This is a genomic window from Saccharothrix sp. DSM 118769, assembly GCF_052936295.1.
On record NZ_CP193627.1, the window covers coordinates 9,602,510 to 9,659,574 of the forward strand.

A 57,065-nucleotide genomic window follows, 5' to 3' on the forward strand; every position below is an offset into this window, starting at 1 on the left:
TCTCCGAGACCGGGCGGCAGGCGCTGACCGAGCTGCGGCGGCTGCTGGGGGTGCTGCGGTCGGAGGACCAGTCGAGCACGCAGTGGGTGCCCCAGCCGGGCGCGGGCGAGCTGAACGAGCTGGTCGAGAACCTGCGGGCGGCCGGGCTGCCGGTGCGGCTGGAGACCGCGGGCGACCTGGGCGCGCTGCCGGTCGGCCTGGGGCTCGGCGTCTACCGGATCGTGCAGGAGGCGCTGACCAACACGCTGAAGCACGCGGGCTCGGGCGCCTCGGCGACCGTCCGCGTCACCCAGGCAGGTGATCACGTGGACGTGGAGGTGGCCGACGACGGGTTCGGCACGCCCCACGACCTCGTCGCGGTGTCCGGCGGCAACGGGCTGATCGGCATGCGCGAACGCGCCGGCGTGCTCGGCGGCACGCTGGAGGCGGGCCCCAACCCCGGCGGCGGGTGGCGGGTCCGCGCGGTCCTCCCCCTCGTGCCGTCATAGGGTGGGAACGTGATCCGGGTGCTGCTCGTCGACGACCAGGAACTCATGCGCATGGGGTTCCGGATGGTGCTCGGCGCACAGGAGGACGTCGACGTGGTCGGCGAGGCGGGGGACGGGCTGGACGCCGTGCACCTCGCCGCGTCGCTGCGGCCGGACGTGGTGCTGATGGACGTCCGGATGCCCGTGCTCGACGGGGTGGAGGCGACCAAGCGGATCGCCGAGGCGGGCACGTCGAAGGTGCTCGTGATGACCACGTTCGACATGGACGAGTACGCGCTGTCGGCGCTGCGCAACGGGGCGTCCGGGTTCCTGCTGAAGGACACGCCGCCCAACGACCTCGTGTCGGCGCTGCGCGCGGTGGCCAGCGGCGACGCGGTGGTGTCGCCGTCCGTGACGAAGCGGCTGCTGGCGAGGTTCCTCGGGGACGGCGGCGGTGAGCTGCGGGACGCCTCGGTGCTGGAGGCGTTGACCGAGCGGGAGCGCGAGGTGCTGGTGCTCATCGCCAAGGGGCTGTCGAACACGGAGATCGCGCGGAAGCTGTTCCTGTCCGAGGCGACGGTGAAGACGCACGTGGGGCGCATCCTGGCCAAGCTGGAGCTGCGGGACCGGGTGCAGGCCGTGGTGCTGGCGTACGAGACGGGCCTGGTCCGGCCGGGCGACGTCTGACCGGTCCGGTCTCCCTGGCTTTTTCGGCCTTTCAGCCTCCCTGGCTTTTTCGGCTCGCCCCGCTGTCCCGTCACCCCTCGAACAGGGCGGGCGAGGTCCGTCGGCGGTCGACCACGAGGCGGAAGACGTCCGGCCGGCCGAAGCGGGTCGCGTGGTCCTCGGCCTGGCGCCGGCCCCGGGTGACCAGGGGGTCGATGTCGGCCACCACCAGCCGTTCGTCGCCGGCCACCGGTTCGACGACCCACCGGCCGTCCGGGCCGGCGATGGCGGAACCGCCGTCGTAGGGCGAGGTGCCGCCGGCGGCGAGGACGTCGTCCCGGAGCGGGAAGCCGGCGGGCACGTCGGTCCAGTCGAGCACCGCGCCGGCCGCGAGCGAGTGGACGCCGCCCTCGCGCGCGATGAACCGGGTGATGTCACCGGTCAGCCGGGTGGAGCCCGGCCACACCGAGACGTGCAGGTCGGGTGCTTGGGCGTAGAGGGAGTGCCGGGCCAGGGGCGACCAGTTCTCCCAGCAGCACAGCCCACCGACACGCAGACCTCCGGCGCGCAGACCTCCGGCGCGCAGACCGCCGGTGTCGTGGACGCGCAAGCCGTGACCGTCGCCGTCGGCCCACACGAGCCGTTCCTCGGGCGTAGGCACGAGCTTGCGGTGCACGCCGACCACGCCGTGCGCCGGGTCGATGGCGAGCAGGGTGCAGTGGACGGCGCGGTGGACGGGGTCGCGTTCGGCGATGCCCAGGTAGGTGAAGATGCCGTGGTCGCGGACCGCCTCGGTGATCAGGCGCACCTCGGGCCCGCCCACCTCGACGGCGGCCTCCTGGTAGGCGGCGTAGGCGAGCCGCTGGCGGGGATCGTCGAGGGGAACGCCCCCGGGCTGGGTGAGCCAGAACGGGTAACCGGGGAGGAAGGTCTCCGGGAACACGACAACCCCCACCCCGCCCGCCGCGGCCAGGTCGAGGAAGTCGACGACCTTGCGAACGCCCGCGGCCACGTCGAGCCACGGACACCGGACCTGGGCGGCAGCGACGCGGATCATGCCGCCACGCTAGCCGGCGAATTCCACGCGGCTTCGGCGAGTTCCACAGTCGCGGCAAGTTCCACGCGGTCGCGGCGAGTTCCACAGTCGCGGCGAGTTCCGCAGTCGCGGCGGGCGAGCTTTTGCCCCGCCCCTGCGATCGTTCCATCGAAGAATTGTTCAACAATCCATAGTCGACCAAGACGCCGACCACTAAGCCTGTAGGACAGGGCCGCCCCGAGCAGGTTAGGATTGTTGAACAATCCTACGCGGTTGCTTGAGGAGTCGTGCGGGCCGACCGCCCAGGCCGGGTCGACCAAGCCCGGGGGTCGGCCACGCCGGAAGAACGGGCGGGGTCAGCGGTACTTCGCGGCGTCCGCCGTTGTCGGGTCCACGCCGGCCTTGAAGACCTCCTCGTACCAGCGGCCCCAGTCCGGCTTCGAGCCGTCGAGGTCCGTGAAGCCGTACTCCCGCATCAGCGTCCACGACGCGAGCGCCCGACCGCTGAACCGGTGCCGGTCCGGGTCCGCCGCCAGCGCCGCCACGCCGCGCCCGACGTAGTGCGGCGTCTCGGACATCACGTAGTGCGGCTCCTTCGCGATGGCGTCGCGCCAGTTCTCCTCGGTCACGCCGAAGTGCTCCAGCATCTGCTCCGACCGCAGGAACCCCGGCGTCACGGCGACCGACGTGCCGCCGAACGCCTCCAGCTCCTTCGCCATCACGGTGCCGAACCGCCGGATCGCGACCTTGACCGAGTCGTACGCCAGCGACCCGGAGTAGAACTCGTCGTCCTCGCCGTCCGTGACCTCCACGAGCAGACCGCCCGGCCGCCTGATCAGCAGCGGCAGCAGGCGGTGCAGGGTGACCAGGTGCGCCTGCACGCTGTTCTGCCACAGGCGCAGCTGCTTCTCCAGGTCCTGCTCCCAGAAGACCATGAACTCGGTGTCCTGCTCACCGCCCCACACGTCGTCCACCAGGACGTCCAGCCGGCCGTCCCCCTCGGCCTCGACGCGCTCGCGGAACGCGTCCACGTCGGCGGGCACGGTGAAGTCGCACCGCACCGCGATGCCCCGGCCCCCCGCTGCGGTGACCAGCTCCGCCGTCTCGTCGATCGTCTCGTCGCGCCCGATCGGCGACTTCCGCTCCCGCGTCGTCCGCCCGCCGACGAACACCGTGGCGCCCGCCGCGCCCAGCTCCACGGCGATCGCCCGGCCCGCACCCCGGGTCGCCCCCGTGACCGCCGCGACCTTCCCCGTCAGATCAGCCATCTCTCCCCTTCCACGCGTCCAGCACCGCGTCCACGTCCTCCGCCAGCCGATCGACCAGCGCGCCGCGCGGCCGGATCGACCAGTCCATCGACACCCCGTAGACCAACGCCGTGAGCACCCGCGCCGCGCGTTCCGGGCCCGGCCCGCGCGGCAGGTCGACCCGGCGCACCAGTTCGAGCACGGTCCGCCCGGTCACCTCGTAGAGGTCGGCGAGCAGCGCCCGCAGCTCCGGGTCGACCAGGTCGACGCCGAGCTGCGCCAGGTGGTTCTGCGCCTCGGCCGGGTCACCCATGCCGGCCGGCCAGGTGAGCAGCGCCGCGCGCAGGCCGTCGAGCGGGGCCAGGCCCTCCGCCGCCGCGCGCATCCGGTCGGCGTTGCGCTCGCTCGTCTGCCTGGTCAGGGCCTGGAGCAACCCGGACTTCGAGCCGAACCGCTGCGCCACGGTGCCCACCGACACGCCCGCGCGCGCCGCCACGTCGGCGAGGGTGAACCCCGGCCCCTTGAGGCCGATGACCTCGCCCACAGCGGTGACGAGGCGCTCGTCGGTGATCGTCTTCGGTCGTGCCACGCGGTTATTGAACCATGGTTCATTAATTGGCGGCCAGTAGGGTGACCGCAGTGACCTGGAGACCGCGCCTCATCGCCCTCGACATCGACGGAACGATCACCCCCGTGGGCCGCGAGGAGGTCGCGCCGGCCGTGCGCGCGGCGATCCACCGGGCCGTCGACCGCGGCGCGCGGGTCGTGCTCTCCACCGGGCGCAGCCTGATCGGGACCAGGCCGATCGTCGACGACCTCGGCCTGCGCGGCACGACCGCGATCTGCTCCAACGGGGCGGTGTGGTGGGACACGACGTCCCGCGAGGTGGTGCGCAAGGTGGCGTTCGACCCCGGCCCGTCCGTGCTGCGGCTGCGGGAACTGCTGCCGGGCGCGGTGTTCGCGGTGGAGCTGACCGGTGTCGGCAACCTGTCGCTCGGCCGGTTCCCGGACGGCGACCTGTGGGGCGACGTGCGCGAGGTGCCCTTCGAGGAGCTGGTCGCCGAACCCACGTCGCGCCTGGTCGTGCGGTGGGTCGGTCGCACGCCCGAGGAGCTGGCGCTGCGGATGGTGGACGTCGAGCTGCCGGGCGTCACCGCCTCGCGCGACCACACCGAGCCGTGGCTCACCCTCACGCCGCCCGGCGTGACGAAGGGCGCGGCCCTGGAGGACCTGCGGCGCGAGCTGGGGGTGGCGGCCGGGGACACGCTGGCCATCGGCGACGGCGACAACGACGTGGAGATGCTCCGGTGGGCCGCGCACGGCGTGGCGATGGGCCAGGCCCCGGTCGCCGTGCGGGAGGTGGCGGACGCCGTCACGTCGACTGTCCTGGAGGACGGCGCCGCCGCCGTGCTGGACCGGTACTTCGCGGCCTGAGGTCACCGGCCGGGTCGCCGACCCGAACCACCGACGAGGTCGGCCCGGCCGCCCCGGTCAGGACGGCCGGGGCGGTCGGACAGGTCAGTCGGGTCAGTCGGGTCGGTTCAGTCCGGTCGGGCGGGTCGGTTCAGTCCGGTCGGGTCGGCTCAGTCGGCCACGTCGAGCTTCGCGACCACCCGGGGGTCGCGCACCAGCACCACGACCTCCTCGGCCACGCCGTCGCGGGCGGCGAAGGCGGCGGCCCGCTCGGGGCTCAGGTAGCGGGCGGCGATCCGGGCGGACCAGTAGCGGACCCGCTCGGGGTCGTCCACCACCTCGGCCCGGCCGGAGACGGTGGCGAAGGAGTGCGGCGGGCGTTCGTCGTCGAAGCAGACCGACACCCGGCCGTCGCGCGCGATCGACCGCCCCTTGATCGTCGCCGGGTGCGTGGTGAACACGAGCGCGTCACCGTCGAGGTCCACCCAGACGGGGGTCACGTGCGGTGAGCCGTCCTTGCGGACGACGGCGAGCTTGCCGGTGCGTGGCGGTGTCTCGGCGACGAACTCGCGCCACCAGCCCTCGGGCGCGTCGGTGTACCCCATGGGCGCACACGGTAGTGCCTCCCCTGAGAGGGAAGGGAGATCGACCTAGGGGACGACTCAGGGTGATCACGGATTAGTACAACCGAGGTAGCGGCAACGATAAGACTGAAGTCGCACCCACAAGTCAACTACAGACCGATGCGTCGAACCCCTCGGACCGGGCAAGGTCTTACCCGAACACGGGGGATGTGTCCGTCCAGGGGAGAAATCATGATCGAGGCTGTCGGCCTCACCAAGCGCTACGGGAAGACCGTGGCGGTGGACGACCTGTCGTTCACCGTCGCACCGGGGAAGGTCACCGGCTTCCTCGGCCCGAACGGCGCGGGCAAGTCCACCACCATGCGCATGATCCTCGGCCTCGACCGGCCGAGCGCGGGCAAGGTGCTGATCGGGGGCAAGCCGTACCAGCAGCTCGACCGCCCGCTGCGGGTGGTCGGCGCGCTGCTCGACGCGAAGTGGGTGCACCCGAACCGGTCGGCCAGGGCTCACCTCCAGTGGCTCGCCAAGTCCAACGGCCTGCCGGACCGCCGGGTGGACGAGGTGCTCGACCTGGTCGGCCTGACCAAGGTCGCCAAGCGCCGCGCCGGGTCGTTCTCGCTCGGCATGTCGCAGCGCCTCGGCATCGCGGGCGCCCTGCTGGGCGACCCGCAGGTGCTGCTGTTCGACGAGCCGGTGAACGGCCTCGACCCCGAGGGCATCCTCTGGATCAGGCAGTTCATGCAGGGCCTGGCCGCCGAGGGCCGCACCGTGCTGGTGTCGAGCCACCTGCTGTCGGAGATGGCGGTCACCGCGCAGGACCTGGTGGTCATCGGGCGCGGCAAGCTGATCTCGCAGTCGACCACGACGGAGTTCGTCGAGCAGGCGACCGAGAACACCGTCCGGGTGCGCAGCCCGCACGCCGACAAGCTCGGCGCGATGCTCGTCGACAAGGGCTTCACGGTCCGCGAGGACGTCGACGCGTCGCTCACCGTGTCGGGCGCGACCAGCGACCAGATCGGGGACGTCGCCGCGGCCGCCGGGGTGGTCCTGCACGAGCTGAGCCCCCAGCGCGGCTCGCTCGAACAGGCGTTCATGCAGCTCACCGGCGACTCCGTCGAGTACCACGCCGAGATCGCCCAGGGGAAGTGACACCACGATGACTCTGCTCGCCGTCGAACGGATCAAGCTGTTCTCCACCCGCTCGCCGTGGTGGTGCATGTTGCTCGCCCTGGGGCTGACCGTCGGCCTCACCGCGTTGATCTCCGCGAACTGGACCGGCCCGCTGCCGGTGATCGGCGCGGTGTTCACGCACACGTTCGGCCTGTACGTGATCATGGTGATGGCCGCGCTGGCGGTCACCACCGAGTACCGCTTCGGCACCATCAAGTCGACGTTCCAGGCCGTGCCGGACCGCATCTCACCGATGATCGCCAAGGCGGTCGTCGTGATGCTGCTCGCCGCCCTGGTCGGCGAGGCCGCCGCGTTCGGCTCGTGGGGCCTGGGCTGGCTGCTCGCCGACGACACCTCGCAGCTCGCGCTGTCGTCGTCCAACGACTGGCGGCACGTCGCCGGCGTCGGCCTCGTCTACGCGGCGGGCGCGCTGCTCGCCCTCGGCGTCGGCGCGCTGGTGCGGCAGACCGCGGGCGCCGTGTCGATCATCCTGGTGTTCGCGCTGGTCATCGAGAGCGTGGTCGGGTTCATCCCGAACATCGGCGACGACATCCAGAAGTGGATGCCGTTCACCGTGGCCAGCAAGTTCATCTTCGGCGACCCGGACGCGAGCGCCATCCCGGAGGGGGCCGGGCCGCCCGCCATCGGCGAGCTGAGCCCGTGGGGGTCGTTCGCCTACTTCGCCGGCATCGCGCTCGTCGTCTACGTCATCTCGCTGGTGGTCGTGAAGCGGCGGGACGCGTAAGGGGGAAACCGGGCGGCACGGTCTTCGGGGGTCGTGCCGCCCGGTAGCACGGGGGAGGGTGGGGCCCGGGTCGCCTTTCGGGGAGGCGACCCGGGCCCGACCCGCAGCGGCCCGGGCCCGACCCGCAGCGGGTCGACGACGCCCGGGTTCGGCACGAGCCCGGATCGGACGAGGAGAAGTCATGATCGAAGCGACCGGCCTCACCAAGCACTACGGGAAGACCGTGGCCGTGGACGACCTGTCGTTCACCGTCGCGCCGGGGAGGGTCACCGGCTTCCTCGGCCCGAACGGCGCGGGCAAGTCCACCACCATGCGCATGGTCCTCGGCCTGGACAGCCCCACCCGCGGGCGCGTCACGGTGAACGGCCGGGACTACCGGTCGCTGAAGCAGCCGCTGCGGGTCGTCGGCGCGCTGCTCGACGCGAAGTGGGTGCACCCGAACCGGTCGGCCAGGGCGCACCTCCAGTGGCTCGCCCGGTCCAACGGCATCCCGCTCGCGCGGGTGGACGAGGTGCTGGACCTGGTCGGCCTCACCGGGGTCGCCAAGCGCCGCGCCGGGTCCTACTCGCTGGGCATGTCCCAGCGCCTCGGCATCGCGGGCACCCTGCTCGGCGACCCCGACGTGCTGCTGTTCGACGAGCCGGTGAACGGCCTCGACCCCGAGGGCATCCTCTGGATCAGGCAGTTCATGCACCGGCTGGCCGACGAGGGCAAGACCGTGTTCGTGTCGAGCCACCTGCTCTCCGAGATGGCGCAGACCGCGCAGGACCTGATCGTCATCGGTCGCGGCCGGCTGATCTCGCAGACCAGCACCGCGCAGTTCATCAAGGAGGCCGCCGAGGACGCCGTCCGCGTCCGCTCGCCGCACCTCGACCGCCTGCGCGAGCTGCTCGGCGACCGGGCCCGCGTCAGCGACTCCGCGACCGGTGACGGTGCGCTCGTCGTGCACGGCGTCGAGGCGTCGGCCATCGGCGAGCTGGCCGCGGCGAACGGGATCACGCTGCACGAGTTGAGCCCGCAACTCGGTTCGCTGGAAGAAGCCTTCATGCAGTTGACGAAGGAATCCGTCGAGTACCACGCCGCCGAATAGCGCCGGCGGCCCGCGACGCGTTCGGAATTCGCGCTCACGACCGGTCGGCGGGCCGGGGATCGTCGTCCGGCGGCGGGATTTCGGTGACGGCCGGGACGGCGGCGCGGCGGATTCGGTCCCGGCGCGCCGCGAGGAGCGCGATCGACGTGAGGACGGCCGCCGCGAGGGTGGCGGAGACGACGAGGACGGCCAGGCCGGTGCGGCGACCGTCGTCGGGCGCGGGCGGTGGCCGGGTCGCGGCGGCCTCCGGCGCCGACTCCTCGGCCGAGGGCTCGTCGGGGGCGTTCCCGCTGGTGGGCGGCGGGAGCAGGGGGTTGTGCGCGACCCGGGCGACGTCGGCGGTCAGCGCGGCGACCGGGTCGACCTGGCCGAAGCCGGTCGCGTCGTCCCGGCCCGGCTTCAGGAGGTCGGTCGCGGTGATCACGAGGCGGTTCACCACGTTGCCCGCGTCGAGGTCGGGGTAGCGGGCCCTGACCAGCGCCGCGACGCCGGAGACCAGGGCCGTCGCGGCGCTCGTGCCGTCGACGGAGGCGTACCCGGAGGCGGACTTCGCCCGGGGCAGGGCGGTCACGACGTCCTCGGCGGGCGCGGCCAGCACGGTGTCCGGGCCGGTGTTCGAGCCGGGCCACGGCGCGCCCCCCTTGGTGGTGCCGGAGACCGCGACGACGCCCCGGACGCCGGCCGGCGCGCCCACCCGGGCCACGCCCTCGTTGCCCGTGCCGGCGACCACGACGACGTCGTGCGCCAGGGCGTGCTCCACCGCGGCCAGCAGCTCGGGCGCGGCCGGCGAGACGGACGTCAGGGACAGGTTGACCACGTCCGCGCCGCGGTCGACGGCCCAGGTCACGCCCTCGGCGACGGCCGCCGCGGTGAACCGGTCGCCCTCCGCGCCGACCGACACCGGCAGCACCGCCGCGCCCGGCGCGACGCCCAGCGCGCCGCCGCCGACGCCCCGGCCGGCGACCAGCGCGGCCATCGCGGTGCCGTGGCCGGCGTTGTCGCGCGTGCCGTCCGTGCCGGCCGCCGAGCCGAACCCGGCGCCCGGCAGCAGCGCGCCCGCGAGGTCGGGCGCGGTGGCGTCGACGCCCGAGTCGACGACCGCGACCACGACCCCCTCGCCGCGCGTGGTGGCGTGCGCGGCGGGCACGCCGAGGGCGGCCAGGTGCCACTGCCGTTCCCGGACCGTTTGCGCGCCCGCCGGGACGGGTACGCACAACGCGATCAGGACCGCGGTGAGAACCGCTCTCCACCGCACCGAATTCCCCCTGTGGTCGGAATCACAAATATTCCATGTCGGTCATGTTTCACAGATCTCGATTCGGGCAACCGGAGTAATCTGTTCGTTAAGAGGTCGTGAACTCCGGCACAGGGCCATGACAAGCGCTTCTGAACCGGGTCAGATGGAAAGCAACGAATCGTGAGGTGGGTGCCACCCGCACGCGAATTCGGATACCCCCCGTCAAGGAACCCCCCGGAGGTGAACCCGTGACGGTGCTTGATCCGAACCTGAACGCCGACCACTCGGCAACCGGGTCGAAGGAGTTGCCCAGGGAGAAGCTGCCCAGGCAACGCGACCACGCCCTCCGCGTCGAGCCGATGCTGGCGCTGGAATGGTCGCACGCGATCGAGACCGCGGGAGGGGTCGGGATCGCCGACTCGCCCGCGGAGAACCGCCGGGCCTGGATCCACCGGGCCGACGAGCAGCAGGTGCTCGCGCTCTTCCGCGCAGTCGGGTCCGACGCCCCCGCACCCTGGTGGCTGAGGGCACTCGACCGGGGCAGGATCGCCTCGCGCGCGGCGGCCTACGCGATCGAGGACGAGGTGACCCGACTCCTGGCCGCGCGGCCGGGGTGGGTGTTCGTCCCGTGGGCCGACGAGGGCGAGGTGGGCTACTGGGAGTTCGTGCCGTCGGAGAGCGGCGTGTACGGCCCCGCCGAGCCCACCACCGTGGAGTTCACCGACCGGCACCCCGGTTTCGTGGACCTGCTCCCGGCGCACCGGGGCCCCGGCAAGCGCCAAGCCATCGAGTTCACCCCGGGCGAGCTGCGCGAGCAGATCGAGGACCTGGAGAACATCGCCTAGCGCACCACCTAGGCTGTACGCCCGTGACGTCCAGCCAGCAGCGACCGCCCCACCACCGATCCGTCGTCAGCTACGTGCAACGCGGTGAACGGATGACGGTGGGGCAGCAGCGCGCATGGGACCGCCACTGGGAGCGCTTGGGCCAGGAGGTCAAGGCGCTCCCGGCCGGTCCCGTGCGCTTCGCCGACTGGTTCGGCCGCGAGGCGCCGGTGGTGCTGGAGATCGGGTCCGGCATGGGCGAGACGACCTCGCAGCTGGTCGCCGCCGCCCCGGAGCTGAACTACGTGGCCGTCGAGGTCTACAAGCCCGGCCTGGCCCAGCTGCTGCTGCGCGCCGAGGCGCTCGGCGTCGAGAACCTGCGGGTCCTGCGCGGTGACGCGGTCGACCTGCTCACCGACCACGTGGAGCCCGGCTCGCTCGCCGGCGTGCGGATCTACTTCCCCGACCCGTGGCCGAAGAAGAAGCACCACAAGCGGCGGCTCGTGCAGCCCGGGTTCGTGCACCTGGTCGCGTCCCGCCTGCGGCCGGGCGGCACCCTGCACCTGGCCACCGACTGGGAGCCGTACGCCGAGCAGATGCTGGAGGTCTGCTCCGCCGAACCGCTGCTGCGCAACCTGCACGACGGCTGGGCGCCGCGCCCGGACTGGCGGCCGGTCACGAAGTTCGAGCAGCGCGCCGTCGAGGAGGACCGGATCAGCCACGATCTGATGTTCGAGCGGAACGAACTCACCTGACCGTGTACTAAAGCCACGATATCGAGTGGTCGAGGCACCGACTGGGCGTAGTTTCGTCACCCCTTGGTGTGGCATTTGTTGATCACCCGGTGTGCCCCGTCCGGCAGTGACGGGTGACGTCGCCCCGCAACTACGGTTGCCGCCCGTGACCGCTGTCGACACCGAACCGACCACGTTCGACGTGGACGCCGCGGAGTCCTTCCTCCGCATGTTCCACACGGCGCACCCCGGGGCCGGACCGGTCGGCCCCAGGCTGGCCGCCGTCCGCGACGAGGTGGCGGGGACCGGCACCTACCGCCACACCCCCGACGAGCTGGCCTACGGCGCGCGCATCGCCCTGCGCGACAGCGGCTGGTGCACCAGCGGCGTGCCGTGGCGCCGGCTCAAGGTCCGCGACCTGCGCGGCCTGCGCAACGCCGCCGCCGTCGCGGGCGAGTGCGTCGAGCACCTGCGCCTGGCCACCAACGGCGGCGAGATCCGCCCCCTGGTCACGGTGTTCGCGCCGGACGCGCCGGGGTCGCCCGGGCCGTGCGTCTGGAACGAGCAGCTCGTCCGGTACGCGGGCCACGCCGACGGCACCGGCGACCGCCGCTACGCCGGGTTCACCCGGGCCGTGCGGGAGATGGGCTGGCGGCCCCCCGGTCCGCCCGGCCGGTTCGACGTGCTGCCGCTGGTCGTGGAGACCGCGCACGAGGGCGCGAAGCTGTTCACCGTGCCGCCGGACGTCGTGCACGAGGTGTGCCTGGAGCACCCCGACCTGCCGTGGTTCGGGCAGCTGGGGCTGCGCTGGCACGCCGTGCCGGTGATCGCCCACACGCGGCTGTCCATCGGCGGCGTCACCTACCCCGCCGCGCCGTTCAACTCGTGGTTCGTCGGCTCCGAGATCGGCGCGCGCAGCCTCGCCGACGAGAACGCCTGCGGCGCGGCCCGGCCGGTGGCCGAGGCGCTGGGCCTGGACACGTCCTCCGAGCGCTCGCTGTGGCGCGACCGCGCCGTCGTCGAGCTGAACCGGGCCGTGCTGCACTCGTTCGACCTGGCCCGGGTCACCGTCACCGACCACCACGCGGAGGCGCTGCACCGCCTGTCGTGGCTGCGCTCGCGGCAGCGCGGCGCGGGCGGGCGGCCCGCGTTCCGGCTCGACCCGGGTGCCGCCCGCCGGGCCCGCGCCGGCGGCCCCGGCCGCTTCGCCCCCGCCGGCACCCCGGCGACCCAGCCGCCCGGCCGCCTCGCCGAGCTGCTCCGGCGGCGCGCCGGGGCCTGAGGCGCCCGCCTGCCGTCGGGTCCACTTTCGTCAGGTCCGCCTTTCGTCAGCGCTGCGAGTCGACCAGCACACCGGCGAGCGCCATCAGCACGAGCACCAGCAGGCCGAGCACAGCCCCAGCCCACGTCATCACCACTCCGAACACGGCGGTCCTCCGTTCCCCGACTTGTGGCTCCAGGGTCACCCCGCGTTTCGTCATCCGGCATCGGCCACTGGTGTGTTTCGGCGGGCATTCGGGTCAGCCTCGCGGCGGATGCCCCACCCGACCGGGGGCGGACGCGCGATCCACCCGCAGGACCTACGGTGGTGTGCCGTGGAGAGCACTCACCTCGGGTGGCGCGCCCTGGCCCGCCGCCAGTGGCCCCTGGCGTGCGCGCTGCTCTTCTTCCTCGCCACGGAGCAGATCGGCGACGCGGGCCGGTGGCAGCTGCCCGGCACGGCCGTGGTCTGCGCGCTGGCCGTGCTGGCGCCCCGGCGGCCGTTCGACGCCGCGCTCGCCGCCGCCACCGCCGTGGTCGCCGGGTCGGTGGTGCTGCTGGTCGTCGGGCAGTCGCCCGCGCTACCCGTGGTCGCGGGTCTGACGATCTCCGAGACGGCGGCCGTGATGGCGACCGTCGCGGTGGTCGTGCGGCAGTCCCCGTGGCCGCGCGCGGTGGTCGCGGTGGTGGCGCTCGTCGCGGCGTCGGCGGTCAGCGAGCCGCTGCGGCCCAACTACTACCTCCAGCACTGGGCCGAGCTGGGGTACTCGGGGCCGGAGGTGTGGCAGCAGGCCCTGGGCGGGTCGGTGCTGCTCGCGCTGTCGATCGGCACCGGGCTGTACTTCCGGGCGCGGGACCGGGAGCGCGCGACGGCGGTGCGCGCCGAGGTGGCGGCGGCGCAGCACGCGGAGCGCATGGCGCTGGCGCGCGAGCTGCACGACGTGGTGGCGCACTACGTGACGGCGATCGTGGTGCACGCGCAGGCGGCGCAGGCCGTGCCCGGCGCGGCGCAGGAGGTGCTGCCGGTCATCGCGCACAGCGGGAACGAGGCGCTGACCGCGATGCGCCGGCTCGTGGGCACGCTGCGCGGCGCGGAGGCCGAGGCGCCGTCGCCGGCCGCGACCAGCGACCTGGCCGACGACGTGCGCGGGGTCGTGGAGGAGTCCGGGCAGCCGGTGCGCCTGCACGTCGACCTGCCCGACGCGGTGCCGCCGTCGCTGGGGCGGTCGGTGCTGCGCCTGGTGCAGGAGTCGCTGACCAACACCCGCAAGCACGCCGAGGGCGTGTCGGCGGTGGACGTGTCGGTGTCCGTGGCGGACGGCCGGGTGCACGTGGTGGTGGCCGACGACGGCCGCGCCGCCCGGACCGCGCCGGTGGGCGGGTCCGGCGGGTACGGGCTGGTGGGCATGAGGGAGCGGGTCGAGCTGCTGGGCGGCCGGTTCAGCGCGGGCTCCCGGCCGGGTGGCGGCTGGGAGGTCCGGGCCGAGCTGCCGGTGGCCGGGTGAGGCGCCCTACGTGGTGGCGGTCCTGGGCTCGGGCAGCTCGGCGGGCAGCGGGTAGGTGAACGCCTGGGCCGGGTCGTCGAGCGCGAGGTGCCGGCCGGCGGTGAGGCGCCGGCGGGGGCGCTGGGCGGGGATGCCGCCGGGGAGGCCGGCGGCGGCGATGGCCGCGCGCAGGTCGCCGACGAGTTCCTCCAGCTCGGCGATGCGGGCCTCGTAGCGGGCCTGCGCGTCGCGGTGGGCGCGGACGACGGTCCAGAGCAGCTGGTAGCTGCTGCGCTCGGGGTCGGTCCCGGTCCTGGCGGGTGCCTCGGACAGGGCGGTGCCGACCTGCGGAGCCTCGGACGGGGTCGCCCCGGCCTGCGGCGTGTCGGCCTGCTGCGCATCGGCGGGGGCGGACGGGGCCGGGACGGACGGGGCGGTCGCGACGCCCCCCGCGGCGGCCGGCGCGGTCAGGACGACCGCCGCGGGCGGGAGGTCGGTGGGCGGGGCGTCGGCGGGCGGGGCGTCGGCGGGCGGGGCGTCGGCGGGCGGGGCGTCGGTGGGCAGGGCGTCGGCGGAGGTGTCCGCCGGGGCGTCGGTCGGGGCGTCGGTCGGCAGGTCCGTGGGGGCGTCGGCGGGGAGAACAGGGGTCAGGCGGTGCTTCCGCGCCCACTCCGGGCCGCCGATCAGGGCCGTGCTCACCTCGCCCACCTCGTCCACCTCGGTGCCCAGCCACGCCGGCCGGGCCTTCGGGTCCGGGGTGCCGCCCGACGCCAGCGCGTGCAGGTAGCGGGCGGTGGTGAGGACGTCCTGGGCCTTCGCCGGGTCCACCGCCGCCTTGACCAGGCCGGCCACCCGGTTCCACGACGGCCTGCCGGACGCCCGCGCGGCGGGTCCGATCCAGCGGCCGACCTCGGCGCGCACCGCGCCCAGCGAGCGGTTGTGCGCCCAGTGCCTGCGGTCCCGGGCGGCGAGCTTGAGGACCCTCCGGCAGGCCGTGCTCAGCCTTCCGTGGCCGTCGGCCAGGTGCACCACCAGGTACAGCGCGAGCCAGCGGTGCTCGCGGGACAGGCTCGGGTCGGTGAAGTCCGCCTCCGACCGCAGTACCGCCACCACGCGCTGCTCACGGGCACCGGGCCCGGCGCCGTCACCGTCACGAGCCGCCACCGTCATCCCTTTCGCCGCATCCGTCGAACCGCTTCCGGACGCTACGGCCGATCCCCGCCGCGCACTCGCCCAGACGGCCAAACCCCCTCTTCGTGTCACCCGGAGGGGCACGCGGCGGTGGCGTGTGTCAGCCGAACGGGTGGGGCAGGATCAGCACCATGTCGCTGCGCCTGCACGCTCCCGTCGTCCTGCCCTGTGATCCCGGCTGCTCGGTCCTGCGCGACGCCGTCGTCGACGTCGTGGACGGCCGGGTGTCGTTCGTCGGCCCGAGGGCCGACGCGCCCGAGTTCGCCGGCGAGGTCCGCGAGCTGACCGGCATCCTGCTGCCCGGCCTGGTCAACACCCACGCGCACAGCCCGATGGTGGTGCTGCGCGGCCTCGGCGGCGACCTGCCGCTGCTGCGCTGGCTGCGCGAGGCGATGTGGCCGGCCGAGGCGAAGATGAAGCCCGAGGACATCGGGGCGGGCATGCTGCTCGGCGCGGTGGAGATGCTGCGCAACGGCGTGACGACCAGCGCGGAGATGTACTTCCACGGCGAGCAGCTGGTGGACGCGGTGCTCCGGGCCGGGTCCCGGGTGCTGTTCGGCGCGGCGATCATGGACCTGCCCGGGATGCCGTGGCGGCCGATGGCGGACGAGATCACCCGGTGGATCGACGCGGACGGGCTGCGGTTCGGCCCGGACGAGCGGGTCGAGCTGGGCTACGGCCCGCACTCGGCTTACACGCTGTCGCCGGAGGCGCTGGGCGAGGTGGCGGGCGAGGCGCGCGAGCGGGGCGCGTTGTTCCAGGTCCACGTCGCCGAGTCGCTCGAGGAGGACGTGGCGCAGCGCGAGTCGCACGGCTCCGTGCCGCGGCTGCTGGAGCAGGCGGGCGTGCTCGGCGGGCGGGTGCTGTCCGCGCACTCGGTGCACCTGTCGCCGGAGGACGTGGCGATCTACGCGAAGCACGGCGTGGGCGTGGCGCACTGCCCCGGCTCGAACACCAAGCTCGCCTCCGGCATCGCGCCGATCCGGTCCTACGTGGACGCGGGCGTGAAGGTGGGCCTCGGCACGGACGGGCCGGCGTCCAACGACGACCTCGACCTGTTCGAGGAGGCCAGGCTGGCGGCGCTGCTGGCCCGGGTGACCGCGCTGGACGCGACCGCGATGCGGGCGGCCGACGCGCTGCTGCTGGCCACCCGCGGCGGCGCGGCGGCGCTGGGCCGCGACGACCTGGGCGCGCTGGAGCCCGGCCGGTGGGGCGACGTGGTGCACGTCGACGTGGACGACCCGGCGTTCGCGACCGGCCTGGACGCGCCGGACGAGCAGGTGCTGGCGAACCTGGTGTGGGCCTCGGGCACGCGGCGCGTCAAGGACGTGTGGGTGGCCGGAAAGCAGGTCGTGGCCGACGGCGAGACGACCGGCGTGGACCGGCACGAGGCGCAGGCCGGTGTGCGCGCCGTGTCCGAACGGCTCCGCTAGGCAACAGATCGGCCCGCTGCGGCGTCTTGGAGGAGACGGCTGACGCCCCTCGGGAGGACGCACGATGATCCGCACGACGCTGACCACCGCACTCGCGCTCGCCTCCCTCGTCGCGGGCGCGGGCCCGGTGGTGGCAGACCCGGTGGTGGCCGACCCGGTGGTGGGGAACCCGGCGGTCGCGGGGACGGGGCGGTCGCCGGGTGACGCGGCGCGGTTCGCCGAGCGCGAGGCGCTGCTGGTCCGGCGGCTGGTGCCGGGGTCGGCGGACGTGGTGGTCGCCGGCTGGACCCGGGGCGCGGGGTACGCGACCGGCGAGGTGCGGTTCACCACCCCGGGCGGCCCGGACGCGCTGTCCGTGCGGGTCGAGGGGCCGGGGTGGTCGACCCCGGCGCGGGTGTGCGCCCTGGCCCGGTGCACGGGCGCGGTCCGCCAGCACGACGGCGGCCTGGTGGTGTTCACCGAGGGCGCGGGCCGGCGCACCACCCACGGCTTCCGCGGCAACGGCGAGGTCGTGTCCGCGTCGGTGGCGGCGACCTCGTCGGTGGCGGACCGCGACCTCGCGTGGTTCGCCACCGACCGGGTGCTGACCTTCGCCGGCTAGGTCCGGGGCCGGGGCCGCACGACGACCTCGGTGACGTGGGCGTCCTCGCCCGCGAGCACCGCGCCGGCGACGGCGCGCGCCACGGACTCCGCCCGCAGGTACAGGTTCGGCTCGTACTCGCCGCTCTCCTGCTCGCGGACCCCGCGCTGCATCGGGGTGTCGACCCGGCCGGGGTGCACGGACGTCACGCGCACGTCCTCCTCCTCGGCCCGCAGCACGTCGGCGTAGGCGCGCAGCGCGAACTTGCTCGCCGCGTAGACGCCCCAGTTCGGGTTGGCGCGCAGGCCCGCGCCGGAGTTGACCAGCACGACGTGGCCGCGCGCGGCGCGCAGCAGGGGCAGCGCCAGCCTGGTCAGCTCGGCGACGGCGACGACGTTGAGGTCCAGCGTGCGGCGCCACACGTCGACGCCCGCGTCGGCCAGCGGGCCGAGTTCGGCGACGCCCGCGCTGTGCACGAGGACGTCCAGCCGGTCGAGGCCGGCCACGGCCCCGGCGAGCGCGGCCGGGTCGGTCAGCTCGACGGGCCACGGCGACGCGCTGCCGGACGCGCCGCCCGGCGCACCGCCCAGCTCGGTGGCCAGCGCGTCGAGCGCGTCGGTGTCCCGGCCGCCCAGCAGCAGGTCGTGGGTCGGCGCGAGGGCGCGGGCGGTGGCCGCGCCGATGCCGCGCGACGCACCCGTGATCAGGGCAACGGGTCGGGTCATGGGAGGACATTAACGGGCAGGGGCCCGCACCACCCGGCACGGACCCCTCCCCCTCGGGTCAGCCGCAGATGCGGCCCTTGTCCTTCTTCCACGCCGCCACGACCGAGGGCCGCGGCTGGGTGGCGCCGCCGTCCGGCCAGTGCGACAGCGGGGTGTCGGCGGACGCGCCGTCGATCTCGCCCGGGTGCTGCACGGACACCAGGACGAAGTCGTCCTCGATGACCGGGCCGCACGTCTCGGCGCCGCGCGGCACGGTGAGGAACTGCTTCACCCGGCCGCGGTACTTCCCCTCGACCGGCAGGGCGAACAGGCCGTCGTTGGAGCCGAGCGCGTTGCCGTCGGTGGAGACCCACAGGTTGCCCCGGCTGTCGAACGCCAGGTTGTCCGGGCACGAGATCGGCGAGACCTGCGACTTGTCGTAGCCGCCGAAGTAGGTGTCGGCGGAGTTCGGGTCGCCGCAGACCAGCAGCAGCTTCCAGGAGAACGTCGTCGCGGTGTTGTCGCCGCGGCGCTCCTCCAGCTCCAGCACGTGGCCGTGGCGGTTGGTCGGGCGCGGGTTGGGCTCGGTCGGCCCCTCCTTGCCCGCCTTGCCGCGGTCGGTGTTGTTGGTGAGCGCGGCGTACACGCGGCGGTTGCGCGGGTTCGGCTCGACGTCCTCGGGGCGGTCCATCTTGGTCGGGCCGACCGCGTCGGCGGCCTGCCGGGTGAAGACGTAGACCTCCTCGGCGGTGAAGCCGGGCACGAACGAGCGGTTGCCCGACGCCAGGGGAATCCACTCGCCGGTGCCGTCGAACTCGCCGTCGGCGGGCAGCGCGCCGGTGCCGGTGATCTCGGCGGCCGGGCTGTCGCCGCTGAACTTCGCGACGTAGAGCGTGCCCTTGTCGAGCAGCTTCTTGTTGTGGTCGCGGGCGTGGCGGCTGTTGCCCGGCTTGTACTTCTCGTCGGAGACGAACTTGTACATGTAGTCGAAGCGCTCGTCGTCGCCCATGTACGCGACCACGCGGCCGTCGCGGGCGATGATCACGTTGGCGCCCTCGTGCTTGAAGCGGCCGAGCGCGGTGTGCTTGACCGGCGTCGAGGTCGGGTCGAGCGGGTCGATCTCGACGATCCACCCGAACCGGTTGACCTCGTTGGGCTCCTGCGCCACGTCGAAGCGCTTGTCGAACTCCTCCCACCGGCGGGTCGACGCGCCGCCGGACAGGCCGTAGCGGCTCAGCCGGGCCTTGGCGACCGGGTCGGTGACGGTGCCCGCGTTGGCGAAGTACTGGTTGAAGTTCTCCTCGCCGGACAGGACCGTGCCCCACGGGGTCACGCCGCCGGCGCAGTTGTTCATGGTGCCCAGGACCTTCGTGCCGGACGGGTCGGCGGAGGTCTTGAGCAGGGCCGAGCCGGCGGCCGGGCCGGTGAGCCTGAACTCCGACGTCATCGTGACGCGCCGGTTGTGGCGGCGGTCGACCTTGGCCGTGAGCTTGCCGCTGCGGCGGTCGCGCTCGACCAGGACGACGGACATGCCGTGCGCGGCCCAGGCGATCTCGACCTGCTCGCGGGTGGTGGTGTCCGCGGTCCAGCCCTTGAACATCGCCGATTCGGTCGTGTACTCGTGGTTGCTCACCATGAGCCAGCGCTCGCCGGGGCCGTCGAGGGGCACCAGGCCGCAGAAGTCGTTGTTGAAGCCGAACTGCTTCGCCTGCGCGGCGGCGGTCTGGCGGTCGAAGTCGAACGCGGGCGCGCCGGGCAGCACCGGGTCGCCCCAGCGGATCACGACGGACTGGTCGTAGCCGTCGGGCACGACCACGCGGTCCTCGGTGTTCGGGGTGACGGCGGTGAAGTTCAGGCCGTCCTGCCGCCGGCCGCCACCGAGGTCGCGGTCGGCGTCGGCGTCCGGGCGGCGGGGGTCCGCGGCGGCGGTGCCGGCGCCGAGCAGCCCGGCGCCCGCGCCCGCGACGGCCAGCACCGCACCGGCCTTCAGCAGACCGCGGCGGCGCACGACCTCGCCCACGACGTCACCGAAGTAGGTGTTGCCGGAGCTGTTGGGCGCCTCGTGGGCGCACGCGTCGCCGCAGCGGAACTTGCAGGTGACCGCCGACCGCCCGAGGGGGTGGTTGGGCAGCAGGGGCAGCAGGCGCCGCCCCCGACCGGTGGATGAGGACACGCGGACCTCCGACATCGCTCAGTGGGAACTGGGCGAACGTAGGAGTGCAATCCCACGCGGAGCGGACTTCGAGGTGAACGCGGGACGAACACCTCGAAGTCCGCACCCAGGGGAACCGCCTGGTCACAGGGGGTCATTCACCGATCCGGCGGCCCTCCCGCCACACCGCGACCACGGACGGGCGGGGTTGCGAGTCGCCGCCGTCGGGCCAGTGCGACACCGGGGCGTCCGCGCTCGCGCCGTCCACCTCGCCCGGGTGCTGCACGCAGACCGTGACGACGCGCTCGCCGATGACCGGCCCGCACGTCTCCGCGCCGCGCGGCACGGTGAGGAACGCCTTGAGGTGGCCGCGTTCCCGCCCGGCGACCGGCACCGCGTACAGGCCGTCGTTGAGGCCGCCGAGCGCGCCGCCGGAGTCGCTGGAGATCCACAGGTTGCCGTGCCGGTCGAACGCCACGTTGTCCGGGCTGGAGATGGGCGACACGCGCGACTTGTCGTAGCCCGCGAAGTAGGTGTCCGGGGACGCCGGGTCGCCGCACACGAGCACCAGGTTCCACGTGAAGGCGAGTGCGAGCGCGTCGCCGCCGCGTTCGGTCAGCTCCAGGACCTGGCCGTGCTTGTTGTCCACCCGCGGGTTGGGCTCGGTGGCGCCCTCCTTGCCCTCCTTGCCGCGGTCGACGTTGTTGCTGAGCGCGCAGTAGACGACGCCGGTGTGCGGGTGGGTCTGGATGTCCTCGGGGCGGTCCATCTTCGTGGCGCCGACCCGGTCCCCGGCGAGGCGGGTGAAGACGTAGACCTCCTCGGCGGTCATGCCGGGCACGAACGAGCGGTCGCCGCTCACCAGGGGCACCCACTCGCCGCGGCCGTCGAACCGGCCGTCGGAGGGGAGCGTCCCGGAACCGTCGACCTCGGCCGGCGGGCTGTCGCCGGTGAAGCGGGCGACGTAGAGCGTGCCGTCGTCGAGGAGGGTCGTGTTGTGCCGGCGGGCCGAGCGGCTGCCGCCCCGGCGCACCTTGTTCCTGGACACGAACTTGTAGATGTACTCGAAGCGCTCGTCGTCGCCGGAGTAGGCGACCACGCGGCCGTCGCGGGCGACGCGGACGTTGGCGCACTCGTGCTTGAAGCGGCCGAGGGCGGTGTGCTTGACCGGCGTCGAGGTCGGGTCGTGCGGGTCGATCTCGACGACGTAGCCGAAGCGGTTGGCCTCGTTCGGCTCCCGCGCGAGGTCGAACCGCTCGTCGAAGCGCTCCCACTTGCGGGTGGTCGGGTTGTCCTTGATGCCGTAGCGGACCTCGCGCGGGTCGCCGGTGGCGGCGAAGTACTGGTTGAAGTTCTCCTCGCCGGACAGGACGGTGCCCCACGGCGTGACGCCGCCCGCGCAGTTGTTGAGCGTGCCGAGCACCCGCGTGCCGGTCGGGTCGGCGCTGGTCTTGAGCAGGTCGGACCCGGCGGCCGGGCCGCGCAGCTCGAACGGCGTGGTGGCGGTGATCCGCCGGTTGTGCGGGGAGAAGCGCGGGGTGAGGCGGCCGTCGCGGTCCTGGTCGACGCGGAGCACGGACAGGCCGTGCGCGGCCCACGCGATCTCGACCTGCTCGCGGGTCGGGTTCGCCTCGTCGTAGCCGCGGAACATGAACGGCTCGCCGGTGTACTCGTGGTTGGTGACCAGCAGGTTCACCCGGCCGGGCGGGTCGAGCGGCAGCAGGGCGGCGAAGTCGCAGTTGTAGCCGAACTGGCGGGCCTGCGCGGCGGCGGTCTGCCGGTCGAAGTCGAACGCCGGGGCGTCCGGGAACAGCGGGTCGCCCCAGCGGACGACGACCGCCTGCCGGTAGCCGTCCGGGACGACGACCGCGTCCAGGGTGTTGGGCGCGACCGGCTCGAAGTCGAGGCCGGGGGCGGGGCGGTCGTGGGCTCCGGCTTCGGCTTCGGCTCCGGCGGCGGGGTCGGGGTCGATGGCGGTTCCGGTGACGGGCGCGGCGCCGGCGGCGGCCGTCGCGTTCGTCGTGGTGAGCGCGGCGCCGAGGACGACGCCCGCCTTGATCGCGGTGCGGCGGCCGACCAGGTCGCCGAAGTACGGGTTGCCCGAGGTGTTGGGCACGTCGTGGAAGCACGCGTCGCCGCAGCGGTACCGGCAGGTCACGGCCGCGCGGCCGGGTGAGTGGCCGGGCAGCAGGGGTAGTGGTCGCACTCGAACGCCTCCTACGGTCAGTCCGGGACCAACTGACCGTAGGCCGGCGTTCACCCGTTGTTAACCCGCCGGCTCCTCGCCGACCAGCACGGCTTCGGCCGGGACGGCGTGCCGCCGCGCGTGGCCGAAGGCGAGCAGGACGGCGGCGAGCACGCAGGCCGCGGCGGCCCAGGCGAACGGCTGCGGCAGGTGGCCGACGAACGTGGCGGCCAGCGCGCCGCCGAGCCAGCGCAGGAAGTTGTAGCCCGCGCTCGCCACCGGGCGCGGCGCCGGGCTGACGCTCATCGCGGTGCTGGTGAACAGGGTGTTGAGCAGCCCGGACACGATGCCGCTGACGACCACCGCGACCACCAGGAGCGGCTTGCTCGGCACGGCCATGAGCAGCATCAGCACGGCGAAGGCGAGGACGGCGGCGACGGTCGTGCGGCGGTCGCCGAAGCGGTCGGCCAGGCGCGGCGCGAGCCAGACGCCGGAGACCGCGACGCACAGGCCCCAGCCGAAGAAGACCAGGCCGATCTCGACCGCGCCCCAGCCGAGGACGAACGGCGACCAGGCCAGCACGGCGAAGAACGCGGCCGTGTAGAGGGCGGAGCCGAGGGCGGTGCGCAGCAGGTCGGGGTGCCGGAGGGCGCGCAGCGGGTCGAGTAGGCGGATCGCGTGGCGGGGCTCGTCGGCGGTCAGGAAGACCGAGCACAGCACGAGCGCGACGGTCATCAGCACGGCGGTGCCGAGGAACGGGCCGCGCCAGGAGAAGCTGCCGAGCAGCGCGCCGAGCAGCGGTCCGACGCTCAGGCCGAGGCCGAGGGCGGCCTCGTAGAGCAGGATCGCGCCCTTCTGGCCGCCGGTGGCCGCGCCGACGATGACGCTGAGCGCGGTGGCGATGAAGAAGGCGTTGCCGAGGCCCCAGACGGCGCGCAGGCCGACGAGCTGGCCGATGCTGCCGGCGAGCGAGCACAGGACGGTCGCCACGACGATCAGGGCGAGGCCGCCGACCAGGGTGCGCTTGGCGCCGAAGCGGGCGGCGGCGACGCCGGTGAACAGCATCGCGACGACCTGGACGCCCAGGTAGGAGGAGAAGAGCAGGGTGACTTGCGGCGGTGTGGCGCGCAGGCCCTCCGCGATCGACAACAGGATGGGGTCGACGAGGCCGATCCCCGTGAACGCGATGACCGCGGCGAACGCCGTGACCCACACCTGACGGGGTTGGTCGAGGAAATTCACTTAGCCAGCCTAACCGATTTTGGTTAGCATGACGAAGTAAGTGCGCTCACACTACGGTCGGTGGCGTGGATGCGGTGGTGTTCGACCTCGACGGCGTGCTCGTGGACTCCGAGACGGTGTGGGACGAGGTGAGGCAGGCGTTCGCCGTGGCGCACGGCGGCACGTGGACGCCGGCGGCGACCCGCGCGATGCAGGGCATGAGCACCCCCGAGTGGGGCGCCTACCTGGTCGAGGAGGTCGGCGTCGAGCTGTCCCCGGCGGACGCGGCGGCCGGCGTGGTCGCCGAGATGGACCGCCGCTACGAGGCCGGCCCGCCGGTCCTGCCGCACGCCGCGGACGTGGTCCGCGCCATGGCCGCGAGGTGGCCGGTGGCCATCGCCAGCTCGTCCCCGCCGAGCCTGATCACGGCGTTCCTGCACGCCACGGGCCTGGCGGAGGTCGTGCCGGTCGCCGTGTCGAGCGAGGAGGCGGGAGCCGGCAAACCCGCGCCCGACGTCTACCTGCTGGCCTGCGCGAAGCTCGGCGCGGACCCCGCCCGCAGCGCCGCCGTGGAGGACTCGACCAACGGCCTGCGCGCCGCCCTGGCCGCCGGGATGACCGTGTACGCCGTGCCGAACCCCCACTTCCCGCCGGACCCGGCGGTGCTGGCGGAGGTCACCGCGCTGGGCGGGATCGAGGACCTGCCCGGCGCGCTCGGGGTGCCGCGGCCCTAGCGTGCACCCCATGGAGCAGCGGGTGGCGGTGGTGACCGGGGCGGCGCAGGGGATCGGGGCGCGGGTCGCGGCGGTGTTGGCGGGGGACGGGTACGAGGTCGTCGGGTTCGACCTGCGGGAGACGCCCGGCGGGGTGGTGGGGGACGTGGCGTCGCCCGCGGACGTGGAGGAGGTGGTCGAGCGGGTCGCCGGGCGGGTGGACGTGCTGGTCAACAACGCCGGCATCTCCGGGATCGCGCCGTTCGAGGACGTGCCGCTGGAGGACTGGCAGCGGATGCTGGCGGTGAACCTGACCGGGCCGTTCCTGCTCACGCAGGCGCTGGGGCGGCTGATGCTGGCGCGCGGCGGCGGGTCGGTGGTCAACGTCGCGTCCGTCGCCGGGCTGCGGGGCGTGGCGGACCGGGCCGCGTACAACACGACCAAGCACGGGCTGATCGGGATGACGCGCACGCTCGCCGTCGAGTGGGGCGGGCGGGGTGTGCGGGTCAACGCCGTGTGCCCCGGCTGGGTGAAGACGGAGATGGACGTCGCCGACCAGGCCGGCGGGCACTACTCGGACGCCGACATCACCGACCACGTGCCGATGGGGCGGTTCGCCTCGCCGGACGACGTCGCGCAGGCGGTGGCGTTCCTCGCGGACCCGCGCCGGAGCGGGTTCGTCAACGGGGTCGCGCTGCCCGTGGACGGCGGGTGGACCGCGGACGGGTCGTGGCAGGCGCTGCGCCTGACCAAGAGGTGACATGATCCGCGTCACACACGTGTTCTCCGGCGAGGGGTGACGCGTCCTACCCGGCAATGCGGGCGGACGGAACGGGGGACGCGTGAACGGGACGTGGACGCGCGGGGTGACGGCGACCCTGGTCGCACTGGTCGCGGCGACGGCGCTGGTGGGCTGCTCGTCGACGTCGAAGTCGAAGTCGTCGAAGGGCGGGTCGACCACCGCCAAGAGCACGAAGAGCGCCAAGACGACGAACCGGAGCAAGCCCGTCGAGCGGTGCGACGACCTGGGCGTGACCGCGGTCCCGGGCTCCCCGGCGGACGGCGGCCGGCAGGCGCTGGTGATCGTGTTCACCAACCGCGACGACGGGGACTGCACGGTGTCGGGCTTCCCCGGCGTGCGGCTCGACGGCGCCGACGGGCTGCGCTGGGACATCGCGCGCGAGGAGGGGGCGGAGACCGCCCCGCTGACGCTGACCCCCGGGGGCAGGGCGGCGGCCACGCTGACCTACGCGCCGCAGCCCGACGGCTGGGAGGTGCGCGGGCTGGTGGTCACGCCGCCGGGCACCACCGCCGCGCAGGAGCTGGCGTGGCCCGCGGGGCGCGTGCTGCTCCAGGACGGTGCCACCCGCCCGGCCACGCACGTCGGCCAGGTCGCGCCGTACAGCGGCCCCTGACGGCGGCCCTCGACGGCGGCCCTCGACGGCGGACCCTGACTGGAGGCCCTGACGGCAGGCCCCGACAGCGGGCCCCGACCGGCGGTTCCCGGCGCGGGAACCGCCGGACCGGTGGCCCCGCGCGGGTGGGCCACCGGTCCGGCGGAAGGCGTCAGCGCTCCACGTCGCCGCGGATGAACGCCTCGACGGCCTCGTGCGCCGCGGAGTCGGAGTACTGCTCCGGCGGGGACTTCATGAAGTAGGACGACGCCGACAGGATCGGGCCGCCGATGCCCCGGTCGAGGGCGATCTTCGCCGCGCGCACCGCGTCGATGATGATGCCCGCGGAGTTCGGGGAGTCCCAGACCTCCAGCTTGTACTCCAGGTTCAGCGGCACGTCGCCGAACGCGCGACCCTCCAGCCGCACGTACGCCCACTTGCGGTCGTCCAGCCAGGACACGTAGTCCGACGGGCCGATGTGGACGTTGCGCTTGCCCATGTCGCGGTCCACCTGCGACGTGACGGCCTGGGTCTTGGAGACCTTCTTGGACTCCAGGCGCTCCAGTTCCTTCATGTTCAGGAAGTCCATGTTGCCGCCCACGTTCAGCTGCATGGTGCGGTCGAGCTGGACGCCCCGGTCCTCGAACAGCCTGGCCAGCACGCGGTGCGTGATCGTGGCGCCGACCTGCGACTTGATGTCGTCGCCGACGATCGGCACGCCCGCGGCGCGGAACTTCTCCGCCCACACCGGGTCGGAGGCGATGAACACCGGCAGGGCGTTGACGAACGCCACGCCCGCGTCGATGGCGGCCTGCGCGTAGAAGCGGTCCGCCTCCTCCGAGCCGACCGGCAGGTACGAGACCAGCACGTCGGCCTCGGCCTCGCGGAGCGCCGCGACGACGTCCACCGGCTGCTCGTCGGACTCCTCGATGGTCTCCCGGTAGAACCGGCCGAGCCCGTCGAGGGTGTGCCCGCGCTGCACGGTGACGCCCAGCGGCGGCACGTCGGCGATCTTGATCGTGTTGTTCTCGCTGGCCCCGATGGCCTCGGACAGGTCCGTGCCGACCTTCTTGGCGTCCACGTCGAACGCGGCGACGAACTCGACGTCGCGGACGTGGTACTCGCCGAACTGGACGTGCATGAGACCCGGCACCTTGGTGTTCGGGTCGGCGTCGCGGTAGTAGTGGACACCCTGCACCAGCGACGCCGCGCAGTTGCCGACCCCGACGATGGCCACTCGAACGGTGCGGCGGTTGTCGCCCATGCCGAGTCCTCCTTCTTGTTCTGCTTGGTTCATTCGTCCCGCTCGCGCTGTTCGGCCTGTTCGGTCGCGATCAGCTCGTTCAACCACCGCACCTCGCGCTCGGAACTCTCCAGCCCGAGCCGGTGCAGTTCCCGCGTGTACCGGTCGATCCGCTCACTCGTGGCCGATAACGAGGTGCGCAGCCCCTCGCGGCGTTCCTCGACCCGCCTGCGGCGGCCTTCGAGGATGCGCATCCTGATCTCGGCGGGGGTGCGGGAGAAGAACGCCAGGTGGACGCCGAACGAGTCGTCGTCCCACGTCTGGGGGCCGGCGTTGGCCAGCAGGTCGGCGAACTTCTCCTTGCCCTCCGCGGTGAGCTTGTAGACCTTGCGCGCCCGGCGCCCCCAGCGGACGGGGTCCGCCTCGGGCACTTCCTCGACGATGAGGCCGCCACGTTGCAGCTTGCGCAGCGTGGGGTACAGCGTCCCGTAGGAGAACGCGCGGAACGCCCCCAGCAGCTCGGTCAGGCGCTTGCGCAGCTCGTAGCCGTGCATGGGTGCTTCGTGCAGCAGCCCGAGGATCGCGAACTCCAGCACTGGCACCTCCCGCCCGATGAGCGCCGATGGGTGTGGTGAGTATATCGGTGCGATACATCCGCGTGCGCCTTCACGGTGTCGTGTGGCACACAGCGCCCCCTGCCTTCGGCGCACTGCCCTGAACGGCCCATCGAAGCGGTCGGGGCGCCACGTACTCTGGTCCCGTGTCGACCCAACGCCAGGTCGTGGACTACGCCCTGCAGCGCCGTGCGCTGCTGGCGGAGGTCTACGCGGGCCGAGTGGGCACGATGGAGGTCTGCGACGCGAGCCCGTACCTGCTGCGAGCTGCGAAGTTCCACGGCCGACCGAGCGACGTGACCTGCCCGGTGTGCCGCAAGGAACCGCTCACCCACGTGTCCTGGGTCTACGGCGACGAGCTCAAGCACGCGGCCGGGTCCGCGCGCACCGCCGAGGAGCTCACGCGCATGGCGAGCCTCTTCGAGGAGTTCACCGTGTACGTCGTCGAGGTTTGCCGCACATGTAGTTGGAACCACCTGGTGCAGTCGTACGTCCTGGGAACGCGTGGCCTGGACTCTCGCAAGCCGCGCAGGAGGACCGCGGCGGAGTGAACCTGCTCCGGCCACGGGCGCAGCTCCACCGAGGGGCTGTGGCGTACGACCACCGAACCGCGTGCGCTCGCACGCCGGTCTGGGAGGCCATTTCGTGAACGACCAGCATGACGACAGGCAACGTGGCGGGGAGCCGCAGTGGCCGACCGGGGAGGACCCGGACGGCGGCGCGCATCCTCCTCGGCGTGACGCCGGGGATCAGCCGGAGCGTCCGAACACCCCACCAGGTGGTTTCGCGCGCGCCGACGGTCCTCGGCACGGCACCCCCCCGGGTGGCTTCGCGCGCCCCGGTGGCGTCCCGCCGGCGGGGGGTGCGCCGGGCGGCAACCCCCCGGTCGGACCGCCGCCCGGCGGCGTCCCCCGCGGCGGGCCGCCCCCTCGTCGTCCCCACGGCCCCGGTGCACCCGGCGGCCCCGGCGGCGTGCCCGGCAACGGCGGCCGACCCGGTGTGCCCGGTCCCGGCGCGCCCGGCCCCGGCGTGCCCAACGGCAGGCCCGGCGGCCCCGGCGCTTCCGGTGTCCCCGGCGCGGCCGGCAGCGTGCCCGGCGGTCCGCCCCAGCGCCCCGCGACGCCCCCCGGCGGCGTGCGGCGACCCGGCGGCCCCGTCCCGCCCGGTGGTCCCGTCCCGCCCGGCGCCCGCCCGCCCGCGGGTGGCCCCGGCGGTCCCCGTCGTCCCGGCGGTCCCGGTCCGGAGCGGCGTCCCGGCGAGGAGCCGACCGACCTGCTGCCGCCCGTGCACCAGCAGAGCACGCCGCGCGAGCCCGAGCTCCTCACGCACCGCGAGGACGAGATCGAGCTCGAACCGTTCTACGACGACGAGTACGACGGGGAGCTGACCGAGGGGGAGGCCCGCGCCGTGCGCCGGAAGAAGGTCTGGCGCCGCGTGCGCCGCACCAGCTACGTCACCCTCGGCCTGATGATGCTCGCCCCGGTCGTCGCCTTCGCGGTGGCCTACCAGGTCGTGCACGTGCCCATCCCGGAGGAGGTCGCCGCCGGTCAGGGCAAGGCGATCTCGATCCGCTACTCCGACGGCTCGGAGATGACCCGGATCGCCTCCGGCGAGGCCAACCGCACCCTCGTCAAGTACGAGGACCTGCCGGACACCGTCAAGCACGCGGTGTTCGCCGCCGAGGACCCCACGTTCGAGACGAACATGGGCTTCGACATGACGGCCATCGCCCGCGCGGTCTACTACCAGGCCACCGGCGGCCAGTCCGGCGGCTCGGGCCTCACCCAGCAGTACGTGAAGAAGGCCACCGGCGAGGACGACGGGACGCTGACCCGCAAGTTCAACGAGATGGTCACCGCGTACAAGATGTCCGAGCAGCAGGACAAGAAGGACATCCTCACCGCGTACCTGAACACCATCTACTTCGGGCGCGGCGCGTACGGCATCAAGACGGCGGCCAAGGCGTACTTCGGCGTCGACGACCTCAAGCAGCTCTCGTACTCGCAGGCCGCGCTGCTCGCGGGCATGATCCAGAGCCCGAGCCGGTCCGAGGAGCCCGCGTACGCCCAGGAGCGCTGGGAGTACGTGATGAACCAGCTGCTCCGGTTCAACTGGATCGACTCGACCTACCGGGAGAGCGAGAAGCTGCCGGAGAAGGTCGACATGTCCGCGCAGAGCGGCCTGAACGGCCCCCGCATGCACATCCGCGAGCAGGTCATCCAGGAGATGGAGCGGATCGGCTGGGGCCTGGAGAAGTCGCAGAAGACCGGCGTCACCGTGCACACCACGATCGACCCCCCGATGCAGCAGGCCGCCGAGGACACCGTCCGCGAGGTCATGGAGGGCGAGCCGGAGGAGCTGAAGGAGTCGCTGACCGCGATCGACCCGCAGAGCGGCGCCGTGCGCGCCTACTACGCGGGCGAGGACGGCGCGGGCCTGGACTACGCGCGCAACACGCTCCAGGAGGCGGGGTCGTCGTTCAAGCCGTTCGACCTCGTGGCCGCTCTCAAGGCGGGCAAGGGCCTCGGCTCGGCGTACGACGGCCGGTCGCCGAAGGTGTTCAAGAACGTGGGCCCCGTGCCCATCACCATCCGCAACGCCTCGGACCCGGGCAACAGGTGCGGCGAGAAGTGCCCGATCCGCGAGGCGATGAGGCTGTCGCTGAACACGGTGTTCTACGAGATGGTGCTGGAGATCGGCACCCAGCCGGTCGCCCAGGCCGCGTGGGACGCGGGCATCCCGAAGACCGTGAACGTGCAGGGCGCGGAGCGGGCCCTGCTGACCAACGAGAACGGCGGCGCGCCGAACGTCGGCATCGCGCTCGGCGGCGGTGAGGCGCAGGTCAGGCCGTTCGACATGGCCTCCGCCTACGCCTCGTTCGCCTCGCGGGGCGTCTACCACGAGCCGTTCTTCATCTCGAAGATCACCGACGACGCGGAGAAGGCCGTCTACCAGCACATCGACGTGACCCGGCCCGCGTTCGACCCGGACCCGGTCAAGAGCCAGGACATCGCGGACAACGTCACCGAGGCGCTCAAGCCGGTCGTGTCGTCCACGCCGGCCCTGGTCTGCGCGGGCGGGCGCGAGTGCGCCGGCAAGACCGGCACGCACGAGCTCCCGGACGACGCCAGCCAGAACTCGAAGGCGTGGATGGTGGGCTACACCCCGTCGCTGTCGACGTCGGTGTGGATCGGGCGCAACGAGGGCAACAAGGCCCTGCTGAACGCCCAGGGCAAGCCGATCTTCGGCAGCGGCCTGCCCGGTGAGATCTGGAAGAAGTTCATGGACCGGGCCCTCAACGGCACGCCGCCGGAGAAGTTCGTCAAGGCGAAGCCGCTGAACCAGTTCGAGAACGAGAAGCCGGTCGTCACGACCACCACGACGACGGCCCCGACCACGACCACCAAGCGGGACGAGGAGCGGCCGACCTCCGACCAGACCACCACGGAGCGGCCGACGACCCCGAGCACGACCCGCACCCAGCAGCCGTGCCGGCCGCCGCTCTGCACGCCGTCGACCACGTCGGAGACGGACCCGAAGCCCGACCCGATCGGCGGCGCCACACCACCGAACGGCTGATCGCGCGGACGTGACGACAGGAGGGGCCCGGCGCGAGCCGGGCCCCTCCCGCGTTCCCGGACCCGCGTGCCCGGACCTCACCACCGCCGTTGACCGGTGCCCGTAGCATCCGTTCCCGTGGCCAGCCCTTCGCAGCACACGCAGGCGAACGCCGACGACACCGATTCCCTCGGCCCCGAGGAACGGGTCAGCCCGACGTGGACCGAGCCGCTCGCCCGCGCGGCGAGCAGACCGCTCGGCGGGCCGGTCGGCAGGCACGCCTCGGTGGGCAGGCAGTGGTTCTGGACGCCGCTGCGCGTCGTGCTGCTGTTCGCGGTGATCACGCTGGCGCTGGCGTGGTTCCAGAAGTCGCCGTGCGTCCAGCAGTACGTCGACGACAACGGCGTGGTGCAGCTGGACTGGCGGGGCAGCAGGCAGTTCGTCGCCATGTGCTACTCCGACACCGTGCCGCTGTACACGGCGGAGCGGCTCGACCGGCCCGGCACGTTCCCGTACAAGACGTCGTGGGTCGACGACGAGGGCAAGCCGACGGCGCACGTGCGGTACATGGAGTACCCGGTGCTGACCGGCATGTTCATGCTGCTCAACGCCCGGATGGCGCAGGGCTGGACGCAGATCGCGGAGTCGGGCTGGCTGCCGTCGCCGATGACCGTGATCGTGTACTTCGACATCACCGCGCTGTGGCTGGCGCTGGCCTGGCTGGTGACGGTGTACGCGGTGTCGCAGATCGCCCGCAGGCGACCGTACGACGCGGTGCTGGTCGCGGTGTCGCCGCTGGTCGTCGTGCACGCGTTCACGAACTTCGACACGCTCGCCACCGCGTTCGCCACCGCGGGCCTGCTGGCCTGGGCGCGGAAGAAACCGGTGCTCGCGGGCGTGCTGCTGGGGCTGGGCGGCGCGGCGAAGCTGTACCCGCTGTTCCTGCTCGGGCCGCTGCTGCTGCTGTGCTGGCGGTCCGGGAAGCTCAGGTCCGGGTTCACGACGGTCGGCACGACGTTCGCGACGTGGGCGGCGGTGAACGCGCCGATCGCGCTGCTCTACCCCGACGGCTGGCGCGAGTTCTTCCGGCTCAACACCGAGCGCGGCGTGGACCCCGACTCGCTCTACAACGTGGTCGCCCAGTGGACCGGCTGGCGGGGCTTCGACCCGGGGCTCGTCCAGGGCCAGGCGCCCGAGGTGCTGAACACGGTGTCCGCCGTGCTGTTCCTGGTGTGCTGCGCGGCGATCGGGTTCGTGGCGCTGTCCGCGCCCCGGCGACCGCGGTTCGCGCAGCTCGCGTTCCTGGTGGTGGCGGCGTTCCTGCTGACCAACAAGGTGTGGAGCCCGCAGTACTCGCTGTGGCTCGTGCCGCTGGCCGTGCTGGCGCTGCCGAGGTGGAAGCTGCTGCTGGCGTGGATGACGATCGACGCGCTGGTGTGGGTGCCCCGGATGTTCTTCTACCTGGGCGTGGACAACAAGGGCCTGCCGATCGACTGGTTCCTGGGCGCGGTCGTGGCGCGCGACGTCGCGGTGGTGGTGCTGTGCGCGGTCATCGTGCGCGAGGTCTACCGGCCGGACCTGGACAAGGTGCGCCAGGCGGGCGACGACGACCCGGCGGGCGGGGTGGTCGACGGCGCGCCGGACCGGTTCGCGCTGCGGTTCGGGAAGCGGCGCGGAGCCGTCGGCGCGGAGCGCGGGGCAGTCGGCGCGGAGCCCGCGGCGACGCCCGCCACGCCCTCGGGCTGACGGCGGGGCGGTCGGCCCCGGGGGTTCCTCCCGGCGCCGACCGCCCGCCGGCCCGCGGTGTCGGCGCCGGTGCGGAACCGGTCCGCGCCTCGACCGGGAGGGGTCAGGTGGCGGCGGGCTCGCGGCGGCGGGTCGCCTCGCGGTCCCGGAAGGTCACCTCGGACCGCAGGAACACCAGGAACAGCGCCACCAGCAGCGCGGCCCGGCCCCACACGCCGATCACGACCGCCTGCGCCGAGAACCCGTCGTAGATGCCGGACGGCTGGGCGAACTCGATCGCGTAGTACCAGCGGAAGATGCCGACGCCCATCGCGAGGTCCGCGACGAAGTACGAGGCGATCCAGCCCCAGTGCACGCGCAGCAGCACGAACATCGGCACCAGCCACAGCGTGTACTGCGGCGAGTGGACCTTGTGCAGCAGCAGGAAGCCGCACAGCATGGCCGCCGACACCGGCACCCACGGGTAGGTCCCCTCGACCCGGTAGCGCCGCCAGCCGATCCAGCAGGCCAGGGCGAACGAGGCGAGGATGCCGACCGGCGACAGCACCGACACCAGCGACTGCATGGTGCCGTCCTCCATGAACGGCCGCATCGCCCAGAACCAGATCGAGTTCGTCGTGATGTCGACGCGCCGGATGCCCTGGAACGCGAACGACGCCTTCCAGCCCTCCAGGCCGACCACGACGAACGGCAGGTTGATCAGCACCACCGTCACGACGGACGCCAGCGCGACCTTGACCGCGCCCACCCAGTCCCAGCGCCCCCCGCGCGGCAGGTCGCGCCCTCCCGGGCCGCCGGTCAGCACGTACAGGCACAGCGGCAGCACGAAGATCGCCGGGTAGATCTTGAACGCGAACCCGATGCCGAGCAGCACGGACGCCACGACGGCCCGGTGCAGCAGGGGCCGTTCCCGCTTGCCCCAGCCGCGGTGCACGACGTAGACCGCGGCGACCGCGCAGAACACGACCGGCAGGTCCCAGTTGTGGAACGCGTAGAGCACCACCGGCGGGCCGATGGCCCACACCAGCGCGCGCCACCGGCTGAGCTTGCCGAGCAGGTACCCGGCGGCCAGCCCGAACGGGGCCATCAGCAGCGCCGAGAACAGCAGGAACGCCGCGTCGGTGTGCGCGAAGATCGCGCCCGCCCAGATCAGCAGGCCGGTCAGCACCGGGTACTCGACGACGCCGCCGACCAGCACGCCCTTGCTGTTGATGCTGCCGTGCACGTACGGGAAGACGTGGCGGTCGACGTCGCGCCCGATCCACAGGTGCTGGATGTCGGAGTAGCAGACCTCGGCCTTGTTGCGCTCCTCGTAGTCCGGCGCGCTGCGGCCCCACTGGTCGAACCGCGGACCGGTGCACCGGTCCTTGTTGAGGAAGCCGACGAACATCGTCAGCCCGCACAGGAGGACGACGACCGCCAGCGCGGCCCGGCCGAAGCGCGCCGTCCCCGACCTGGCGCCCGCGCCACCCGGCACGGCCACCGCCTCCCGTGTCACGCTCATCGGCCCAGGTGCTCGCGGAGGAACGCGATGTCCTCGGCTTGCCCCTCGTCGGGTGTCTCGACCAGCACGGGCGAGCCCGCGGCGGCGGCCACCGCGACCAGCTGGTCGGGGTCGATGGTGCCGGAGGCGATGTTGGCGTGCCGGTCGCGGGACGAGCCGAACGCGTCGCGCGAGCTGTTGAGGTGCACGAGGTCGATGCGGCCGGTGATGGCCTTGACCCGGTCCACGATGCCCACGAGGTCCTCGCCGGAGGCGAACGCGTGGCAGGTGTCGAGGCAGAACCCGGCGTCGAACTCGCCGACGGCGTCCCACAGCCTGGCGAGCATGTCGAACGTGCGCGCCATGGCGTTCTCGCCGCCGGCGGTGTTCTCGATCAGGACCGGGACGGCGAAGCCGCCCTTCTCCGCCTGCCGCTCGAACATCTTCCGCCAGTTGGCGACGCCCTCCAGCGGGTCGTCGCCCTTGGCCACGTGGCCGCCGTGCACGATCAGCCCCTTGGCGCCGACCTCCGCCGCGGCCTCGGCGTGCTGGAGCACGATCTTGCGGGACGGGATGCGGATCCTGTTGTTCAGCGAGGCGACGTTCGCGACGTAGGGCGCGTGGACGAAGACGTCCAGGTCGGAGGCCAGCAGCCCATCGGTCCGGGGGTGCGGCTGCGGCGCCTTCCACCCCTGGGGGTCGGCCAGGAAGAACTGGACGACCTCGGCGCCGCGATCGGCGGCGGCGCCGAGCGGGTCGTCGTCTCGCACGTGGGCCCCGATGCGCATAGCTGTGCAGGGTAGTCGGGACCTGCAACGCCCCGACGCCGGCCGCCGATGTGGAATTCGTGGCCCGAGGGGGATGGCTCACGTCACCATCAGGACCTACGCTCGTTACTTGTAAGTAGGAAACGTGCTCGGCACGGCGAGGAGGCCAACGATGCGGACCCGGCTCACCCGGCTCTCGATCGCGTCCGCCGTGGTGTTCCTGGTCGGCGCGACGGGCTTCGCGGGCGGCACCGGCACGGCCCTGGCCGCCGAACCGGTGGTCGTCGGCGACTGCGCCGCCACCGTGCGGGGCGCTCCGGGCACGCCGGTCGCGCTGAGCACCGGCGCGGTCCTCGGCCCGGTGGTCGACCTGATCCGCGCCGTCCCGCTGCTGGGGCCGCCGCTGGCGGAGCCGTTCAAGCAGGCGTTCGCCGCGATGCCGCCCATCCCGATCGGCGCGGTCCCCACCGGCAAGGGCGTCATCACCGGCGGCGAGATCGCCAACAAGGTCAACGCGGAGCTGGCCGAGCTGCCGCTGCTCGGGCCGATCGTCACCACGCTCACCGGTTCGGTGCAGCGGACGCTGTCGGGGCTGTGCGGCGTCGCCGTCGAGGGCGTCAACGCCGTCGCCGCACCCGTCCAGGACGGGTCGAAGGCACTGGCCGACGCCTCGGAGGGCGCCGTGCGGCAGGTCCTGCCCGGCGCGCCCGGCACGCCGCCGCAGCCCAACCCCGGCACGCCGCCGCCCACCGGCCGGCCCGGCACCACGCCCGGCACCCCCGGCGCCCCGGGCACCGCGCCCGGCGGCGCGCAGAGCCCGTTCACACCGGTCGGCGGGGTCGGCGCGATCGACCTGCCGCTGTACGGCGCGAACCCGTGGGGCGGCAACTTCGGCCGCGTGCCGCTGTTCGGCTACGGCTCCCTGCCGTTCGCCGTGCCCGGCCAGTACTCGCCGTCGCCCGGCGTGCGCTACGGCGGCGCCGTGAGCGGCTACCGGCCCGGCTACGGCCTGCCGGGCGCGGGCGACCAGGACGGCGTGCAGACCGCCGGCCGCGCGCAGGCGCTGCCCGACCTCGGCCGGGCGGGCGGCGGGGTGGCCGCCCCGGTGCTGCTCGCCGTGCTGCTGCTGTCCCTCGTGACCGGCGCGCTGGTCCGGACCTGGGTGCTGCGGCGCGCGGTGGCCTGACCCCTCGGTGCGCGGCGGCCTGATCCGCCGATGCGCGGTGGCGTGCCCCCTCGGGTGCGCGGCGCGATCCGCCGGGTGCGCCGTGCCGCGACTCGCCGCAGGCGTAACGCGGCGTGCGGATTTTTCCTGCGAATGCCGCTATCTGACCACTCTGGGTAGTGGGAGCGTTACCTGGTCGTCATCTCCTCGATCCCCGAAGGGGCAACTCGATGACCAGGCGAACCCTGCCCGCGCTGTTGTCGCTCTGCTTAGCCGCCGCGCTCACCGCAGGGGCCGCCGCCACGGCCTCCGCGGCGACGGCACCCGCCCCGGACACCCCCGTCTCCGCCGACGGGAAGGTCGGGACCGCACCCCAGCTCGGGGCGGCCCGGTCCGGGTCGCCCGGGTCCACCGGCACCGGGAACCCCGCCGACGCCCGGGGCGCGCGCCCCGCCGCCGGCCCCGGACCGCGCGTCGTGCCGCCCGACGAGCTGTCGGCCGCGTCGATCATCGCGCCCGACGAGCGCACCCAGGTCACCCCGACCACGGTCTACCCGGCGCGCGCCAACGTCTACTTCACCTACACCAAGCCCAACGGCGCGACGAGCTGGTGCACGGGCTGGCTGTACGCGGCGAACGCCGTCGCCACCGCGGGCCACTGCGTGCACTCCGGCGGCGCGTCCGGGGCCTGGAACACCAACTTCACCGTCTACCCGGGCCGCAACGGCGCCACCTCGCCGTACGGCAGCTGCGGCACGTCCGGCGTCTTCAGCGTCACCGGCTGGACCCAGAGCGCCAGCGTCGAGTACGACTACGCCGCCCTCAAGCTCAACTGCACCGTCGGCACCACCACCGGCTGGTACGGCATGAACTGGGCGTCCACGCCCGGCGCGGGCAGCGCGGTGAGCAGCGCCGGCTACCCGCAGGACAAGCCCAGCGCCACCCAGTGGCTCACCAGCAGCGCGGTCTCGGCCCTCTACACCCGCCAGGTCGCCTACCACCTGGACACCGTGGGCGGGCAGAGCGGTTCGGCCGTCTACCACGTCGGCTGCACGACGTACTGCGCCATCGCGGTGCACGCGTACGGCTACGGGGACCACAACCGGGGCACCCGGATCACCGAGCCGGCTTTCGCGAACTTCCACAACTGGAAGCTGTGAGCGACGCCCGACCTGCGTGAACAGGCCCCCGGACTTACCCGTCCGGGGGTTTGTTACCCTTTTCGGGTTGCTGACGCGACAGACCCTCCTGCCACGGAACGTCCGTGGCCGCCGAGTCCACAGGAGGTGAGTGGTCCACATGCGTCATTACGAAGTGATGGTCATCCTCGACCCCAGTCTCGACGAGCGCACGATCGCGCCGTCCCTCGACACGTTCCTCAACGTCATCCGCACCACGGGCGGCAACGTGGAGAAGGTCGACGTGTGGGGCAAGCGCCGGTTGAGCTTCGAGATCAACAAGAACGCGGAGGGCATCTACGCCATCCTCGATCTGACCTCGACCCCCGACGCGGTGAAGGAACTCGACCGCCAGCTCGGCCTCCAGGAGACGGTGCTCCGGACCAAGGTCCTGCGCCGCGACCCGGTCCGGGCCGCCAAGACCGCGGCGAAGGTCGCGGCCAAGGCGGACGCCAAGGCCGCCGCGAAGGCCGCCAAGGCAGCCAGGGCCTAGGAGCTCCCGACCATGGCCGGCGAGACGACGATCACGGTGGTCGGGAACCTGACCGCCGATCCGGAACTGCGCTTCACCCAGTCGGGTGCCGCGGTGGCGAGCTTCACGGTCGCCTCCACGCCCCGCACCTTCGACCGCCAGAGCGGCGAGTGGAAGGACGGGGAGGCGCTGTTCCTGCGGTGCAACGTGTGGCGGCAGGTCGCGGAGAACGTGGCCGAGTCCCTCACCCGCGGCTCGCGCGTAGTCGTGACCGGGCGGCTTCGCCAGCGTTCCTTCGAGACGAAGGAAGGCGAGAAGCGCACCGTCATCGAGCTTGAGGTCGACGAGATCGGCCCCTCGCTGCGCTACGCGACCGCGAAGGTCAACAAGGTGAGCAGGGGTGACGGCGGCGGCGGCTTCGGCGGCGGCGGCGGTCAGTCCCGCGGTGGCGGTGGCGGTGGCGCCCCGGCTGACGACCCGTGGGGTTCCGCCCCGCCGGCCGGCTCCGGTGGCTTCGCCGACGAGCCCCCCTTCTAGACCCGCGCACCGGTCCATCCACACTTCACCGCGTAATACCAGGAGTCCACACATGGCCAAGCCGCCTGTGCGCAAGCCCAAGAAGAAGGTCTGCGCGTTCTGTAAGGACAAGAACGCCAACCTCATCGACTACAAGGACACCACCCTGCTCCGGAAGTACATCTCGGACCGGGGCAAGATCCGCGCCCGCCGGGTCACCGGCAACTGCTCCCAGCACCAGCGCGACGTCGCGGTCGCCGTCAAGAACGCCCGCGAGATGGCGCTGCTGCCCTACACCTCGACGGCTCGCTGAGAAAGGGGACGGCATCGTGAAGCTCATCCTCACCGCTGACGTGACCGGCCTCGGCGGCCCCGGCGACATCGTCGAGGTCAAGGACGGCTACGGCCGCAACTACCTGCTGCCCCGCGGCCTGGCGATCGTCGCCACCAAGGGCGCGGCCAAGCAGGTCGAGGTCATCCGCCGTGCGCAGGAGACCCGCCGGGTCCGCGACCTGGACCACGCCAAGGAGATCAAGTCCTCCCTGGAGGGCCTGGGCTCCGTGACGCTGAAGGCCAAGGCCGCGGCGGGCTCGAAGAAGCTGTTCGGCTCCGTCACCTCGGCCGACGTCGTGTCGGCCGTGCGCGCGGCCGGCGGCCCGACGCTCGACAAGCGGGCCGTGGACCTGGCGGGCCACATCAAGACCCTCGGCAAGCACTCGGTGAACGTCCGCCTCCACCCGGAGGTCACCGTGGCGCTGGCCGTCGAGGTCGCCGCCCAGGGCTGAGCCCAGGCACTTTCCACGCGGGAGCGCCGTTCGACCAGGTGTTCTGGTCGGGCGGCGCTTTCGTGCGTTCGGCTGTGGACAACTCGTGTGACGCGGTGTGCGCGACACGCCGAAGAGGCGGTAACACGCGACACGCCGGGGCTGTGACATACCGGTTGTCCACAAATTCATCCACAGGGTCTGAGCAGGCACAACTTCTGTCACGGACCCACTTGTACCCAAGTTGTCCACAGGTTTCGCAGGCCCTGTGGTCAGGTTCGGCCCGCCATCCCCAAGCTGTCCACCGGGTTGTCCACAGTCCCGTTTGCCTGGTCCAACCGGGGGCCTCTAGCGTCGCTGAATCGCCGCACCCGGGTTACCGGCTTTTGTCGGTCGGACGGGGTAGAAACATCCGCACGGCAGCAGATTGGGGTGAGCTCACGGTGGCGCTGGTGGACGACCGGGGCATGGCCGAGCCCGGCTTCGAACGGCAGCCGCCGCAGGACCTCGCCGCCGAGCAGTCGGTGCTGGGCGGCATGCTGCTGAGCAAGGACGCGATCGCCGACGTCGTCGAGGTCCTCGCGCCCAACGACTTCTACCGCCCGGCGCACCAGGCCGTGTACGACTGCGTCCTCGACCTGTACGGCCGCGGCGAGCCCGCCGACCCCATCACCGTCTCGGCGGAGCTGGAGCGCCGGGGCGAGCTGCTGCGCGTCGGCGGCGCCCCCTACCTGCACACCCTGATCGCCACCGTGCCGACGGCCGCGAACGCCTCCTACTACGCCGAGATCGTGGCGGAGAAGGCCGTGCTGCGGCGCCTGGTGGAGGCGGGCACCCGGATCGTCCAGCTCGGCTACAACGGCGCCGAGGGAGCCGATGTCGACGAGGTCGTCGACCGCGCCCAGGCCGCCATCTACGAGGTCACCGAGCGCCGCACCACCGAGGACTACGTGGTCCTGGAGGAGCTGCTCCAGCCGACCATGGACGAGATCGACGCCATCGCCTCGCGCGGCGGGTCGTCGCTGGGCATCCCCACCGGGTTCGCCGACCTGGACGAGCTGACCAACGGCCTGCACCCCGGTCAGATGATCATCGTCGCGGCCCGGCCGGGCGTGGGCAAGGCGCTCGCCCTGGACACCCCCCTCGCCACGCCCACGGGCTGGACGACGATGGGCGAGGTCGAGGTCGGTGACCACCTCGTCGGGGCCGACGGCAGGCCCACCAGGGTGGTCGCGGCGACCGGGGTGATGCACGGCCGGCCGTGCTACGAGGTCGAGTTCTCCGACGGCACCGTGATCGTCGCCGACGCCGAGCACCAGTGGCTCACCGAGACCCGCGCGTCGCGGCGCTCGAAGCACGCGTCCGCCGAGGTCCGCACCACCCGGGAGATCGCGGCGACCCTGCGCTGCGGCACCGCCGACGCCCGCCTGAACCACTCGGTGACCAACACCGCGCCGCTCGACCTGCCCGAGGCCGACCTGCCGATCGGTCCCTACACGCTCGGCGCGTGGCTGGGCGACGGGCACTCGGCGTCGGCGCGGTTCACCACGGCGGACCCGGAGATCGCCTGGCACGTCGAGGCCGAGGGCTACGACGTGGTGCCGCACGGCGGTCTCCTCCACGGCATCCGGCTGCCCGCGCCGACCTGCCCCGACTGCGGGGGGCCGTCGAGCGGTTTGCGCCGCTGCCAGGACTGCCACGGCAGGCACGGCACCGTCCAGGCGCTCCTGCGGGGCCTCGGGGTGCTCGGCGACAAGCACGTCCCCGCCACCTACCTGCGGGCGTCCACCGCCCAGCGGCGGGCGCTGCTGGCCGGTCTGCTCGACACCGACGGGACCGTCACCGCGGGCGGCTCGGTGCAGTTCTCGGTGACCAACCGGCGGTTGGCCGAGGACGTCCGCGAGCTGGTCGTCGGACTGGGCTACCGGTGCTCGACCAGCACCAAGCGGGTGCGCGGGCGCAGCGAGGAGTCGTCGACCGCGTACATCCTGACGTTCGGCACCGAGGACGACGTGTTCCGCCTCGAACGCAAGCGCCTCGTGCTGAAGGAGCGTCGCCGGGCCGCGGGCACCGCCCGCACCGGATCGCGGTTCATCGTCGACGTCCGCCCGGTCGAGAGCGTCCCGGTGCGGTGCGTCGAGGTGGACAACGCGGACCACCTCTACCTCGCCGGCCGGTCGATGGTGCCCACGCACAACTCGACGCTGGGACTGGACTTCGCCCGCTCCTGCTCGGTGAAGCACGGTCTGACCAGCGCCATCTTCTCGCTCGAGATGTCGCGCACCGAGATCGTCATGCGCATGCTCTCCGCCGAGGCCCGCATCCGGCTCGGCGACATGCGAGGCGGCAAGATGAGCGACGACGACTGGACGCGGTTGGCGCGGCGGATGAGCGAGATCAGCGAGGCGCCGCTGTTCGTGGACGACTCGCCGAACCTGACGATGATGGAGATCCGGGCCAAGGCCCGGCGGCTCAAGCAGCGGCACGACCTGCGGCTCGTGGTGGTCGACTACCTCCAGCTGATGTCGTCGGGCAAGCGCAGCGAGTCCCGCCAGCAGGAGGTCTCCGAGTTCTCCCGGAACCTGAAGCTCATCGCCAAGGAGCTGGAGGTCCCGGTGATCGCGATCAGCCAGCTGAACCGAGGCCCGGAGCAGCGCACCGACAAGCGGCCCCAGCTGTCCGACCTGCGCGAGTCCGGCTCGCTGGAGCAGGACGCGGACATGGTGATCCTGATCAACCGGCCCGACGCGTGGGAGCGCGACGACCCGCGCGCGGGTGAGGCGGACCTGATCATCGCCAAGCACCGCGCCGGTCCGACGGCCACCATCACGGTGGCCCACCAGCTGCACTACAGCCGGTTCGCCGACCTGGCCCAGGGGTAGGCCGCGCCGTCGGCTCGGCGTCGGGGTGGCTCGGCGTCAGGGTGGTGGCGGTGCGGTGTCAGGGTGGCCGGTGATCGTGGTCGCCATGACGAGTTCACGGAACGGGGCCGCGTGGTCGCGGTCGAGCAGGGGTGCCGGGCGCGGTGGGGTCCGGCGGGCGGGGGTCCGGCGGGCGGGGGTCGTGGCGCTGGTGGCGTCGCTGCTGGTCGGGCTGGTCGCGCCGGGGGTGGCCGTCGCGGACCGCGCCGTCGCCGCCGGGCAGGACCGCCCGGAGCTGCGGGCGATCATGCGGGAGACCGTCGACTCGGGCATCGCGGGGATGCAGCTGCGGGTGCGCGACGAGCGGGGCGAGTGGGTCGGCAGCGCGGGCGTGCGCAGGCTGGGCGGGGCCGCGGAGCCGCCGACGGACGGGCGGTTCCGGATCGGCAGCGCCACCAAGACGATCACGGCGACCGTGGTGCTCCAGCTGGTGGCCGAGGGCGCGGTGGGGTTGGACGCGTCGGCGGCCGACCACCTGCCGGGTCTCGGGTTGGACCCGGGGATCACGGTGCGGATGCTGCTCCAGCACACCAGCGGGGTGTCCAACCACACCGGCGACGTCCGCCCGGACGGGACGGTCGAGCCGGGGATCACCTGGTCGGGCCCGGAGTGGGTGGAGGGCCGGTTCCGCACCTACCGGCCGGTGGAGCTGGCGCGGTACGCCCTGTCCAGGCCGGCGCGGTTCGCCCCCGGCACGGGCTGGAGCTACAGCAACACCAACTACGCGCTGGCCCTGCTGCTGATCGAGGCGGTCACCGGCAACTCGTACGCCGACGAGGTCCGGCGGCGGGTCCTGCGGCCGCTCGGGATGCGGGACACCGTCGTGCCGGGCACCTCCGCGGGCATCCCCGGGCCGCACGCCCACGCCTACTACCGGTACCAGAAGGACGGCCGGGAGGAGGTCGTCGACATCACCCGCCAGAACCCCTCGTGGGTGCCCGGCGCCGGTGACCTGGTCTCGACCACCGCGGACCTGGCCGCGTTCATGGCCGGCCTGACGGGCGGGACGCTCCTCCCGGCGCCGCTGCTGGCCGAGATGCGCGAACCGCACCCCGCGACGGGCTACGGCCTGGGGCTGTTCGTGCTGGACCTCGGTCCGGGCTGCGGCGGCGCGGTCCTCAACCACAACGGCGGGGTGCAGGGCTACGCGACGCTGATGTACCGCTCGGTGGACGGCAGCAGGACCCTGACGGCCTCGCTGACCTACGTGGACGACGCCGAGCTGTCCCTCCAGGGGGTCTTCCGGGAGTCGTTGGGGAAGCTCCTCGACGAGGTGTTCTGCGGCGGGCAGGGGTAACGGCGCAGGGGTGACGGCGCGGGGATGACGACGTGGGGGCGGTGTCCGGGCCGTGTCAGCGGCGTGTCAGGTCACCCGGTGATCGTGGTGACCACAACCACCACGAGAGGACACCGGATGACCAGCACCGTCCCCGTACCGCAGGGCCTGCCCACGGAGCGCGACGCGGGTCCCTTCGACCCGCCCCGCGCCATCACCGGGCTGCGCGGGGCCCGCCCGGTCAGCCCGCTGCTCTTCCAGGACGGCCACGAGGGCTGGCTGATCACCGGCTACGACGAGGTGCGCCAGGTCCTCGCCGACACCCGGTTCAGCTCGCGCCAGGACATCGGCGTCCTCCACATGCCGTACGAGACCCCCGGGATGCCGGCGCCCACCGAGCCGTCGCCGCAGGTCCCGGGCCTGTTCATCGCCATGGACCCGCCGGACCACACCCGGTTGCGGCGGATGCTCACCGGCGCGTTCACGGTCAGGCGGATGAAGGCGCTGGAGGAGCGCGTCGTCGAGCTGGCCGAGCGGCAGCTCGACGAGGTGGCGCGCCTGACCCCGCCGGTCGACCTGGTCCGGGAGTTCGCGCTGCCGCTGCCGTCGCTGGTGATCTGCGAACTGCTCGGCGTCCCCTACGAGGACCGGGAGTCCTTCCAGGCGAACTCCGCCAAGTTCATGGAGAGGGAGGTGGCGCTGGAGGACAAGATGGCCGCCTACGGCGCCCTGAACTCGTACCTGGCCGGGCTGGTCACGCGCAAGCGCGCCGAGCCCGACGACGACCTGCTGTCCGACCTGGCGCGCCACGACGAGCTGACCGTCGAGGAGCTGACCGGCGTCGCCTTCCTGCTGCTGCTCGCGGGCCACGAGACGACGGCCAACATGCTGGGGTTGGGCACCTTCGCGCTGCTGGAGCACCCTGAGCAGCTGGCGGCGCTGCGCGCGGAACCGGACCTGCTGCCCGGCGCGGTCGAGGAGCTGATGCGCTACCTGTCCGTCGCCGACATCTTCTTCCGCTACGCCACCGAGGACCTCGAAGTGGGCGGCGAGACGATCCGCGAGGGGTCGACGGTCATCGTCTCGCTGCTGGCCGCCAACCGCGACCCCCGGCGCTTCGAGGACCCCGACACCCTGGACGTCCGCCGCGGCGCCCGCGGCCACCTGGCCTTCGGGCACGGCGTGCACCAGTGCCTCGGCCAGCAGCTGGCCCGCATCGAGATGCGTGCCGGGTTCGAGGCGCTGCTGCGCCGCTTCCCGACCCTCGGGCTCGCCGTTCCCGCCGGCGAGGTGCGGGTCAGGTCCGACATGAACATCTACGGCGTGCACGAGCTGCCGGTCACCTGGTGATCGCGCACGGGCGGTCGGGGGGCGCGGGCGGTCGGGGAACGCGGGCGGTCGGGGGCGCGGGCGGTCAGGGGGTCAGGGCGTCCTCGGCCAGTTCGCGCCAGTCCGCCCGCGCGCCCTCCAGGGTGACCTCGGTGAACCGCGCGTCGCCGAGGTCGCGGCGCACCGCCGCCTCGACCCGGACCGCGTCCGGGTGGGAGCGGTCCGGCAGGCCGCGCACGCCGGCGCTCGCCGCGAGCAGCCGGGCGGCCTGCTCGGGCCGCTCCCGGCGCAGCGCCAGGTCCGCGATCCCGACGAGCACCCGCGCGACCAGGACCGGGTGCCGGGCCTCGGCCGCCGCGCGGAAGGCCGCCGCGCGGTGGTCGCGGACCTCGTCCAGCCCGTCGGCGAGGTAGCCGAGCAGGTCGTGCGCCATCGCGCGGATGTTCGGCTGCTCGGCGTCGTCGCCCAGCGCCGCCGTGGCGACGGCGAACTGCCGGCGCGCCTCCTCGGCGTCACCGCTCCAGCGGGCCAGCTCCGCCTTCAGCAGGGCCAGTTCGACGACCGTCTGCGGCCAGGCGGTCCGGTCCGCGTGCCGCTGCGTCTCCACCATGGCCGCCGCGCTCGCCCGCGCGTCGCCCAGCAGCCAGTACAGCTGGGCCTGCCGCGACCGCATCCGCACGACGTCCTCCAGCGCGCCGAGCTCGGTGACGACCGCGATCGCCTGCTCGTAGTGCTCGCACGCGGCGGCGAACCCGCCGCGCACGGCGATCCGGTCGGCCAGCTCGGCCAGGGCGAACGAGATCCCCCACCGCTCGCCGATCGCGCGGAACTCGGCGAGCGCCGCTTCGAGGTGCGCGTCCGCCTCCCGCCCGTCGTGGCCGAGCACGATCCGCAGCTTGCCCAGGTGCAACCGGGCGAGGGCGCGCACCCAGGGGTCGTCGTCGACGAGCAGCGCTTCGAACGCGGGCAGGAACGCGTCCTGGCCGTGCAGCATGCTCTCCAGCGGGCCGATGAACCGCACCGCCGGGTGCGGGCTCGTCACCCGCAGGCTGATCTCGTGGGCCTTGCGGATCCACTCCTCGGCCCAGAACTGGTCGCCCGGCCCGGAGGTCACGAACGACACGATGAACGCGTACACCACGACCCGCGTCCCGTCGGGCACCTCGCCGGGCACGGCGGTGGCCGCCATGATCAGCTCGTTGCCCTCGGCCTTGCGCCCGCCGAGCCACCAGTACCAGGCGGCGGCGGCCGCGAGCCGCATCGCCCCGTGCGCCTCGCCCGCCGCGAGGGCCCCCCGCATCGCGGCGACGACGTTGTCGTGCTCGCCCTCCAGCGCGGCGAGCCACTCCAGCTGCTCGGCGCGGCGGAGGTGCGGTTCGGCGGCCTCGACGAACCCGGTGAAGTGCGCGAGGTGCGCGCGGCGCACCGACTCCGCCTCGCCGGCCTCCGCGAGCCGGTGCGCGGCGTACTCCTCGATGGTGCCGAGCAGCCGGTAGCGCGGGGCCGCGTCGCCCTCGGTGACCACCAGCGACTTCTCGGTCAGGGCGGTGAGCAGTTCGAGCACCTGCCGCGGTTCGACGTCGTCGCCCGCGCACACCCGCTCGGCCGCCTCCAGGCTCGCGCCACCGGAGAACGCCGAGAGCCTGCGCAGGACCACCCGCTCGGCGTCGTTGAGCAGCTCCCAGCTCCAGTCGATCACCGCGCGCAGCGTCCGGTGGCGGGGCAGCGCGGTGCGGCTGCCGCCGGTCAGCAGGCGGAACCGGTCGTCGAGGCGGTGGGCGAGCTGGTCGAGGGACATGGTGCGCAACCGGGCCGCGGCCAGTTCGATGGCCAGCGGCATCCCGTCCAAGGCGCGGCAGACGCGCGCCATGGTGGACAGCGCGGCGTCGTCGACCGCGAGGTCCTTGCGCACCGCGCCGGCCCGTTCGCGCAGCAGCCGGACGGCGGGTGAGGACCCGATCGCGTCGGCGTCGGCGTCCACCGGGGGCAGGGCCAGCGGCTCGACCGGCCACAGCGCCTCGCCGGTGATGCCCAGCGGTTCCCTGCTGGTCGCGAGGACGCGCAGCCGCCGGCACTCCCCGAGCACGCGGTGGGCGAACTTCGCCGCCGCCTCGATCACGTGCTCGCAGTTGTCCAGGACCAGCAGCGCCTCCCGCTCGCGCAGCGCGGCGACGACCCGGTCCGCCGGGTCGGCCTCCACCGCGCCGCCGAGCACCCCGTCCCGCAGGCGGAGCACGGCCAGCACGGACTGCGCCACGTCACCGCCCGCGACGACGGGCGCCAGCTCCACCAGCCAGACCCCGTCCGGCAGGTCGTCGAGCAGCGTGCGGGCGGTCTCCGCGGCCAGCCTGGTCTTGCCCGAGCCGCCCGGCCCGATCAGGGTGGTGAGCCGGTGCCCGGTGACGAGCCCGCGGACCGCGGCGACGTCGGCGTCCTTGCCGACGTAGCTGGTCAGCTCGGCGCGCAGGTTCGTCCCGCGGCTCTCCTCCCGCCGGCCCACCTCGCCCCGCAGCAGCGCGACGTGCAGCGCGGACAGCTCCGGCGAGGGGTCGACGCCCAGCGCGTCGGCGAGGGCCTCCCGGGTGCGCTGGTAGACCTCCAGCGCCTCGGTGCTCCGGCCGGCCGCGCCGAGGGCGCGCATCAGCGCGGCGACCAGCCGCTCCCGCAGCGGGTGCGCGGCCACCAGCCCGGTCAGCTCGGCGACCGGCTCCGCGCCGAGGCCGAGCCGGACCTCCGCCTCGAAGCGGTCCTCCAGCGCGGTCAGGCGCAGCCCGTCGAGCCGGGTGACCGCCGCGTCGAACGCCGCGCTGTCCGACAGCCCGACGTCCTCCAGGGCCGCGCCGCGCCACAGGCCGAGCGCCTCGCGCAGCAGTTCCGCCCGCCGGGGCTCCCCGCCGGTGCGGGCCCGGGTGACGAGGCGTTCGAACCGCACGGCGTCCACGGAGTCGGGCTCCACCGCCAACCGGTAGCCGCCCGCCTGCCCGTCGACCACCCCGTCCGGCAGCACCCGGCGCAACCGGGAGGCCAGGCGTTGCAGGGCGTTCGCCGCGTCGGACGGCGGGCGCCCGCCCCAGATCCAGTCGACCAGCGTCGCCCTCGGCACCACTCGGCCGGGCTCCAGCGCGAGGGCCGCCAGCAGCGCGCGCAACCGCGCGCCGGGCACCTCCGCCGGGACCCCGTCGTCCGCGCGCACCTCGAACGGTCCGAGCATCCCGATCTGCACCCGGCGATTCTGCCGCAGGCGGTCCGGCCGTAGGTCCGGCATCGACGAACAGGAACAGCCGCGGGAGGTGGGATGGCCGATGAAGTCGTGGCCGCTGCTCCCGGGCAGGCGGTGCACCCCGCGGTCCCGGACCGGCCGTCGGTGCATCGGCAAGCGCCGACGCCCACCACAGGTCATTCGGCGAACGCGCTGCGGGAAGCCGCATTTATCGGTTTCACCCGAGCAAAAGATTCACCGCGCCCAGGAATCATCGAGCTCCCGATGTCGTTTTCGATCGACACCCGGAGATGCCCGCACAACTGCGGACGTGCACCTGCCTCGTCCGAGCTAACCTCGACAGAGAAGCGTGGGACCGCGTGTTCCGCACGCAAAATGCAGCTTGCGTCGAGCCGTACCGGGCAGCAGACGACAGGGGGGACCATGATCAGCACCGTGCAGTGCACGGGAGCCGATTTCTGCGAGGAGATCTCAGGCGCGGTCGACACGTCCTTCAACCGGTTCTACGAGGGAAACCCGCCTTCTCGCCGAATCTATTCGTCCGAGAAGTTCACGTTGCTCGCCGACATGTCACCACTCGCGGTCGGCCACCTGCTGTTGCTGCCGAAAAAACACTACCTGTCCTTCGCCCAGGTCTTTCGCGGGCACCCGGGCGAAACCGAGAGCCTGGTCGGGCAGGTGACGCGCCTGTACGCCGAGACCTTCCGCGAACCGCTCGTCATGGAGCACGGGTCCACGGCGAACCACGAGAGCCACGCCTGCATCACCCACGCGCACCTCCACTTCCTCCCCGTCGACGGGGACGCCGTGGACGAACTGATGATCGCCGACGGACTCCGCCACCTGGACCTGCCCTCGCCGGCAGCCCTGGGCAGACCCCCCTGGCCGGACTCGGCTTACTTCCTGCGCCTGTACGGGGGGCACTGCCGCGTGTACCTCCCCACGGCGGGGCAGCGGAGGCAGTACCTGCGTTCGGTGGCCGGTACGACGCTGTCGATCGACGACCCCGAATGGGACTACGCCGTCGTCATGCGCAAGGAAGCCCTCCGGTCGACGATGCGGACGGTCGAACACTGGCCCGAACGCCTCGGATCGCCCGATGCGACCCCGAAGGACTGACGACGTGCCGCAGGACAACGTTTTCTCGGACGAGCCGACCAGACTGGCAAATACTGTCGTCAGAATTTTCAGCAATCAGGTCGACGCTTTTTCCCCGGTCGTCCGGCTCGACCGGAGCAAGGTCGAACTGATCGCCGGCGCGGACGCCCAGGACGACTGTGCGATATTCCGGTTCAGCGGGGAACACGATTTGGTCGTCGGCTCCGACTACGTACGCGGACCCAAGTTCCGTTTGTATGAAATGGGTTACCTGGACGAGTACGACCTCGGGTACTACCTGGCCTCCGCGAACATCAGCGACATAGCCGCGATGGGCGCTCACCCCATCGGCCTGCTCTCCGTGGTGCGCTACCCGCCCGACATGACCGACAGTGTTTTCGGCCGTGTGCTGGAGGGCATCCGCGATGCCTGCGCGCTGTCCGGCTGCCAGAACGTGGGCGGCGACGTCGGCGGCGCCGAACGCCTCATCCTGTCCGCCTCGGCCCTGGGCGTCTGCCCTTCGGGCGGTTCCCTGCTCCGGTCGGGCGGAAAACCCGGGGACGTCGTGTGCCTCACAGCTCCCACAGGACTGGCGGGCGCGGCCATGGCCTACCTGCGAGCGGGTGTACCCGACTCCGCCATCGACTCGGACCACCTCGCCGGCATGCTCGCGAACTGGAAGCGCCCGACACCTCGGGTCGAGGAGGGCTTGGCGCTGAGCGGCAGTGGCGTCGTGACGAGTTGCCAGGACACCTCGGACGGCCTGAAAGCCACCCTGGAGGCCATCGCGGAGGCCGCTGGTGTCGGCATCACCGTGCACCAGCGCGACCTGCCCGTGCCGGACGCGGTGAACGCCGTGGCCGCGCACCTCGGGCTCGACCCGCTGACGTTGTCCATGGGGGACTCGGTCGACTTCGAACTGGTCTTCACCGTCCCCGCGGAGCACGTCGACGCCCTGTCCGACCAGCTCCGCTTCCACCGGATCGGCGTGGTGACCGAAGACCGGGACGTCGCCCTGGTGCGTACCGACGGAACGCGCACGAGCCTGCCGGGCAGGGCTTGGCGACATTCCCCGAACGAGTCGGGCGACCGCAGTACGTGAGGAGGGCAACGGCCAAGACCATCGACAAGGCGGTACTGCTCTCGGCGACGCTGTGCCTGGCCGGCAAGGCGTACGACGTGCCCTCGAAGCAGTTCTGGACCGCTGTGCTGGACAACCGCCCCTACCTGCTGCTCGTGCTCCTCGGCATCGCCGGCGTCTTCGGTGCGCTGACACCGTTCGAGAGCCGGCAGTCGCGTTCCGCGGCGAACCGCGACGTGGTCATGCGGCGCCGCGTCCTCTCGACGTTCGGCACGTTGCTCGTGATCAGCCAGGAAGTGCGGCCGCCGCTGCCGATGGGGGATCTGGCCATGCACTTCTGGCGCAAGCGCAGGACCCTGCGACACCCGGTGCGCGGTGTGCTCAAGCGGGTCGCCACCTACCGGATGTCGAGCTACCCGGCGACGCGCAAGTTCCACCCCACGCGGGGGGTTGGTGCGGTCGGCTTGTGCTGGCAGCTCGACCGCGAGATCGAGTTCGACGTAGCGCCGCTGGTCGCGCAGCTCACCGACCGCGAGAAGTTCGACGAGCACGTCGCGAGGTTCGGGGCGGCTTCCGTGATGAACCTGTCGTGGAAGACCTTCCAGGAGGTGAAGCACCGCACCGCACTGTTCGCCACCCCGATCAGGAACGGCCGCAACAAGTTCATCGGCTGCATCAGCGTGGACGCCAGTCGCGGTCACGGGGTCCTCCACCGACGTGAACTGCTGGAGGAGATGAGCAACCTCGGCATCGCCATCGGACGGGAGAACTTCGAGTGCACGTGAGGCCGGACACGGCGAGGGGCATCGCGCGGTCGACCCGCCGGATCTACAACGAGCGCGCCGACGAGTACGCCACGACGACGGGCCACCTCGACCAGTTCCCCGGCCTCGCCCTCGAACTGGACAGGTTCATCGACGCGGTCCCGCGCGACGGTCTCGTGCTCGACCTCGGTTGCGGCGTCGGCCGTGACTCCGAGTACCTGACCGCGCGGGGTGCCACCGTGATCGCCGGCGACCTGAGCGAACGCATGCTGGAGATGACCCGTTCCCGGTGCGACGCCGTCGAGGTCGTGCAACTCGACCTGCTGTCGCTGCCGTTCCGAGGTGGGGTGTTCGGCGGGGTCTGGGCCTGCGCGAGCGTGCTCCACCTGCCGCGCCGCCACCACCTCGAGGTCTTCCGCGAACTCGGCCGGGTTCTCGGGCCGGGAGGTGCGGTCTCGATCAGTTTCAAGGAGGGGGAGGCGGAGGGGTGGATGGACGGCGGTCGCCTGTCGCTCCAGCGGTGGTTCTCACTGCGCACCCGCGCGTCCGTCGTCTCCGAACTCCAGGTCGCGGGCTTCGGGTCCGTGCGGTCCACGTCGAGCCGTCGCGGCACCTGGTTCATCGTGGACGCGGTCAAGCGCTAGGAGCCCCACTCATCCGGGTCGGTGCCGGGCAGCACGTGCCGGACACCCCCTCGGGGATCGGCCACGTCGTCGCGGTAGCGCGGGATCAGGTGGATGTGCAGGTGGTCGATGGTGCGGCCCGCGGCGCGTCCCTCGTTGACGCCGATCGTGTAGCCGTCCGGGTGGTAACTCCGGTCGAGGAGCCGCCGCGCCTCCTTGATCAGTGCGTAGACCTCGGCGGCCTCCTCGGCGGTGAGGTCGAAGTAGCTCTCCACGTGCCGTTTCGGCACGACCTCCACGTGTCCCTCGGCTGCCGGGTAGTTGTCCCGGCGCACGTAGCACAACTCGCCGTCCACCAGCAGGTCGTTGATCGACGTGTCGTCGAAGCTGCAGAACAGGCAATCAGCCCCCCTGGTAGCCACTGCTCCGACTTCTCGTACCGCTGCTGATCGCCGCATCACACTCCTCGCTCTACATGTAGCCCACCGATCAGTGCTCAGGCCGTACCGACCTGATCAAGGTAGCGCGCCCTCACCGGTCGGGAGAGCAACCTCCTCCATTCGGATGCACGCCTTCCGATTGTCATGACGGTCGCGTCGTCACACCGGTATATCGCCGCCGATCATGGAATCGGCACACCGCGGCTTTTGCACACCGAGGCCATGCGGTCCACCACCTGCCCGAGCGTGAGTTCGGTGGTGTCGATCATGAGCGCGTCCCGGGCCGGCACCAGCGGCGATGCCGCGCGAGCCATGTCGATCCGATCGCGACGGATCACGTCCTGGAGCACCTCGTCGTACGACCCCGCACGCTCCTGGGCGACCCGGCGCGCGGCCCTCGCCTCGGGGGCCGCGGTCAAGTAGAACTTCACGGGTGCCGCCGGGAAGATGACCGTACCGACGTCCCTGCCTTCCACCACGCATTTCGCCTGGGAAGTGGCCCACAGCCGCACGAGTTCCGTGATCCGACGACGGAGATCGGCGATCTTGGCGACCGCCGAGACCGCGACGTTGACCGATCCGGAGCGCAATGAACTCGACGAGTACCGACCGTCCGCCAGGAGGCTCGTCGTGCGACTCTTCTCGATCAGGTCGTCGCACAACGTCACCACCGCATGTTGATCATCAGTGGGAATTCCACGTTGCAGAGCTTCGAAGGCGACGATACGATAGGTCCGGCCACTTTCGAGGTACGTGAGACCGAAAATTTCGGCCAGCGCCAGGCAGGTAGAGGTTTTACCAGCGGCAGCCGGCCCGTCCACCGCGACGACAACCGGTCCGACACCATCGGTGAACATTCATTCCCCTAGCAAGCAAATGCGCTTCTACCGAAGGACAGCGGTTAGGGCGCAGAGATTACCAGCACACAATTCGCACATCGTCCGCATTTTTGCGGTGCGCTGAATGGCGCCTGAATGGCATTAGCGTGTTTCCCCAGCACAGCCGGCGTGTCTCACCCTGCAGAGTTGGCCAGATTCATCCAAATGAGACGCGTGTGACGGGACGTGAGGACCCCTACGATCGTGGGATGCCACCTGACGCGGCGCGGCGCAGCGACCGGTCCAGGCGGGCCATCCTGGTGGCCGCGTTGGAGCTGGTCGAGGCGGTCGGGTACGCGCGGTTGACGATCGAGGCGGTGGCGTCCCGGGCGGGGGTCGGGAAGCAGACGATCTACCGGTGGTGGCCGTCGAAGGGGCCGCTGCTGTTCGACGCGTTCGTCGAGCTGGTGCCCGCCGTGCCGGACGCGGTGATCACGCACGACCTCGTGGGCGACCTGGTGGTCGAGCTGCGGGACGCGGTGGTGGAGCTGGAGGACCGGCGGTTCGACCAGGTGTGCCGCGCGCTGGTGCACGAGGCGCGGACCGACCTGGTGACGCTGCTGCTGATGCCCCGGCGGGTGGTGCTGGAGGAGCGGCTGCGGGTGGCGCGGCGGGCGGGCGAGGTGCGGGTCGACGCGGACCTGGAGGCGGTGGCCGAGCTGCTGCTGGGGGCGCTGTACCAGCGGTGGCTGCTGCGCAGCGGGCCGTTGACGCGGGAGTACGCCGACTCGGTGGTGGCGCTGGTGGTGCGGGCGCTGCGGGCCTGACCGGGGTCGGTAGGGTGCGCCGGTCATGGGGTACGCGGTGGTCGACGTGGAGACGACCGGGTTCGCCGCGCGGCGCGCGGACCGGGTCGTCGAGGTCGCGGTGGTGCGGGTCGACGACGGCGGCCGGATCACCGACGAGTGGTGCACGCTGGTCAACCCCGGCCGCGACCTGGGGCCGCAGCACGTGCACCGGATCAGCGCGGCGGACGTGTGGCACGCGCCGTCGTTCGCCGAGGTGGCGGGCGCACTCGCGGAGCGGTTGGCCGGGCGGGTCGTGGTGGCGCACAACCTGGCGTTCGACGCGCGGTTCCTGGCCGCGGAGTTCGCCCGCGCCGGGGTGGACGTCGAGGTCGACGGGCTGTGCACGATGCGGCTGGCCGGCGGTCGCCGGTCGTTGGCGGCGTGCTGCGCGGCGGCGGGGATCGAACCGGGGACGGCGCACTCCGCGCTGGACGACGCGCGGGCGACGGCGCTGCTGTTCGCCGCGCAGCTCGCGGACCCGGCCGCGTTCCCGCTCCCGGGGCGGTTCCCGGGGCCGTTCCCGGACCTGGGGCTGACCGCGGCGGTCGCCGAGGTGCGGCGGGGCGTGGCCGCGGGCGCGTCGGTGACGCCGGTGCCGGTGACGCTCGCCCGGGGTGACGCGGTGGTGTTCACCGGGCAGACGCGCACGCCGCGCGACGTGTGGCTGGACCGCGCGGCGTCGTCCGGCCTGGTCGGCCGGGGCTGGGTGACGAGGTCGACGCGGGTGCTGGTGGCGGCCGACCCGTTCACGCTGTCGGGCAAGGCGCGGCGGGCGCGCGCCTACCGGGTGCCGATCGTGTCCGAGGACGACTTCACCGCGATGCTCGGCGCCCTGACCCGCTGACGCGGCCCGGAAAGGGCTCGGCCCCCGACACCGGTGCGGTGTCGGGGGCCGAGCGCGGGGGGTGTGCTCGTCCTGCCTCAGATGCGGGGCAGCACGGTGGTGTCCTCCAGCGCGCCGAACACGGTCAGCGCGTCCAGGCCGGCCAGCGCCGGGGCCTGGGTGCGCTCGACGCGCGGCAGGCCCGGCAGGGCCACGTCCTGGAGCGGGTTGACGTCCAGGCCGCTCAGCGACGCCGGCGGGAGGGCCGGGGTCGTGGTGCGCGGCTGGGCGACGCCCGGCACCGGCACGACGAACGGCAGGGCGATCGGGGCGGCCACGGGCAGGGTCGGCATGCTGCGGCCCGCGCCCGGCAGGGTGGCCCCGACCGGCAGGGTCTCCACCAGCGCCGGCAGCTCCCGGGTCTCGTCCAGGCCCAGGACGTCGCCGGACACCGGCAGCTGACCGGCGAAGGAACGCTCGTCGGCCGTGCCGGGCAGGACCTCGACGACCCTGGGCAGCTCGCGGGTGACCGCGGAGAGCTGGTCGGTGGGCAGCTCGGTGCGCGGGACGCGGGTCTTCACGGCCGGCACGTCGCGGGCGGGGCCGATCTTCGACACGCCCTGGACCAGCAGGCCGCGCAGCTCGTGCGGGGTGGAGGCGCGCAGCGCCCACCGGGAGTCGGACAGCAGGGCCAGCACGTCCAGGTTCGGCAGTTCGGTCGCGCCCATCAGGCTGTCGACGCCGACCGGGAGCTGGACGCCCTGCTCCGCGCTCCGCGCGGTCTCGTGGCGCTGCTCACCGGTCAGCACCCGGCTGCGGTCCGTGGTGCTGGTCTCCGCCTGGCCCATCACGTCGAGCGGCACGCCGAAGAAGCGGGCCGCGGCGCGGCCGGGCAGCTCCAGGTCGTGCGCGCTGCCGGAACCGCGACCGGAGGTGTCGGTGGTCCCGCCCGAGCGGCTCTCCACCACGCTGTCGGTGGTGGTCTTCGCGATGCCGAGCGCGGAGACCGAGTCACCGTGCACCGCCGGCTCCGCGCCGAGGGGGGCGGTGAGCAGGTTGCCGGACCAGGAGCTGTCCTCGGCCGAGGTCAGGTGACGACCGCCGGCGGCCAGGTCGGAGCCGCTGTCCACGTCGGACCGGCCGTTGCCCGCGACCGAGGCCGCGTCGCCGAACACCTGGAGCGGCACGGTCGGCTGGGCGCCGACGCCGTTGCCCGACAGGGACGCGTCGTCACCGGAGGTGTAGACGTCGCCGCCGGAGAACGACCCGAACTCGTTGCGGCTCTCCGAGTCGACGTTGCTGCCGGCGCCGATCGCGCTGCCGAACACCTGCGGCGAGGACGCCTCGGGCACGGACAGCACGTTGCCGGACAGGGAGCCCTCGTCGCCGGTCGTCACGGCCGTGCCGCCCGAGCGGGAGTCGAGCTTGTTCGTCGTGTCCGAGGAGCCGTTGCCGACGCCGACGACCGAGTCGCCGAACACCTGGGCGGGGTTGGAGGTGGGCACGTGCACGATGTTGCCGGACGCCGAACCGTGCTTGCCGTTGGCCTTGGGCGGGTTGCCCAGGTCGATCTCGGTGTCGCTGTCGGTGCGGGACGTCGGGTTGGCGACCGCGCCGCCCGAGTTGCCGAACACCTGGCCGCCGGCGGCGGTCGGGGCGGAGATGACGTTGCTCGACACCGTGCCGTTGTCGTCGTGGCTGTCGGCCACGGCGCCGGAGCGGATGGTCTTGCGCTCCGAGGAGTTGCCGGCCGACGAGCCGGCCGCGCCGACGCCGTTGCCGAACGCCTCGGCGGGCGCGCCGATCGGCACCTGGCCGATGTTGCCCGAGCCGACCGCGTCGTTGCCGGTCGACCCGTTGCGGCCGCCCGCGTCCGCGGTGACCTCGTTGTCGCACTCGGAGCCGGCGATGCCGCCGCCCGCCAGGCTGTTGCCGCACAGGTCGACCGCGCCCGCCGGGGGCAGGTTGGCCGAGTTCGCCGACAGCACCGAGCGGTCGCCGTCGGTGTACGTGTCGCCGCCCGCGGTCGCCTCGGCGTCGTTGGCGTGCCGCGACGAGCTGTTGCCGACGCCCGCCAGCGAGTTGCCCGCGCCCGACGTGGGCAGGGCGATCGGGACGTCGGCGAAGTTGCCCGACAGCACGCCGTCCTGGGCCGAGCTGACGCTGTTGCCGCCGGCCTCGGAGCGGTTGGCCGACGAGCTGGTGACGTCGGAGTTGCCGACGCCGGCGAACGCGTTGTTCGCGCCCGACACGGGGCCCGCCAGGGACGGCTGGACCACGTTGCCGGCGAGCGTGCCGTCGTTGCCCGAGGTGGTGGACCACTTCTCGTAGCCCTGCTCGACCTCGGTGTCGCCCGCCTTGGCGGACGCGCTGTTCTCGGCCTGGGCGTCCGCGTTGCCCGCGGCGCCGACGCCGTTGCCGCTGACCGCGACCACGGGCGCCAGCGGCGCGCCGAGGACGTTGCCGCCGGCGGTGCCGCGGTCGCCGGAGGTGCGCAGCACACCCGGCGCGGCGGCGTCGTTGGACGCGGCCGAGCGGCTGTGCGAGTTGCCGCCGGCGGCGAACGCGTTGTTGGTCACCTGGACCGGCGCGGCGGCCTGGGCGGCCGCGACGTTGCCCGACAGCGAGCCGTGGCGGCCGGACGTGGTGACGTCCCCGCCGGCGGTGGCGTCCTGCGCGGTGGTGCTGCGGGTCTCGGCGTTCGCCAGGCCCGCGACGGCGTTGCCGCTGACCTGCGGGGAGACGGCGGCGGCGAGCGACGCGACGTTGCCCGAGAACGCCCCGTAGG

At 73.0% G+C, this 57,065-nt stretch carries 51 protein-coding genes (2 of these 51 running past the window's edge); 33 read left to right on the forward strand and 18 right to left on the reverse strand.

Annotated features, from left to right (window positions below; all coding sequences use genetic code 11):
- Both ACRAKJ_RS41395 and ACRAKJ_RS41400 read left to right on the forward strand, forming a co-directional pair.
- Positions 1–488 carry the 3' end of a histidine kinase gene (locus ACRAKJ_RS41395; protein ID WP_438924885.1) on the forward strand. It extends 679 nt beyond the left edge of the window, so only the last 488 of its 1,167 coding nucleotides appear in the window; its start codon lies beyond the left edge, outside the window; it ends in the stop codon at positions 486–488.
- A 9-nt stretch (positions 489–497) separates the two neighbouring features.
- Positions 498–1,154: a response regulator gene (locus ACRAKJ_RS41400; RefSeq protein WP_438924868.1), complete on the forward strand. Its 657-nt coding sequence runs from the start codon at positions 498–500 to the stop codon at positions 1,152–1,154.
- A 70-nt stretch (positions 1,155–1,224) separates the two neighbouring features.
- Here ACRAKJ_RS41400 and ACRAKJ_RS41405 read toward each other — a convergent pair whose 3' ends face one another.
- From ACRAKJ_RS41405 to ACRAKJ_RS41415, 3 genes are all read right to left on the reverse strand, one after another.
- Positions 1,225–2,190, reverse strand: a complete 966-nt coding sequence (locus ACRAKJ_RS41405) for a nitrilase-related carbon-nitrogen hydrolase (protein ID WP_438924867.1) — start codon at positions 2,188–2,190, stop codon at positions 1,225–1,227.
- A 335-nt stretch (positions 2,191–2,525) separates the two neighbouring features.
- Positions 2,526–3,437 carry an SDR family oxidoreductase gene (locus tag ACRAKJ_RS41410; protein WP_438924866.1) on the reverse strand — a complete coding sequence of 304 codons (912 nt, stop codon included), beginning with the start codon at positions 3,435–3,437 and terminating at the stop codon, positions 2,526–2,528.
- Positions 3,430–4,005: a TetR family transcriptional regulator gene (locus tag ACRAKJ_RS41415; protein WP_438924865.1), complete on the reverse strand. Its 576-nt coding sequence runs from the start codon at positions 4,003–4,005 to the stop codon at positions 3,430–3,432. Before ACRAKJ_RS41415 ends, ACRAKJ_RS41410 begins: the two co-directional genes overlap by 8 nt.
- A gap of 50 nt (positions 4,006–4,055) precedes the next feature.
- On the opposite strand from ACRAKJ_RS41415, the gene ACRAKJ_RS41420 reads away from it, so the two are divergent.
- Entirely contained in the window at positions 4,056–4,850 is a 795-nt protein-coding gene (locus ACRAKJ_RS41420) for an HAD hydrolase family protein (protein WP_438924864.1), read from the forward strand.
- Between the two features lie 149 nt (positions 4,851–4,999).
- Here ACRAKJ_RS41420 and ACRAKJ_RS41425 read toward each other — a convergent pair whose 3' ends face one another.
- Positions 5,000–5,434 (reverse strand): TIGR03618 family F420-dependent PPOX class oxidoreductase, encoded by a 435-nt coding sequence (locus ACRAKJ_RS41425; protein ID WP_438924863.1) that lies wholly within the window; start codon positions 5,432–5,434, stop codon positions 5,000–5,002.
- A gap of 210 nt (positions 5,435–5,644) precedes the next feature.
- On the opposite strand from ACRAKJ_RS41425, the gene ACRAKJ_RS41430 reads away from it, so the two are divergent.
- From ACRAKJ_RS41430 to ACRAKJ_RS41440, 3 genes are all read left to right on the forward strand, one after another.
- On the forward strand, positions 5,645–6,562 hold the full coding sequence (locus ACRAKJ_RS41430) for an ATP-binding cassette domain-containing protein (RefSeq protein WP_438924862.1): 918 nt from the start codon (positions 5,645–5,647) through the stop codon (positions 6,560–6,562).
- Positions 6,563–6,569: 7 nt separating this feature from the next.
- Positions 6,570–7,328, forward strand: a complete 759-nt coding sequence (locus tag ACRAKJ_RS41435) for a hypothetical protein (protein WP_438924861.1) — start codon at positions 6,570–6,572, stop codon at positions 7,326–7,328.
- 181 nt (positions 7,329–7,509) lie between these two features.
- Positions 7,510–8,418 (forward strand): ABC transporter ATP-binding protein, encoded by a 909-nt coding sequence (locus ACRAKJ_RS41440; protein WP_447008836.1) that lies wholly within the window; start codon positions 7,510–7,512, stop codon positions 8,416–8,418.
- Positions 8,419–8,452: 34 nt separating this feature from the next.
- Here ACRAKJ_RS41440 and ACRAKJ_RS41445 read toward each other — a convergent pair whose 3' ends face one another.
- The gene (locus ACRAKJ_RS41445; RefSeq protein ID WP_447008837.1) at positions 8,453–9,673 is read right to left on the reverse strand and encodes a S8 family serine peptidase; all 1,221 of its coding nucleotides are present in this window, start codon (positions 9,671–9,673) and stop codon (positions 8,453–8,455) included.
- Between the two features lie 230 nt (positions 9,674–9,903).
- On the opposite strand from ACRAKJ_RS41445, the gene ACRAKJ_RS41450 reads away from it, so the two are divergent.
- From ACRAKJ_RS41450 to ACRAKJ_RS41465, 4 genes are all read left to right on the forward strand, one after another.
- On the forward strand, positions 9,904–10,500 hold the full coding sequence (locus ACRAKJ_RS41450; RefSeq protein WP_438927055.1) for a hypothetical protein: 597 nt from the start codon (positions 9,904–9,906) through the stop codon (positions 10,498–10,500).
- Positions 10,501–10,592: 92 nt separating this feature from the next.
- Positions 10,593–11,234, forward strand: a complete 642-nt coding sequence (gene trmB, locus ACRAKJ_RS41455; protein ID WP_438927056.1) for a tRNA (guanosine(46)-N7)-methyltransferase TrmB — start codon at positions 10,593–10,595, stop codon at positions 11,232–11,234.
- Between the two features lie 145 nt (positions 11,235–11,379).
- A complete protein-coding gene (locus tag ACRAKJ_RS41460; RefSeq protein ID WP_447008838.1) occupies positions 11,380–12,495 on the forward strand; it encodes a nitric oxide synthase oxygenase in 1,116 nt (371 codons plus the stop codon).
- A 313-nt stretch (positions 12,496–12,808) separates the two neighbouring features.
- On the forward strand, positions 12,809–13,978 hold the full coding sequence (locus ACRAKJ_RS41465) for a histidine kinase (protein WP_438926311.1): 1,170 nt from the start codon (positions 12,809–12,811) through the stop codon (positions 13,976–13,978).
- Positions 13,979–13,984: 6 nt separating this feature from the next.
- Here the strand turns inward: ACRAKJ_RS41465 and ACRAKJ_RS41470 are convergent, their stop codons facing one another.
- Positions 13,985–15,067 (reverse strand): hypothetical protein, encoded by a 1,083-nt coding sequence (locus ACRAKJ_RS41470; RefSeq protein ID WP_438926310.1) that lies wholly within the window; start codon positions 15,065–15,067, stop codon positions 13,985–13,987.
- A 212-nt stretch (positions 15,068–15,279) separates the two neighbouring features.
- On the opposite strand from ACRAKJ_RS41470, the gene ACRAKJ_RS41475 reads away from it, so the two are divergent.
- On the forward strand, positions 15,280–16,581 hold the full coding sequence (locus ACRAKJ_RS41475) for an amidohydrolase family protein (RefSeq protein WP_438926309.1): 1,302 nt from the start codon (positions 15,280–15,282) through the stop codon (positions 16,579–16,581).
- Positions 16,582–16,645: 64 nt separating this feature from the next.
- Positions 16,646–17,182, forward strand: a complete 537-nt coding sequence (locus ACRAKJ_RS41480; RefSeq protein WP_438926308.1) for a hypothetical protein — start codon at positions 16,646–16,648, stop codon at positions 17,180–17,182.
- Here ACRAKJ_RS41480 and ACRAKJ_RS41485 read toward each other — a convergent pair.
- From ACRAKJ_RS41485 to ACRAKJ_RS41500, 4 genes are all read right to left on the reverse strand, one after another.
- On the reverse strand, positions 17,179–17,886 hold the full coding sequence (locus tag ACRAKJ_RS41485; protein WP_438926307.1) for an SDR family oxidoreductase: 708 nt from the start codon (positions 17,884–17,886) through the stop codon (positions 17,179–17,181). The two genes, ACRAKJ_RS41480 and ACRAKJ_RS41485, sit on opposite strands and share 4 nt — an antisense overlap.
- Before the next feature lie 58 nt (positions 17,887–17,944).
- Positions 17,945–20,038, reverse strand: coding sequence for a PhoX family protein (locus ACRAKJ_RS41490; RefSeq protein WP_438926306.1), 2,094 nt, complete (start codon positions 20,036–20,038; stop codon positions 17,945–17,947).
- 133 nt (positions 20,039–20,171) lie between these two features.
- Positions 20,172–22,223: a PhoX family protein gene (locus tag ACRAKJ_RS41495; RefSeq protein ID WP_438926305.1), complete on the reverse strand. Its 2,052-nt coding sequence runs from the start codon at positions 22,221–22,223 to the stop codon at positions 20,172–20,174.
- 60 nt (positions 22,224–22,283) lie between these two features.
- The gene (locus ACRAKJ_RS41500; RefSeq protein ID WP_438926304.1) at positions 22,284–23,444 is read right to left on the reverse strand and encodes an MFS transporter; all 1,161 of its coding nucleotides are present in this window, start codon (positions 23,442–23,444) and stop codon (positions 22,284–22,286) included.
- 65 nt (positions 23,445–23,509) lie between these two features.
- Here ACRAKJ_RS41500 and ACRAKJ_RS41505 point away from each other — a divergent pair, with 65 nt between their 5' ends.
- The 3 genes from ACRAKJ_RS41505 (at position 23,510) to ACRAKJ_RS41515 (ending at position 25,551) form a co-directional block, all read left to right on the forward strand.
- The gene (locus tag ACRAKJ_RS41505) at positions 23,510–24,157 is read left to right on the forward strand and encodes an HAD-IA family hydrolase (RefSeq protein ID WP_438926303.1); all 648 of its coding nucleotides are present in this window, start codon (positions 23,510–23,512) and stop codon (positions 24,155–24,157) included.
- Positions 24,158–24,167: 10 nt separating this feature from the next.
- Positions 24,168–24,896 (forward strand): SDR family oxidoreductase, encoded by a 729-nt coding sequence (locus ACRAKJ_RS41510; RefSeq protein ID WP_438926302.1) that lies wholly within the window; start codon positions 24,168–24,170, stop codon positions 24,894–24,896.
- 106 nt (positions 24,897–25,002) lie between these two features.
- Entirely contained in the window at positions 25,003–25,551 is a 549-nt protein-coding gene (locus tag ACRAKJ_RS41515; RefSeq protein ID WP_438926301.1) for a DUF4232 domain-containing protein, read from the forward strand.
- Positions 25,552–25,702: 151 nt separating this feature from the next.
- Here the strand turns inward: ACRAKJ_RS41515 and ACRAKJ_RS41520 are convergent, their stop codons facing one another.
- Positions 25,703–26,794 (reverse strand): inositol-3-phosphate synthase, encoded by a 1,092-nt coding sequence (locus ACRAKJ_RS41520; RefSeq protein ID WP_438926525.1) that lies wholly within the window; start codon positions 26,792–26,794, stop codon positions 25,703–25,705.
- A gap of 29 nt (positions 26,795–26,823) precedes the next feature.
- Positions 26,824–27,369, reverse strand: a complete 546-nt coding sequence (locus ACRAKJ_RS41525) for a helix-turn-helix transcriptional regulator (RefSeq protein ID WP_438926526.1) — start codon at positions 27,367–27,369, stop codon at positions 26,824–26,826.
- Between the two features lie 164 nt (positions 27,370–27,533).
- Between ACRAKJ_RS41525 and ACRAKJ_RS41530 the strand changes: the two genes are divergently transcribed.
- The 3 genes from ACRAKJ_RS41530 (at position 27,534) to ACRAKJ_RS41540 (ending at position 32,691) form a co-directional block, all read left to right on the forward strand.
- Positions 27,534–27,938 (forward strand): DUF5318 domain-containing protein, encoded by a 405-nt coding sequence (locus ACRAKJ_RS41530; protein WP_438926527.1) that lies wholly within the window; start codon positions 27,534–27,536, stop codon positions 27,936–27,938.
- A gap of 421 nt (positions 27,939–28,359) precedes the next feature.
- Complete coding sequence (locus tag ACRAKJ_RS41535; RefSeq protein ID WP_438926528.1) at positions 28,360–30,966, forward strand: transglycosylase domain-containing protein; 2,607 nt, start codon at positions 28,360–28,362, stop codon at positions 30,964–30,966.
- A 117-nt stretch (positions 30,967–31,083) separates the two neighbouring features.
- Positions 31,084–32,691, forward strand: coding sequence for a glycosyltransferase 87 family protein (locus ACRAKJ_RS41540; RefSeq protein WP_438926529.1), 1,608 nt, complete (start codon positions 31,084–31,086; stop codon positions 32,689–32,691).
- Between the two features lie 103 nt (positions 32,692–32,794).
- Here ACRAKJ_RS41540 and ACRAKJ_RS41545 read toward each other — a convergent pair whose 3' ends face one another.
- Both ACRAKJ_RS41545 and ACRAKJ_RS41550 read right to left on the reverse strand, forming a co-directional pair.
- Positions 32,795–34,195, reverse strand: a complete 1,401-nt coding sequence (locus ACRAKJ_RS41545; protein WP_438926530.1) for a glycosyltransferase family 87 protein — start codon at positions 34,193–34,195, stop codon at positions 32,795–32,797.
- On the reverse strand, positions 34,192–34,962 hold the full coding sequence (locus tag ACRAKJ_RS41550; protein WP_438926531.1) for a deoxyribonuclease IV: 771 nt from the start codon (positions 34,960–34,962) through the stop codon (positions 34,192–34,194). Before ACRAKJ_RS41550 ends, ACRAKJ_RS41545 begins: the two co-directional genes overlap by 4 nt.
- Before the next feature lie 151 nt (positions 34,963–35,113).
- On the opposite strand from ACRAKJ_RS41550, the gene ACRAKJ_RS41555 reads away from it, so the two are divergent.
- The 9 genes from ACRAKJ_RS41555 to ACRAKJ_RS41595 all read left to right on the forward strand — a co-directional run bounded on the left by ACRAKJ_RS41555 (position 35,114) and on the right by ACRAKJ_RS41595 (position 44,583).
- On the forward strand, positions 35,114–36,127 hold the full coding sequence (locus ACRAKJ_RS41555; protein WP_438926532.1) for a hypothetical protein: 1,014 nt from the start codon (positions 35,114–35,116) through the stop codon (positions 36,125–36,127).
- 209 nt (positions 36,128–36,336) lie between these two features.
- Entirely contained in the window at positions 36,337–37,266 is a 930-nt protein-coding gene (locus tag ACRAKJ_RS41560) for a trypsin-like serine peptidase (protein ID WP_447008839.1), read from the forward strand.
- A 139-nt stretch (positions 37,267–37,405) separates the two neighbouring features.
- Positions 37,406–37,777: a 30S ribosomal protein S6 gene (gene rpsF, locus ACRAKJ_RS41565; RefSeq protein WP_438925902.1), complete on the forward strand. Its 372-nt coding sequence runs from the start codon at positions 37,406–37,408 to the stop codon at positions 37,775–37,777.
- Positions 37,778–37,789: 12 nt separating this feature from the next.
- A complete protein-coding gene (locus ACRAKJ_RS41570) occupies positions 37,790–38,293 on the forward strand; it encodes a single-stranded DNA-binding protein (protein ID WP_438925903.1) in 504 nt (167 codons plus the stop codon).
- 52 nt (positions 38,294–38,345) lie between these two features.
- On the forward strand, positions 38,346–38,585 hold the full coding sequence (rpsR, locus tag ACRAKJ_RS41575; RefSeq protein ID WP_015805710.1) for a 30S ribosomal protein S18: 240 nt from the start codon (positions 38,346–38,348) through the stop codon (positions 38,583–38,585).
- Between the two features lie 13 nt (positions 38,586–38,598).
- Positions 38,599–39,057 (forward strand): 50S ribosomal protein L9, encoded by a 459-nt coding sequence (gene rplI, locus ACRAKJ_RS41580; protein ID WP_438925916.1) that lies wholly within the window; start codon positions 38,599–38,601, stop codon positions 39,055–39,057.
- Positions 39,058–39,479: 422 nt separating this feature from the next.
- On the forward strand, positions 39,480–41,918 hold the full coding sequence (gene dnaB, locus ACRAKJ_RS41585; protein ID WP_438925904.1) for a replicative DNA helicase: 2,439 nt from the start codon (positions 39,480–39,482) through the stop codon (positions 41,916–41,918).
- A gap of 85 nt (positions 41,919–42,003) precedes the next feature.
- Positions 42,004–43,254, forward strand: a complete 1,251-nt coding sequence (locus ACRAKJ_RS41590) for a serine hydrolase (RefSeq protein WP_438925905.1) — start codon at positions 42,004–42,006, stop codon at positions 43,252–43,254.
- Positions 43,255–43,371: 117 nt separating this feature from the next.
- Positions 43,372–44,583 (forward strand): cytochrome P450, encoded by a 1,212-nt coding sequence (locus ACRAKJ_RS41595; protein ID WP_438925906.1) that lies wholly within the window; start codon positions 43,372–43,374, stop codon positions 44,581–44,583.
- Between the two features lie 64 nt (positions 44,584–44,647).
- Here ACRAKJ_RS41595 and ACRAKJ_RS41600 read toward each other — a convergent pair whose 3' ends face one another.
- Positions 44,648–47,785 carry a BTAD domain-containing putative transcriptional regulator gene (locus ACRAKJ_RS41600; protein ID WP_438925907.1) on the reverse strand — a complete coding sequence of 1,046 codons (3,138 nt, stop codon included), beginning with the start codon at positions 47,783–47,785 and terminating at the stop codon, positions 44,648–44,650.
- A gap of 420 nt (positions 47,786–48,205) precedes the next feature.
- Here ACRAKJ_RS41600 and ACRAKJ_RS41605 point away from each other — a divergent pair, with 420 nt between their 5' ends.
- The 4 genes from ACRAKJ_RS41605 to ACRAKJ_RS41620 are packed head-to-tail and all read left to right on the forward strand — an operon-like array spanning position 48,206 to position 51,369.
- Positions 48,206–48,901, forward strand: a complete 696-nt coding sequence (locus ACRAKJ_RS41605; protein ID WP_438925908.1) for an HIT domain-containing protein — start codon at positions 48,206–48,208, stop codon at positions 48,899–48,901.
- Positions 48,902–48,905: 4 nt separating this feature from the next.
- A complete protein-coding gene (gene thiL, locus ACRAKJ_RS41610; RefSeq protein ID WP_438925909.1) occupies positions 48,906–49,982 on the forward strand; it encodes a thiamine-phosphate kinase in 1,077 nt (358 codons plus the stop codon).
- On the forward strand, positions 49,979–50,746 hold the full coding sequence (locus tag ACRAKJ_RS41615) for a hypothetical protein (protein WP_438925910.1): 768 nt from the start codon (positions 49,979–49,981) through the stop codon (positions 50,744–50,746). The genes thiL and ACRAKJ_RS41615 overlap by 4 nt, the downstream gene beginning before the upstream one ends.
- Positions 50,743–51,369 (forward strand): methyltransferase domain-containing protein, encoded by a 627-nt coding sequence (locus tag ACRAKJ_RS41620; RefSeq protein ID WP_438925911.1) that lies wholly within the window; start codon positions 50,743–50,745, stop codon positions 51,367–51,369. Before ACRAKJ_RS41615 ends, ACRAKJ_RS41620 begins: the two co-directional genes overlap by 4 nt.
- Here ACRAKJ_RS41620 and ACRAKJ_RS41625 read toward each other — a convergent pair.
- Together ACRAKJ_RS41625 and cmk are read right to left on the reverse strand one after the other, a co-directional pair.
- On the reverse strand, positions 51,366–51,770 hold the full coding sequence (locus ACRAKJ_RS41625; protein ID WP_438925912.1) for an HIT domain-containing protein: 405 nt from the start codon (positions 51,768–51,770) through the stop codon (positions 51,366–51,368). The two genes, ACRAKJ_RS41620 and ACRAKJ_RS41625, sit on opposite strands and share 4 nt — an antisense overlap.
- Positions 51,771–51,970: 200 nt before the next feature.
- Positions 51,971–52,645, reverse strand: coding sequence for a (d)CMP kinase (gene cmk, locus ACRAKJ_RS41630; RefSeq protein ID WP_438925913.1), 675 nt, complete (start codon positions 52,643–52,645; stop codon positions 51,971–51,973).
- Between the two features lie 230 nt (positions 52,646–52,875).
- On the opposite strand from cmk, the gene ACRAKJ_RS41635 reads away from it, so the two are divergent.
- Together ACRAKJ_RS41635 and ACRAKJ_RS41640 are read left to right on the forward strand one after the other, a co-directional pair.
- Positions 52,876–53,433 (forward strand): TetR/AcrR family transcriptional regulator C-terminal ligand-binding domain-containing protein, encoded by a 558-nt coding sequence (locus tag ACRAKJ_RS41635; RefSeq protein ID WP_438925914.1) that lies wholly within the window; start codon positions 52,876–52,878, stop codon positions 53,431–53,433.
- A 25-nt stretch (positions 53,434–53,458) separates the two neighbouring features.
- Positions 53,459–54,298 (forward strand): exonuclease domain-containing protein, encoded by an 840-nt coding sequence (locus tag ACRAKJ_RS41640; protein ID WP_447008840.1) that lies wholly within the window; start codon positions 53,459–53,461, stop codon positions 54,296–54,298.
- 77 nt (positions 54,299–54,375) lie between these two features.
- Here ACRAKJ_RS41640 and ACRAKJ_RS41645 read toward each other — a convergent pair whose 3' ends face one another.
- Positions 54,376–57,065, reverse strand: the 3' portion of a protein-coding gene (locus ACRAKJ_RS41645; protein WP_447008841.1) for a beta strand repeat-containing protein. It continues 430 nt past the right edge of the window; the window shows 2,690 of its 3,120 coding nt (coding positions 431–3,120); the start codon falls outside the window, past its right edge; the stop codon is at positions 54,376–54,378.

Coding starts and splice junctions, on each gene's coding strand:
- ACRAKJ_RS41405 (WP_438924867.1), bottom strand. CDS start 2,190: ATGATCCGCGTCGCTGCCGCCCAGGTCCGGTGTCCGTGGCTCGACGTG.
- ACRAKJ_RS41410 (WP_438924866.1), bottom strand. CDS start 3,437: ATGGCTGATCTGACGGGGAAGGTCGCGGCGGTCACGGGGGCGACCCGG.
- ACRAKJ_RS41425 (WP_438924863.1), bottom strand. CDS start 5,434: ATGGGGTACACCGACGCGCCCGAGGGCTGGTGGCGCGAGTTCGTCGCC.
- ACRAKJ_RS41430 (WP_438924862.1), top strand. CDS start 5,645: ATGATCGAGGCTGTCGGCCTCACCAAGCGCTACGGGAAGACCGTGGCG.
- ACRAKJ_RS41435 (WP_438924861.1), top strand. CDS start 6,570: ATGACTCTGCTCGCCGTCGAACGGATCAAGCTGTTCTCCACCCGCTCG.
- ACRAKJ_RS41440 (WP_447008836.1), top strand. CDS start 7,510: ATGATCGAAGCGACCGGCCTCACCAAGCACTACGGGAAGACCGTGGCC.
- trmB (WP_438927056.1), top strand. CDS start 10,593: ATGACGGTGGGGCAGCAGCGCGCATGGGACCGCCACTGGGAGCGCTTG.
- ACRAKJ_RS41475 (WP_438926309.1), top strand. CDS start 15,280: ATGTCGCTGCGCCTGCACGCTCCCGTCGTCCTGCCCTGTGATCCCGGC.
- ACRAKJ_RS41480 (WP_438926308.1), top strand. CDS start 16,646: ATGATCCGCACGACGCTGACCACCGCACTCGCGCTCGCCTCCCTCGTC.
- ACRAKJ_RS41485 (WP_438926307.1), bottom strand. CDS start 17,886: ATGACCCGACCCGTTGCCCTGATCACGGGTGCGTCGCGCGGCATCGGC.
- ACRAKJ_RS41510 (WP_438926302.1), top strand. CDS start 24,168: ATGGAGCAGCGGGTGGCGGTGGTGACCGGGGCGGCGCAGGGGATCGGG.
- ACRAKJ_RS41520 (WP_438926525.1), bottom strand. CDS start 26,794: ATGGGCGACAACCGCCGCACCGTTCGAGTGGCCATCGTCGGGGTCGGC.
- ACRAKJ_RS41545 (WP_438926530.1), bottom strand. CDS start 34,195: ATGAGCGTGACACGGGAGGCGGTGGCCGTGCCGGGTGGCGCGGGCGCC.
- ACRAKJ_RS41550 (WP_438926531.1), bottom strand. CDS start 34,962: ATGCGCATCGGGGCCCACGTGCGAGACGACGACCCGCTCGGCGCCGCC.
- ACRAKJ_RS41555 (WP_438926532.1), top strand. CDS start 35,114: ATGCGGACCCGGCTCACCCGGCTCTCGATCGCGTCCGCCGTGGTGTTC.
- ACRAKJ_RS41560 (WP_447008839.1), top strand. CDS start 36,337: ATGACCAGGCGAACCCTGCCCGCGCTGTTGTCGCTCTGCTTAGCCGCC.
- rpsF (WP_438925902.1), top strand. CDS start 37,406: ATGCGTCATTACGAAGTGATGGTCATCCTCGACCCCAGTCTCGACGAG.
- ACRAKJ_RS41570 (WP_438925903.1), top strand. CDS start 37,790: ATGGCCGGCGAGACGACGATCACGGTGGTCGGGAACCTGACCGCCGAT.
- rpsR (WP_015805710.1), top strand. CDS start 38,346: ATGGCCAAGCCGCCTGTGCGCAAGCCCAAGAAGAAGGTCTGCGCGTTC.
- ACRAKJ_RS41590 (WP_438925905.1), top strand. CDS start 42,004: ATGACGAGTTCACGGAACGGGGCCGCGTGGTCGCGGTCGAGCAGGGGT.
- ACRAKJ_RS41595 (WP_438925906.1), top strand. CDS start 43,372: ATGACCAGCACCGTCCCCGTACCGCAGGGCCTGCCCACGGAGCGCGAC.
- ACRAKJ_RS41605 (WP_438925908.1), top strand. CDS start 48,206: ATGATCAGCACCGTGCAGTGCACGGGAGCCGATTTCTGCGAGGAGATC.
- cmk (WP_438925913.1), bottom strand. CDS start 52,645: ATGTTCACCGATGGTGTCGGACCGGTTGTCGTCGCGGTGGACGGGCCG.
- ACRAKJ_RS41635 (WP_438925914.1), top strand. CDS start 52,876: ATGCCACCTGACGCGGCGCGGCGCAGCGACCGGTCCAGGCGGGCCATC.
- ACRAKJ_RS41640 (WP_447008840.1), top strand. CDS start 53,459: ATGGGGTACGCGGTGGTCGACGTGGAGACGACCGGGTTCGCCGCGCGG.